At 39.5% G+C, this 57,127-nt stretch carries 61 protein-coding genes and 1 tRNA gene (1 of these 62 cut by a window edge); 31 read left to right on the top strand and 31 right to left on the bottom strand.

Annotation, left to right across the window (positions count from 1 at the left end; genetic code table 11):
- The 7 genes from secG to ACTF5Q_RS03935 all read left to right on the top strand — a co-directional run.
- On the top strand, positions 1–193 hold the 3' portion of the coding sequence (secG, locus tag ACTF5Q_RS03965) for a preprotein translocase subunit SecG (RefSeq protein WP_438953381.1). It extends 173 nt beyond the left edge of the window; only the last 193 of its 366 coding nucleotides appear in the window; its start codon lies off the left edge, out of view; the stop codon is at positions 191–193.
- A gap of 172 nt (positions 194–365) precedes the next feature.
- Positions 366–2,009 carry a CTP synthase gene (locus ACTF5Q_RS03960; protein WP_438953380.1) on the top strand — a complete coding sequence of 548 codons (1,644 nt, stop codon included), beginning with the start codon at positions 366–368 and terminating at the stop codon, positions 2,007–2,009.
- A gap of 47 nt (positions 2,010–2,056) precedes the next feature.
- On the top strand, positions 2,057–2,497 hold the full coding sequence (locus ACTF5Q_RS03955; RefSeq protein ID WP_438953379.1) for a TerB family tellurite resistance protein: 441 nt from the start codon (positions 2,057–2,059) through the stop codon (positions 2,495–2,497).
- 185 nt (positions 2,498–2,682) lie between these two features.
- Entirely contained in the window at positions 2,683–3,999 is a 1,317-nt protein-coding gene (locus ACTF5Q_RS03950; protein WP_438953378.1) for a glutamine synthetase family protein, read from the top strand.
- A 21-nt stretch (positions 4,000–4,020) separates the two neighbouring features.
- Complete coding sequence (locus tag ACTF5Q_RS03945) at positions 4,021–4,692, top strand: type 1 glutamine amidotransferase (protein WP_438953377.1); 672 nt, start codon at positions 4,021–4,023, stop codon at positions 4,690–4,692.
- 8 nt (positions 4,693–4,700) lie between these two features.
- Complete coding sequence (locus tag ACTF5Q_RS03940) at positions 4,701–6,068, top strand: glutamine synthetase family protein (RefSeq protein WP_438953376.1); 1,368 nt, start codon at positions 4,701–4,703, stop codon at positions 6,066–6,068.
- Positions 6,065–7,375: an NAD(P)/FAD-dependent oxidoreductase gene (locus ACTF5Q_RS03935; protein WP_438953375.1), complete on the top strand. Its 1,311-nt coding sequence runs from the start codon at positions 6,065–6,067 to the stop codon at positions 7,373–7,375. Before ACTF5Q_RS03940 ends, ACTF5Q_RS03935 begins: the two co-directional genes overlap by 4 nt.
- A 3-nt stretch (positions 7,376–7,378) precedes the next feature.
- On the opposite strand, the gene phaR is transcribed toward ACTF5Q_RS03935, so the two are convergent.
- The 3 genes from phaR to ACTF5Q_RS03920 form a co-directional block, all read right to left on the bottom strand.
- On the bottom strand, positions 7,379–7,942 hold the full coding sequence (gene phaR / locus ACTF5Q_RS03930; RefSeq protein ID WP_438953374.1) for a polyhydroxyalkanoate synthesis repressor PhaR: 564 nt from the start codon (positions 7,940–7,942) through the stop codon (positions 7,379–7,381).
- A 121-nt stretch (positions 7,943–8,063) separates the two neighbouring features.
- A complete protein-coding gene (locus tag ACTF5Q_RS03925) occupies positions 8,064–8,504 on the bottom strand; it encodes a Phasin (RefSeq protein ID WP_438953373.1) in 441 nt (146 codons plus the stop codon).
- A gap of 106 nt (positions 8,505–8,610) precedes the next feature.
- Positions 8,611–10,401: a PHA/PHB synthase family protein gene (locus tag ACTF5Q_RS03920; RefSeq protein ID WP_438953372.1), complete on the bottom strand. Its 1,791-nt coding sequence runs from the start codon at positions 10,399–10,401 to the stop codon at positions 8,611–8,613.
- Between the two features lie 100 nt (positions 10,402–10,501).
- On the opposite strand from ACTF5Q_RS03920, the gene phaZ reads away from it, so the two are divergent.
- Positions 10,502–11,731 carry a polyhydroxyalkanoate depolymerase gene (phaZ, locus tag ACTF5Q_RS03915; protein WP_438953371.1) on the top strand — a complete coding sequence of 410 codons (1,230 nt, stop codon included), beginning with the start codon at positions 10,502–10,504 and terminating at the stop codon, positions 11,729–11,731.
- Between the two features lie 21 nt (positions 11,732–11,752).
- Here phaZ and ACTF5Q_RS03910 read toward each other — a convergent pair whose 3' ends face one another.
- From ACTF5Q_RS03910 to ACTF5Q_RS03900, 3 genes are all read right to left on the bottom strand, one after another.
- Positions 11,753–12,736: a Gfo/Idh/MocA family protein gene (locus tag ACTF5Q_RS03910; RefSeq protein WP_438953370.1), complete on the bottom strand. Its 984-nt coding sequence runs from the start codon at positions 12,734–12,736 to the stop codon at positions 11,753–11,755.
- 66 nt (positions 12,737–12,802) lie between these two features.
- Positions 12,803–13,693, bottom strand: a complete 891-nt coding sequence (rpoH, locus tag ACTF5Q_RS03905; RefSeq protein ID WP_438953369.1) for an RNA polymerase sigma factor RpoH — start codon at positions 13,691–13,693, stop codon at positions 12,803–12,805.
- Positions 13,694–13,811: 118 nt separating this feature from the next.
- Complete coding sequence (locus tag ACTF5Q_RS03900; protein ID WP_438953368.1) at positions 13,812–14,834, bottom strand: RluA family pseudouridine synthase; 1,023 nt, start codon at positions 14,832–14,834, stop codon at positions 13,812–13,814.
- Here ACTF5Q_RS03900 and ACTF5Q_RS03895 point away from each other — a divergent pair.
- A complete protein-coding gene (locus ACTF5Q_RS03895) occupies positions 14,803–15,138 on the top strand; it encodes a DUF6476 family protein (RefSeq protein ID WP_438953367.1) in 336 nt (111 codons plus the stop codon). The two genes, ACTF5Q_RS03900 and ACTF5Q_RS03895, sit on opposite strands and share 32 nt — an antisense overlap.
- On the opposite strand, the gene thyX is transcribed toward ACTF5Q_RS03895, so the two are convergent.
- Positions 15,135–16,043 carry an FAD-dependent thymidylate synthase gene (gene thyX / locus ACTF5Q_RS03890; protein WP_438953366.1) on the bottom strand — a complete coding sequence of 303 codons (909 nt, stop codon included), beginning with the start codon at positions 16,041–16,043 and terminating at the stop codon, positions 15,135–15,137. The two genes, ACTF5Q_RS03895 and thyX, sit on opposite strands and share 4 nt — an antisense overlap.
- A gap of 204 nt (positions 16,044–16,247) precedes the next feature.
- Between thyX and ACTF5Q_RS03885 the strand changes: the two genes are divergently transcribed.
- Positions 16,248–16,676: a VOC family protein gene (locus tag ACTF5Q_RS03885; protein ID WP_438953365.1), complete on the top strand. Its 429-nt coding sequence runs from the start codon at positions 16,248–16,250 to the stop codon at positions 16,674–16,676.
- Between the two features lie 44 nt (positions 16,677–16,720).
- Here the strand turns inward: ACTF5Q_RS03885 and ACTF5Q_RS03880 are convergent, their stop codons facing one another.
- Positions 16,721–16,990: a succinate dehydrogenase assembly factor 2 gene (locus tag ACTF5Q_RS03880; protein ID WP_438953364.1), complete on the bottom strand. Its 270-nt coding sequence runs from the start codon at positions 16,988–16,990 to the stop codon at positions 16,721–16,723.
- Complete coding sequence (locus tag ACTF5Q_RS03875) at positions 16,990–17,379, bottom strand: helix-turn-helix domain-containing protein (RefSeq protein WP_438953363.1); 390 nt, start codon at positions 17,377–17,379, stop codon at positions 16,990–16,992. Before ACTF5Q_RS03875 ends, ACTF5Q_RS03880 begins: the two co-directional genes overlap by 1 nt.
- A gap of 79 nt (positions 17,380–17,458) precedes the next feature.
- On the opposite strand from ACTF5Q_RS03875, the gene ACTF5Q_RS03870 reads away from it, so the two are divergent.
- On the top strand, positions 17,459–18,664 hold the full coding sequence (locus ACTF5Q_RS03870) for a pyridoxal phosphate-dependent aminotransferase (protein ID WP_438953515.1): 1,206 nt from the start codon (positions 17,459–17,461) through the stop codon (positions 18,662–18,664).
- Between the two features lie 9 nt (positions 18,665–18,673).
- On the opposite strand, the gene ACTF5Q_RS03865 is transcribed toward ACTF5Q_RS03870, so the two are convergent.
- Positions 18,674–20,035, bottom strand: coding sequence for an MATE family efflux transporter (locus ACTF5Q_RS03865; protein WP_438953362.1), 1,362 nt, complete (start codon positions 20,033–20,035; stop codon positions 18,674–18,676).
- Positions 20,036–20,238: 203 nt separating this feature from the next.
- Between ACTF5Q_RS03865 and parE the strand changes: the two genes are divergently transcribed.
- A complete protein-coding gene (gene parE / locus ACTF5Q_RS03860; protein ID WP_438953361.1) occupies positions 20,239–22,194 on the top strand; it encodes a DNA topoisomerase IV subunit B in 1,956 nt (651 codons plus the stop codon).
- On the opposite strand, the gene ACTF5Q_RS03855 is transcribed toward parE, so the two are convergent.
- Complete coding sequence (locus ACTF5Q_RS03855; RefSeq protein ID WP_438953360.1) at positions 22,191–23,183, bottom strand: Ldh family oxidoreductase; 993 nt, start codon at positions 23,181–23,183, stop codon at positions 22,191–22,193. The two genes, parE and ACTF5Q_RS03855, sit on opposite strands and share 4 nt — an antisense overlap.
- Before the next feature lie 284 nt (positions 23,184–23,467).
- On the opposite strand from ACTF5Q_RS03855, the gene ACTF5Q_RS03850 reads away from it, so the two are divergent.
- Positions 23,468–24,658 (top strand): pyridoxal-phosphate-dependent aminotransferase family protein, encoded by a 1,191-nt coding sequence (locus tag ACTF5Q_RS03850; protein ID WP_438953359.1) that lies wholly within the window; start codon positions 23,468–23,470, stop codon positions 24,656–24,658.
- Here ACTF5Q_RS03850 and ACTF5Q_RS03845 read toward each other — a convergent pair.
- Positions 24,642–25,730, bottom strand: coding sequence for a pyridoxal phosphate-dependent aminotransferase (locus ACTF5Q_RS03845; RefSeq protein ID WP_438953358.1), 1,089 nt, complete (start codon positions 25,728–25,730; stop codon positions 24,642–24,644). The two genes, ACTF5Q_RS03850 and ACTF5Q_RS03845, sit on opposite strands and share 17 nt — an antisense overlap.
- A 125-nt stretch (positions 25,731–25,855) precedes the next feature.
- On the opposite strand from ACTF5Q_RS03845, the gene ACTF5Q_RS03840 reads away from it, so the two are divergent.
- Positions 25,856–27,142 (top strand): lipoprotein-releasing ABC transporter permease subunit, encoded by a 1,287-nt coding sequence (locus ACTF5Q_RS03840; protein ID WP_438953357.1) that lies wholly within the window; start codon positions 25,856–25,858, stop codon positions 27,140–27,142.
- Entirely contained in the window at positions 27,135–27,812 is a 678-nt protein-coding gene (locus ACTF5Q_RS03835; RefSeq protein ID WP_438953356.1) for an ABC transporter ATP-binding protein, read from the top strand. The genes ACTF5Q_RS03840 and ACTF5Q_RS03835 overlap by 8 nt, the downstream gene beginning before the upstream one ends.
- Here the strand turns inward: ACTF5Q_RS03835 and ACTF5Q_RS03830 are convergent.
- Positions 27,809–28,489 (bottom strand): TIGR04283 family arsenosugar biosynthesis glycosyltransferase, encoded by a 681-nt coding sequence (locus ACTF5Q_RS03830; RefSeq protein ID WP_438953355.1) that lies wholly within the window; start codon positions 28,487–28,489, stop codon positions 27,809–27,811. The two genes, ACTF5Q_RS03835 and ACTF5Q_RS03830, sit on opposite strands and share 4 nt — an antisense overlap.
- A 50-nt stretch (positions 28,490–28,539) precedes the next feature.
- Here ACTF5Q_RS03830 and ygfZ point away from each other — a divergent pair, with 50 nt between their 5' ends.
- On the top strand, positions 28,540–29,313 hold the full coding sequence (gene ygfZ / locus ACTF5Q_RS03825; RefSeq protein ID WP_438953354.1) for a CAF17-like 4Fe-4S cluster assembly/insertion protein YgfZ: 774 nt from the start codon (positions 28,540–28,542) through the stop codon (positions 29,311–29,313).
- Here ygfZ and efp read toward each other — a convergent pair.
- Positions 29,310–29,873, bottom strand: a complete 564-nt coding sequence (efp, locus tag ACTF5Q_RS03820; protein WP_153695863.1) for an elongation factor P — start codon at positions 29,871–29,873, stop codon at positions 29,310–29,312. The genes ygfZ and efp overlap by 4 nt on opposite strands.
- Positions 29,874–30,071: 198 nt before the next feature.
- Here efp and ACTF5Q_RS03815 point away from each other — a divergent pair, with 198 nt between their 5' ends.
- The gene (locus ACTF5Q_RS03815) at positions 30,072–30,395 is read left to right on the top strand and encodes a DUF6280 family protein (RefSeq protein ID WP_438953353.1); all 324 of its coding nucleotides are present in this window, start codon (positions 30,072–30,074) and stop codon (positions 30,393–30,395) included.
- A 16-nt stretch (positions 30,396–30,411) separates the two neighbouring features.
- On the opposite strand, the gene ACTF5Q_RS03810 is transcribed toward ACTF5Q_RS03815, so the two are convergent.
- The 3 genes from ACTF5Q_RS03810 to ACTF5Q_RS03800 form a co-directional block, all read right to left on the bottom strand.
- Positions 30,412–31,809 (bottom strand): TolC family outer membrane protein, encoded by a 1,398-nt coding sequence (locus ACTF5Q_RS03810; RefSeq protein WP_438953352.1) that lies wholly within the window; start codon positions 31,807–31,809, stop codon positions 30,412–30,414.
- Between the two features lie 40 nt (positions 31,810–31,849).
- Complete coding sequence (locus ACTF5Q_RS03805; protein ID WP_438953351.1) at positions 31,850–32,503, bottom strand: protein-L-isoaspartate O-methyltransferase family protein; 654 nt, start codon at positions 32,501–32,503, stop codon at positions 31,850–31,852.
- 123 nt (positions 32,504–32,626) lie between these two features.
- Positions 32,627–33,793 (bottom strand): amidohydrolase, encoded by a 1,167-nt coding sequence (locus ACTF5Q_RS03800; protein ID WP_438953350.1) that lies wholly within the window; start codon positions 33,791–33,793, stop codon positions 32,627–32,629.
- Positions 33,794–33,915: 122 nt separating this feature from the next.
- On the opposite strand from ACTF5Q_RS03800, the gene ACTF5Q_RS03795 reads away from it, so the two are divergent.
- The 8 genes from ACTF5Q_RS03795 to ACTF5Q_RS03760 all read left to right on the top strand — a co-directional run bounded on the left by ACTF5Q_RS03795 (position 33,916) and on the right by ACTF5Q_RS03760 (position 38,221).
- Positions 33,916–34,602 carry an AzlC family ABC transporter permease gene (locus tag ACTF5Q_RS03795; RefSeq protein ID WP_438953349.1) on the top strand — a complete coding sequence of 229 codons (687 nt, stop codon included), beginning with the start codon at positions 33,916–33,918 and terminating at the stop codon, positions 34,600–34,602.
- Positions 34,599–34,895, top strand: coding sequence for an AzlD domain-containing protein (locus tag ACTF5Q_RS03790; RefSeq protein ID WP_438953348.1), 297 nt, complete (start codon positions 34,599–34,601; stop codon positions 34,893–34,895). The genes ACTF5Q_RS03795 and ACTF5Q_RS03790 overlap by 4 nt, the downstream gene beginning before the upstream one ends.
- A gap of 197 nt (positions 34,896–35,092) precedes the next feature.
- A complete protein-coding gene (locus ACTF5Q_RS03785; protein WP_438953347.1) occupies positions 35,093–35,977 on the top strand; it encodes a DMT family transporter in 885 nt (294 codons plus the stop codon).
- Between the two features lie 12 nt (positions 35,978–35,989).
- A complete protein-coding gene (locus ACTF5Q_RS03780; RefSeq protein WP_438953346.1) occupies positions 35,990–36,754 on the top strand; it encodes an HpcH/HpaI aldolase family protein in 765 nt (254 codons plus the stop codon).
- A 106-nt stretch (positions 36,755–36,860) separates the two neighbouring features.
- A complete protein-coding gene (locus ACTF5Q_RS03775) occupies positions 36,861–37,409 on the top strand; it encodes a CIA30 family protein (RefSeq protein WP_438953345.1) in 549 nt (182 codons plus the stop codon).
- Between the two features lie 129 nt (positions 37,410–37,538).
- A complete protein-coding gene (locus ACTF5Q_RS03770) occupies positions 37,539–37,751 on the top strand; it encodes a hypothetical protein (protein WP_438953344.1) in 213 nt (70 codons plus the stop codon).
- Complete coding sequence (locus ACTF5Q_RS03765; protein WP_438953343.1) at positions 37,741–37,968, top strand: hypothetical protein; 228 nt, start codon at positions 37,741–37,743, stop codon at positions 37,966–37,968. The genes ACTF5Q_RS03770 and ACTF5Q_RS03765 overlap by 11 nt, the downstream gene beginning before the upstream one ends.
- Before the next feature lie 179 nt (positions 37,969–38,147).
- A tRNA-Cys gene (locus ACTF5Q_RS03760) sits at positions 38,148–38,221 on the top strand.
- Between the two features lie 134 nt (positions 38,222–38,355).
- Here the strand turns inward: ACTF5Q_RS03760 and ACTF5Q_RS03755 are convergent.
- Positions 38,356–39,045, bottom strand: a complete 690-nt coding sequence (locus ACTF5Q_RS03755) for a TylF/MycF/NovP-related O-methyltransferase (protein ID WP_438953342.1) — start codon at positions 39,043–39,045, stop codon at positions 38,356–38,358.
- 428 nt (positions 39,046–39,473) lie between these two features.
- Here ACTF5Q_RS03755 and ACTF5Q_RS03750 point away from each other — a divergent pair, with 428 nt between their 5' ends.
- Entirely contained in the window at positions 39,474–39,647 is a 174-nt protein-coding gene (locus ACTF5Q_RS03750) for a DUF1737 domain-containing protein (protein WP_438953341.1), read from the top strand.
- Here the strand turns inward: ACTF5Q_RS03750 and ACTF5Q_RS03745 are convergent.
- The 5 genes from ACTF5Q_RS03745 to ACTF5Q_RS03725 form a co-directional block, all read right to left on the bottom strand.
- On the bottom strand, positions 39,640–40,599 hold the full coding sequence (locus tag ACTF5Q_RS03745; protein ID WP_438953340.1) for an alpha/beta fold hydrolase: 960 nt from the start codon (positions 40,597–40,599) through the stop codon (positions 39,640–39,642). The genes ACTF5Q_RS03750 and ACTF5Q_RS03745 overlap by 8 nt on opposite strands.
- Before the next feature lie 155 nt (positions 40,600–40,754).
- Positions 40,755–41,150, bottom strand: coding sequence for a DUF4174 domain-containing protein (locus tag ACTF5Q_RS03740; protein ID WP_438953339.1), 396 nt, complete (start codon positions 41,148–41,150; stop codon positions 40,755–40,757).
- An 80-nt stretch (positions 41,151–41,230) separates the two neighbouring features.
- On the bottom strand, positions 41,231–42,382 hold the full coding sequence (locus ACTF5Q_RS03735; protein WP_438953338.1) for a M24 family metallopeptidase: 1,152 nt from the start codon (positions 42,380–42,382) through the stop codon (positions 41,231–41,233).
- A complete protein-coding gene (locus tag ACTF5Q_RS03730; protein WP_438953337.1) occupies positions 42,379–43,530 on the bottom strand; it encodes an amidohydrolase in 1,152 nt (383 codons plus the stop codon). Before ACTF5Q_RS03730 ends, ACTF5Q_RS03735 begins: the two co-directional genes overlap by 4 nt.
- A 113-nt stretch (positions 43,531–43,643) precedes the next feature.
- Positions 43,644–44,606: a DMT family transporter gene (locus ACTF5Q_RS03725; protein ID WP_438953336.1), complete on the bottom strand. Its 963-nt coding sequence runs from the start codon at positions 44,604–44,606 to the stop codon at positions 43,644–43,646.
- 109 nt (positions 44,607–44,715) lie between these two features.
- Here ACTF5Q_RS03725 and ACTF5Q_RS03720 point away from each other — a divergent pair, with 109 nt between their 5' ends.
- Both ACTF5Q_RS03720 and ACTF5Q_RS03715 read left to right on the top strand, forming a co-directional pair.
- Positions 44,716–45,570, top strand: coding sequence for a DMT family transporter (locus tag ACTF5Q_RS03720; RefSeq protein ID WP_438953335.1), 855 nt, complete (start codon positions 44,716–44,718; stop codon positions 45,568–45,570).
- A gap of 79 nt (positions 45,571–45,649) precedes the next feature.
- The gene (locus tag ACTF5Q_RS03715) at positions 45,650–46,237 is read left to right on the top strand and encodes a dimethylsulfonioproprionate lyase family protein (RefSeq protein WP_438953334.1); all 588 of its coding nucleotides are present in this window, start codon (positions 45,650–45,652) and stop codon (positions 46,235–46,237) included.
- Positions 46,238–46,892: 655 nt separating this feature from the next.
- Here the strand turns inward: ACTF5Q_RS03715 and ACTF5Q_RS03710 are convergent.
- Entirely contained in the window at positions 46,893–48,488 is a 1,596-nt protein-coding gene (locus tag ACTF5Q_RS03710) for a gamma-glutamyltransferase family protein (protein WP_438953333.1), read from the bottom strand.
- 99 nt (positions 48,489–48,587) lie between these two features.
- A complete protein-coding gene (gene glpD, locus ACTF5Q_RS03705; protein WP_438953332.1) occupies positions 48,588–50,177 on the bottom strand; it encodes a glycerol-3-phosphate dehydrogenase in 1,590 nt (529 codons plus the stop codon).
- Between the two features lie 167 nt (positions 50,178–50,344).
- On the opposite strand from glpD, the gene ACTF5Q_RS03700 reads away from it, so the two are divergent.
- Positions 50,345–51,106 carry a DeoR/GlpR family DNA-binding transcription regulator gene (locus tag ACTF5Q_RS03700; protein WP_438953331.1) on the top strand — a complete coding sequence of 254 codons (762 nt, stop codon included), beginning with the start codon at positions 50,345–50,347 and terminating at the stop codon, positions 51,104–51,106.
- A gap of 26 nt (positions 51,107–51,132) precedes the next feature.
- Here the strand turns inward: ACTF5Q_RS03700 and xylA are convergent, their stop codons facing one another.
- Positions 51,133–52,440: a xylose isomerase gene (xylA, locus tag ACTF5Q_RS03695; RefSeq protein WP_438953330.1), complete on the bottom strand. Its 1,308-nt coding sequence runs from the start codon at positions 52,438–52,440 to the stop codon at positions 51,133–51,135.
- A 135-nt stretch (positions 52,441–52,575) separates the two neighbouring features.
- A complete protein-coding gene (locus ACTF5Q_RS03690; protein WP_438953329.1) occupies positions 52,576–53,133 on the bottom strand; it encodes a histidine phosphatase family protein in 558 nt (185 codons plus the stop codon).
- Positions 53,134–53,200: 67 nt separating this feature from the next.
- Here ACTF5Q_RS03690 and ACTF5Q_RS03685 point away from each other — a divergent pair, with 67 nt between their 5' ends.
- Positions 53,201–54,361: a PQQ-dependent sugar dehydrogenase gene (locus ACTF5Q_RS03685; protein ID WP_438953328.1), complete on the top strand. Its 1,161-nt coding sequence runs from the start codon at positions 53,201–53,203 to the stop codon at positions 54,359–54,361.
- A 72-nt stretch (positions 54,362–54,433) separates the two neighbouring features.
- On the opposite strand, the gene ACTF5Q_RS03680 is transcribed toward ACTF5Q_RS03685, so the two are convergent.
- Positions 54,434–54,814, bottom strand: a complete 381-nt coding sequence (locus ACTF5Q_RS03680; protein WP_438953327.1) for a hypothetical protein — start codon at positions 54,812–54,814, stop codon at positions 54,434–54,436.
- An 82-nt stretch (positions 54,815–54,896) separates the two neighbouring features.
- Entirely contained in the window at positions 54,897–55,535 is a 639-nt protein-coding gene (locus tag ACTF5Q_RS03675; protein WP_438953326.1) for a class I SAM-dependent methyltransferase, read from the bottom strand.
- Between the two features lie 152 nt (positions 55,536–55,687).
- Between ACTF5Q_RS03675 and ACTF5Q_RS03670 the strand changes: the two genes are divergently transcribed.
- Positions 55,688–56,080, top strand: a complete 393-nt coding sequence (locus ACTF5Q_RS03670) for a hypothetical protein (RefSeq protein ID WP_438953325.1) — start codon at positions 55,688–55,690, stop codon at positions 56,078–56,080.
- Between the two features lie 49 nt (positions 56,081–56,129).
- Here the strand turns inward: ACTF5Q_RS03670 and ACTF5Q_RS03665 are convergent, their stop codons facing one another.
- A complete protein-coding gene (locus tag ACTF5Q_RS03665) occupies positions 56,130–56,639 on the bottom strand; it encodes a heavy metal-binding domain-containing protein (protein WP_153692512.1) in 510 nt (169 codons plus the stop codon).
- Positions 56,640–56,673: 34 nt separating this feature from the next.
- On the bottom strand, positions 56,674–57,127 hold a 454-nt coding region (locus tag ACTF5Q_RS03660; protein WP_438953324.1), incomplete at its 5' end, for a flagellar hook-basal body complex protein.

The raw sequence follows: 57,127 nt of genomic DNA, 5'->3' as shown, positions 1-57,127 counted from the left end.
TGTAGCATTTATAATAACATCAATTTCATTAACAGTAATTGCCGCGAACAAATCATCAGAAACCTCAGTGATGGATAGACTAGGTGTGTCGTCTAATAACGATAAAGAGACTGATCCCTCTTTAGATGATATAGATTCATTGTTACCACCCACAGAGGGCTCTGCAGAAGGCTTAGTACCTAGCGCAGATTAACAACGCCTTGTTATTATATACTAGATATTACCAATATGTAGATTGGTACGCCTTGCATATATAATGCGAATCCTGTTATACTTTACTCCCGTGATAGCTTTAGTTTTTCAAAGCTAATGCAGTAGTATAACTGCTATTTTGATTGGCTAGATACCATGGGAGAACCTCGTTTATGGCTAGATTTATATTTATCACAGGCGGAGTGGTTTCTTCTCTTGGGAAGGGTTTAGCGTCAGCATCGCTGGGCGCACTATTGCAAGCTCGCGGGTATAGTGTGAGGTTAAGAAAACTAGATCCTTATTTAAATGTCGATCCAGGAACAATGAGTCCATTTGAACATGGTGAGGTGTTTGTAACAGATGATGGGGCTGAGACAGATCTAGACCTAGGTCATTATGAGCGATTTACAGGAGTATCTGCAAGGATGACAGATTCTGTATCTTCCGGAAGAATTTACTCAAACGTGCTCGAAAAGGAACGTCGTGGTAATTACTTAGGGAAAACAATCCAGGTTATTCCCCATGTTACTGATGAAATAAAAGAATTTATAAAAATTGGAGAGGATGAAGTTGATTTTATGCTCTGCGAAATAGGTGGAACTGTAGGCGACATAGAAGGTTTGCCATTCTTCGAAGCCATTCGGCAATTTTCACAAGACAAGCAAAGGGGAGATTGTATTTTTATGCATTTGACCTTACTCCCATTTGTGAAGGCAAGCGGAGAATTAAAAACAAAACCCACACAGCATAGTGTAAAAGAACTTCGATCGATTGGAATATCACCAGATCTATTAGTTTGTAGATCCGAAGGATCAATTCCTCAAAAAGAACGGGAAAAGCTGGCGCTATTTTGCAATGTTCGTCCGGAAAGCGTCATTTCAGCGAAAGATTTGAATTCCATTTATGAAGCGCCGATATCTTATCATCAAGAAGGTTTGGACCAAGCAGTTCTTGATGCATTTAATATTACGCCAGCTCCAAAACCCGATCTGTCAAAATGGGAAGATGTAAAAGATCGATTAAACAACCCTGAGGGATATGTAAATGTTGCAATAGTTGGTAAATATACTCAACTAGAAGATGCATATAAGTCAATAGCTGAAGCACTAACACATGGCGGAATGGCCAATAGGCTTGAAGTAAAAATTAAGTGGGTAGACGCAGAAACTTTCGAAAAAGAGGATCCAGAAATTCATTTGTCCGGGTTTCATGCCATCCTAGTGCCAGGTGGGTTTGGTGAAAGGGGAACCGAAGGAAAAATAATGGCGGCTAAATTTGCTAGAGAACATAAAATTCCATATTTGGGAATTTGCTTGGGTATGCAAACCGCAGTAATTGAGTCCGCCAGGAATATGGCTGGAATCTCAAACGCTGGTTCAGAAGAGTTTGACCATGAAGCAGGCAAGCGCCGCTTCGAACCAATAATCTATCATCTAAAAGAGTGGGTTCAAGGAAATCATAAAGTTTCTAGAAATGTAGAAGATGATAAGGGAGGAACTATGCGTCTTGGGGCATATTCTGCCGTACTGGCTGAAGGTTCAAATGTTGCAAAAGTATACAACTCGACTGATATAGAAGAACGCCATAGGCACCGTTATGAAGTAGATATTAATTACCGCAAAGAACTTGAAAAGAACGGGTTAATTTTCTCAGGTATGTCTCCAGATGGAAGGCTACCAGAGATTGTCGAACTAAGTGATCATCCCTGGTTCATAGGAGTACAATTTCACCCTGAATTAAAGTCAAAACCTTTTGATCCACATCCGCTATTTAGAGACTTTATAAAGGCAGCAAAAAATATTTCACGGCTCGTCTGAATAAAATCAGTACTTGCAGTTAACCAATTTTAAACAACGAGGATTTTATGATTTCCAATTTTCTAAGGTCATTATTATCTGAAGAATCCGATCCAGTTTCAACGGACGATGCACAAATTGCTTTGGCAGCTCTGTTAGTGCGTATAGCAAAATCTGATTCACAATATGATGAGAGTGAGGTGGAGGCGATAAAAAAGGTATTAATGGAACAATTTAAAATGTCTGAAGAAAAGGCTAATTCCACAATCCATGGTGCAGAGCAACTTGAGCAAGAAGCGCCAGATACAGTTCGTTTTACAAAAGCACTGAAAAATAATATACCTTATGAAAACCGTCGGCAAATTATTCAAGGTCTATGGCAGGTCGCATTAGCAGATGGATCTCGTGACAGTGAGGAAGATGCTGTAATTCGCTTAGCAGCTAAATTGCTGGGAGTTACAGACGTGGAAAGCGCAGTGGCCCGCAAAACTGCTCAGGGCAAGTCATAAAACAAAGTAATATTTTTTAAGCCTGATAATAAATCTACCGGTATCCATTTAAAAGCCTCCAAGCGCTCAGAATATTGAAGATGACAACTTTAGATCCTGATATTTATTGAATACTAGCCAAAAAAGTTATGTGGACAATTAATGAATTGGATGAAATTGTCTAAACAAATATTGATGGTGAGAGTATGTCGAAAGTATCGGCGAAAACAATCCAGGTAGCAGTTGCAGACTTAAATGGCATTCTTAGGGGCAAAATACTACCAATTAAAAATGTAAAAAAATTAAAAACTAAGTCAATCCGACTGCCCTTATCAGCTCTAAACGTTGATTTATTTGGAGAGGATATTGAGAATAGTCCACTCGTTTTTGAGTCTGGCGACACGGACGGATATATTACTCCCACCGAACGACAACCTTTTAAGCTAACCTGGCTAGAAAAAGCACCGGTGTTTCATCCATGTTGGATGTTTACAGATGATGGTAAAAGTTTTCTTGGCGATGCAAGGCATAGTTTGGCTAAAACCTTAAAAGGTTACAGAGAAAAGGGTTGGACCGTAACAGCCGCGACAGAAATGGAATTTTATTTAGTCAATGCTGAACATGGCTCGCTGAAACCACCGATTAATCCTAAAACCAACACACAACTGGTGAGTGCAGATGTGCTCTCCACTCAAGATTTAAACCATTTTGAGGTCATCTTGAATGAAATTCAGGAAGCGTGCATTGAGGCTGGGATTAATTTTGAAAGTATAACCTCCGAGTCAGGCTGTGGCCAATTTGAGGTAACCCTCAAACATCGCAATGCATTATTAGCAGCAGATGATGCGCTTTTGTTTAAAGTCATTACCAAAGGAGTGGCGCTAAAGCATAGATTGACTGCCACTTTTATGGCTAAGCCATATCTTGACCAACCAGGCAATGGAATGCATATGCACTTTTCCATATTAGATAACGAAAGGCAAAATATTTTTAGCAATGATGGAGATGCTGGCTCAAATATTTTAAAATATGCAGTCGGCGGCTGTATATTGGCCATGAAAGCCTCAACTCTGATCTTTGCACCATTTGAAAATAGTTATGAACGCTTAACACCAAAAGCTCATGCTCCAACGGGAATTTCTTGGGCATATGAGAACAGAACTGCTGCGATAAGGATACCAATGGGTAATCCTCTTTCCAAACGTATTGAGCACAGAGTTGCTGGTGGTGATACAAACCCATATTTGGTATTCACTGCCGTATTAGGCGCCGCTCTTCAGGGAATTGAAAAAAAAATAGACGCGCCGAAACCAATCCAGGGAGATGCATATTCTTTAAAGTTACCTCAATTGGCGCAGAATTTGAGCTCTGCAATTGATCTTTTTCAAAATGAAGACTTAATAAAACAAATATTTCCTGAAAATTTAGTTACAAACTTATTATTAACAAAAAAGCAAGAGCTTAAGCAATTTGATAAAATAAACTCGGCAGATAAGTGGAAATACTATATTAACAGCGTGTGACTGGGTACGTTAGGAGAATTTATGAAAATTGGCATTTTACAAACTGGAAAAAGCCATGATAGTCTTTTGTATAAATTTGGCGATTATCCAGACTTGTTTAAAAAGTTTTTAAGTTCAGAACATTTTGTTTTTGAAACATATCCTGTTTTGGACATGGTATTCCCAAAGTCACCGGATGAATGCAACGGCTGGCTGATAACCGGCTCGCGTCACGGCGTATATGAGGACCATAAATGGCTAGATCCACTTCGCGAATTTATTAGACTTATACACAATGAAAAGCTCCCACTAGTCGGCATATGCTTTGGTCACCAAATTATAGCACAAGCATTAGGTGGCGTAGTTGAAAAGTTTCAAGGCGGTTGGTCTGTTGGTTCAACTCTATATAAATATGGAGACAGAGACGTAAAATTAAATGCTTGGCATCAAGATCAAGTGATTGTACCACCATCTAATGCTGAAACAGTTATGAGTAATGATTTCTGTAAATTTGCAGGACTAGCGTATGATGATAATATTATTACTTTTCAGCCACATCCAGAGTTTAATTCTGATTACATCGAAGGTTTGATTGAAAATAGGGGAAAAGGAATTGTGCCAGACGATCTTCTCTATACTGCGAAATCAAAATTAGATGGTTCAAATGACAATGACTTTTTTGCTACTAAAATTAAGTCATTTTTTGCAAAGTGAATTCCATTATGAAAACATTCTCAAATATTCTTAGCAAAGCTCCCGATGCAGCAAGAGCTTATGTCGAAGGGAGAAAGGTAGACGAAGTAGAATGCATTGTTTCTGACCTTCCAGGCATAGCACGTGGAAAAGCAGTGCCAGCGCAAAAATTTCTAAGGCAAAAAACTTTTCATTTACCTGACTCCATTTTCTTTCAAACGATAACAGGTGGTTGGGGAGAGGCTGCGGGAAAAGAAGGTTTTATTGAGCGAGATATGATCTTGGATCCAGATTACTCAACTACTACTGCAGCGCCTTGGACCGGAGACTGGACGCTACAGGTAATACATGATGCTTACGATAGGAAGAATAAACCCGTACCTTTTGCACCTCGGAACGTTTTAAAGAAAGTTTTAGATTTATATAAAAAAGAAGGCTGGGCTCCCATCGTTGCACCAGAAATGGAATTCTATTTAGTCAGTAGAAATTCAGACCCAAGAACACCAATCCAAGCAATGATGGGCAGATCAGGTCGACCTGCTGCTGCACGTCAAGCATATTCTATGACGGCTGTTGATGAGTTTGGGCCCGTAATTGACGATATCTATGATTTTGCAGAATTGCAGGGTTTTGAAATCGACGGGATTACTCAAGAAGGAGGAGCAGGACAATTAGAGATCAACCTTCAACACGGGGACCCGCTCAAGTTAGCCGATGAAGTTTTCTACTTCAAAAGGTTAATACGGGAAGCTGCATTACGCCATAATTGTTTTGCCACATTTATGGCAAAACCAATTGAAGATGAACCTGGGAGTGCCATGCATATTCATCATTCAATTTTAGATAAAAACACAGGAGAAAATCTATTTTCTGGACCGCAAGGTGGAGAGACTGATATGTTTTACCATTTCATTGGCGGTTTACAGAGATACTTACCCTCCGCTATAGCAGTGCTAGCGCCCTACGTGAATTCATACAGACGGTATGTCAAAGACCATGCAGCGCCAATTAATCTAGAATGGGCAAGAGACAACAGAACTACAGGCATTAGAGTGCCACTTTCGAGTAATTCTGCGCGACGCGTTGAAAATCGCTTAGCCGGTATGGACTGTAATCCTTATCTGGGTATCGCGATCTCTCTAGCATGCGGTTATCTTGGAATTAAGAACGAAATCCGTCCGTCTAAGCAATTCCGTGGCGATGCTTATGAGGGAGCAGAAGACATTCCGCGTGGACTAGGCTCAGCTTTGGACTTGTTTGAGGAAGCAACCCCATTACATAAAATTCTTGGTACAGAATTTTGTCGAGTTTATTCGATCGTGAAAAGGGCAGAGCACGAGGAATTTTTACAAGTTATAAGTCCCTGGGAAAGGGAGCATCTTTTGTTAAATGTATGAATTTATTATATGTAAATGATGAAACCAACCGATATCCAAATAACAGTTGGTATACAGCAACCTCAGAAATACTACCAGATTTTGAACCATTAACCCAGGAAATTTCAGTGGACGTCGCAATTATTGGTGGCGGTTATGCCGGATTAACTGCAGGGCTCTTTCTAGCTAGAGCCGGCGCTGATACTGCCTTGTTAGAGGCACAGAAAGTAGGGTTTGGGGCATCTGGAAGAAATGGTGGACAGTTGGGTGCCGGACAACGTATGGATCAACGCGACTTAATTAAGTTGGTGGGAGAAAATCTAGGAGACCAACTTTGGCATCTGGCAGATGATGCGATCGATACTGTGAAAACAATTATAAAAAGAGATAAAATTGATTGTTTTCTGCGTCCAGGCGTAGCCAATCTTGGAAATTCAAATGTTGAGGCAGCGGATCTGCATTCTTACGCAGAATTTCTTGAAAAAAGATATAAGCAAGGGAATGTAGATATCATTAGCAAAGAAGAAAGTTTAGAGCTTTGTATTTCCAATGCATACAAAGGTGGTATTTTGTTTTCAAACGCCGCTCACTTGCATCCATTACGCTACGCTTTAGGGATCACAAAGGCAGGTAGAGAAAATGGGTTAAGAATTTTCGAGCAATCACCAGTCCAAAAAATAATTAAAGGTGATACCGTTACTTTGCGAACTAATAGGACATTGGTAAAAGCTAAATATGTTGTATATGCCTGCAATGGATATCTTGGTGACCTCGAACCTAAAGTAGCTGCTCGAGTGATGCCAATAAATAACTACATTGTAGCAACTGAACCACTAACTGATGCAAAACATACGGTTTTAACTAAAGATATTGCAGTTGCAGATTCAAAATTTGTTGTAAATTATTTTCGTATGGCTCACGATAATAGGTTACTTTTTGGAGGGACAGAAAGCTACGGATACAAATTTCCAAAAAATATTGCCTCCAAGGTGCGCAAACCAATGCTGAAGATTTTTCCACAATTAGACAACATTAAAATTGATTATGCTTGGGGCGGTACTTTAGGGATTACGATGCGTCGCATGCCATATTTCAAACGTCTTAGTAAGAATGAATTCAATATTTCTGGCTTTTCTGGCCATGGTGTCGGCAATGCCACTCACGCCGGCAAGCTCATTGCTCAAACAATATTAAATCAAGACAGTGATGGCTTCGATGCGATGGAAAAGGTACCCTCACTGCCCTTCCCAGGAGGTCGTTTTGCCCGTTCACCTCTTCTGGTGATGGCAATGACCTGGTATTCATTGAGAGATAAGATTGGCCTCTAAAAGTTAACTTAATTTATTTAGCTTTTCTTGTAGTTCACTTAATTGAGTTTTTATCGCTTCGAGGTCATCTTTTGTTTCGCTTGAAGGATCATTTGAGTCTTTTTTGGAAGTATCGTTTGAATTATACCTGGACAAACTGCCCATAAACGCCTTCAAAAATGCATTTTGCTGAGCCTGCAAATTTTCAAACCCAGGCATTCCCTGGATAGGGTTAATGCTGTTCATATTTTCCATAAATTTAGATTGGCTTTCACGAAACATTTCTAGGGAAATTGTCAAAAACTCTGGAAGAGCCGAAGTCGTTTGACTTGCGTAACTTCGCACCAAATCTGTCAAAACATCAATTGGAAGTACGTTTTCTCCCCTACTCTCATGCTCAGCGATTATCTGGAGTAAATATTGCCTGGTTAAATCATCTCCAGACTTTAGATCAATAATCTGCACATCGCGACCAGATCTGATAAAACCCGCTATGTCATCAAGGGTGACGTAATCACTTGTTTCAGTATTATACAGACGGCGACTGGCGTATCTTTTGATAAGCAAAGTACTTGACTTATTTTCCACTGTGAACTCCCCATTGCAGCGTTGCAGCAATTATTAAGCATATGCAGCAAAAAATAAAGAGGCAACAAACTGCTGCCTCTTTCCAATCTACAAAAGATTTATAAGTCTAACTAAAATAAAATCAATTAGCAGCTTTTTTCTTTGCCGGAGAAACATCATTTGCAGCTTTTTTTACTGCTGCTGCTGCTTCTGTCTGAACTTCCTTCGCCGTTGAAAGAAATAAAGATAATGAATCCATTTGTGCTTTTTTTGCGATCTCTGCATATGCTGCGAGATTTTCGGTCGCTACGTCAGCTTGCTCAGAGACAAAATCTCCTATAGATTTAGCATAACTAGATGGATCACCAGCGTAGCTTGGAGCTTTCTGCATTTTAGTAATTGTCTCAGTAGCCCATTTGTATGTTACTGTTGTGGACTTCTCAGCCACGCCTAAAAATAAATCATAATATTCCTTGCTTATAGCCGACTGCTTTTCGACTGCGTCGTCGAAAATGGCCGTATCCATAGGCAAAGAAGCCATAAAATTCTCAAAAAACTTATTCATATCTTGTGTACCCGCCATGACGAATGCCCTTTATAAATTAACTAAACTAATTTATGTATACACGCTGCACCGCAGCAATGCAAGTAATTTTTCTGCACTGCGGCATAATTTTTATTTTTAATTGCTAAAGATGTGGTTTTTGGTGAACATAGCAACCTGGAGCATCTCCCAAATCCAAGTCACCACTAAGGTAGGGTATGCGAGCCTCGACGAGACCTTTTGATTTCTCCCTCAGCCATCTTTCCCAAAATGGCCACCAACTTTCTTTTACAAATTCTGCACCGATTTTCCACTGTTCAGGATCTTTGACGTCATCTTTTCTAAAGTAATATCCATATTTGTTCCTATCCGGAGCATTTATGATACCAGCAACATGTCCAGCCTCAGAGAGTACGAAAACCTTTTCTTTAGAACTGAAATTTTGTAGCCCTCGGAAACTATCTTTCCAAGATGCAATATGGTCTGTTTCACAACTTATACCGAAAACAGGCACATCTATATCTACAGCGCCAATTTTCTTGCCGAACATAATTAATTCATTTTTTGCAAATTGATTTTCCTGACATAAGCGCCTTAGGTATTGCATTGCCATCTTGCCGGGTAAATTTGCTCCGTCTCCATTCCAAAATAGCAAGTCAAATGAGGGAGGAGCCTCGCCCATCATGTAGCTCTTAATTGCTGGAGTGTAGATAAGATCGTTCGAACGAAGAAAACTAAATGTCCGCGCTATAATGAAGCTCTCTAGAATGCCTTTGTTTTTAGTCTCACTCTCGATTGCATCAATGAAATCATTTTGTAAAAACGGTGTAAATTCACGTTGATTGGAAAAGTCAGTTAAGGTCGTAAGAAGTGAGGCCGAATTTATAGATCTATCACCTCGCTGACTCATTATGGACATGACTAGACTTAGTGTTGTCCCTGCAATACAATACCCTAAAGCATTTATTTTTTTGACCTGGCAAATGCTTTTTACTTGATCAATAGCCTCCAGATATCCTTCCTCAATATACTCCTCAAGACCGACATTAGAATAGTTTGAGTCCGGGTTCACCCATGATACCACAAATAATGTGTAGCCCTGGTCAACTATCCAACGTATCAAACTATTGTGAGCTCTTAAGTCCAGAATATAATATTTGTTAATCCAGGGAGGAAAAATTAGTAAAGGGGTGCTATACACCTTCTCAGTCGAAGGTGAATACTGAATTAGTTCACAAAGTCTGTTACGAAAGACAACTTTACCGGGGGTTGCGGCTAAATCTGATCCAACTTTGAACGCACTTTCATCTGCTAAGCGGACTAATAACTCCCCATCATTTGCCTCTAAATCCCGAATTAAATTCTCCAGACCTTGTACTAGAGATCGCCCTTTGGTTAAAAAAGCTCTCTCCAGGGCATCGGGATTTGTTCCAAAAAAATTAGTGGGAGCCATCATATCAATAATTTGACTAGAAAAATACTCTAGCCGCGCTTGGTCTTTCGGTGACAAACCCTCTACTTGAGCCACTGCAGTTTTGATCATGTCCGAATTAGCTAGGTACTGTTTTAAAACATATTTAAAAAACGGGCTACTCTTCCATAATTGATGTGTAAAACGTCTATCAACATATTTAGTGTTTACTGCCTCATTAGCCTCAGAAAAAAATTGCTTTTGCGTCTCCGCAAAATATTCCAGGGTTTTCCCCCAGTAGGATACTTGCTGCTCAAGTATGAAAGTAGGACTTTGAGCCATACTTTTTAAATAAGCACCTACTGTTTTTACAAAAATATCGTGCCCAGGACCGTTTAATGCGGGATTAATCTGCTTTTTGTTACTCAGAACTTCAAAAAAACGTCCTGACAATTCCTCTAATTTCTGCAAATTTTTACCTAATTGCGGATCAATTGACTGTAAATTGTTATCCGAACTTGTCATACGAAATTTTTCCAACTATCTTAGCTGCGGTGCAGCATAACTTAAAGACCAAAAATTACCATGCCCCTTTTTACCGCACCTTTGGTTTAGGATGAATAAAATGCATAAAATGCTAAGTTACGATTATTTCGAAGCAATTCGTAATGCAAACCAATGGATTGGAGCTACTGCAAAGGCAGCAGCCTCAATCCCCGCAATGTCAGTTTTCCCCAATCCAAGCATTGATTGGATTGCTGCTTGGGGTCAAGTAACCGAGAGATCATTTGAAAGAATGGCTGCAAAACCTGATTGGGGTATTGAAAGTATAACGTGTTACGACGGGCGAGATCATTTAGTAGAGATCAATAAAAAAATAACAGGAGCCTTTGGCGACCTCATCCATTTTAATGTTCTGGGCAGAGAACCGGCTCCAAGGAAAATTTTGCTGGTAGCACCTATGTCAGGCCACTATTCAACCTTGCTTCGCTCAACGGTCAACAGTTTAATCATCGATAGTGAAATATATGTTACAGACTGGCACAATGCTCGAGACATCCCAGTTTCTCAGGGAAGCTTCGATATTGAGGACTACGCTAAATATTTAATTGACTATATTAGATTTCTCGGTCCAGACATAAATGTGATTGCCATCTGCCAACCCGCCCCGTTGGCCCTTGTAGCAACAGCATTCCTTGCTCAGGAAAAAAAAGATGAACAACCAAAAAGTTTAATCCTTATGGGGGGACCAATCGATCCCAGTGCAGCTCCAACTGAAATCACAGAGTTCGGCAATAATGTTAATTTAGAATACTTCGAACAGACTGTAATTCAGCGCGTAGGATTTAAGTATGCAGGCGTTGGGCGGCAAGTTTACCCCGGCTTATTACAACTAATGTCCTTTATGTCGATGAATGCCGAGAAACATGCAAAATCATTTACAGATCAGATAGCTAAAGTTGCCCAAGGGACAGCAAGTGAGCATGACAAACATAACAGTTTTTACGACGAGTATTTAGCTGTGATGGATATGACAGCAGAATTCTATTTATCAACAGTAGACCGAATTTTTAAAAAAAGAGAGATAGCCCAAAACAAATTTACGATTATGGGAAAACACGTCGACATAGATACAATTTCAAATGTTGCCGTAATGACTATAGAGGGTGGCAAGGATGATATTTCAGCACCCGGACAATGCTCAGCTGCAATTGAACTTTGCAGGAATGTGCCACTAAAGAAAAAGTACAGCCACGTGGAGGCTGATGCTGGCCACTATGGCATCTTCGCAGGAAAAAACTGGAGAACTAATATCCGCCCTAAAGTAATTAAATTCATTGACAGCCATCAATAGATGGAATTGTTTTTAAATTAACTATTTTAAAAGCTGTTTATTCTTTGCATAAATCTTATCAATCATACTTTGTGTGCCTTTAGAAAACTCTAACGAACACCCATAAACCGTATTGGTTTTGGCCGATATAGAAAAAGCCTCTACTTGATTGACATAGTGATTTACACCCGGAAATTTAAAAACTTGTTCGTGCCCATTGCCTTTTCTAAAAATGACTTGGGCAATGTCATACACGTTGGGGTTAAAAGGTGCGGTAAACTTCAAAAACCCTTCTGTACCCTGAATTGTCATTTCCTGCCGAGCGGCTGCTCGCATAGACGTGACTGCCTGCATTTTAAAACCAGGGAATTGAGCTGATACATTTGCCCAAATATCAACTTCATTTTCAAAAACAATATCTGCAGATAAAACTTCAATAGGTTCAGAACCTGTAACGAACCTACTTACGCCATAGGGATAAACGCCGATATCGGGAATACCACCACCACCAAATCGTGCTTGATTGCGTATATTCAATGGATCATCAGCATTATTGTAACTAAATACTCCATCAATTTGCACTAATTTTCCTAATTTACCCGCGTCAACAAACTCCTTTGCCAACTGCCACTGTGGATGATGCACTACCATATATGCTTCCGCTGCTAGAAGCTGTGCTTTATCGCGCAAGTGAATTAGACGATCTATCTCGTCGGCAGCCATTGAGATCGGCTTTTCACACAAAACATGCTTTCCAGCTTGCAAGCAGCGCGTTGCCCATTCAATATGAAGGTGATTTGGCAATGGAATATATACTGCGTCAATATTAGAATCTTCTAATAAGTCATTATAATCATTATAAATTTCTAGTCTATCTGACAGTTCCAGGAATTTATTAGCCTTTTCTAAATCCCTTGTCGCAAGTGCTACTAGTGAATTACCTTTAGCAGAATGAATGGCAGGTGCCATTTGTTCTAATGCAAATTTGGAAGCACCTAATATTCCCCATTTGAAACTTGAAATCAAAACTTTCGACCAATCTTCAAGACCTATTAATTTTTATAGTAAAGGCGTTAGGGTTTTTTACAAGTATCAACTAACAGTAGCTACTTCGGAGGCCAGTTCACGCATTTGCATCTGAAGTTTCTCAAAAGCACGCACCTCGATCTGTCTTATTCGTTCCCTACTTACACCATATTCAGAACTGAGCTCTTCCAGAGTAAAGGGTGTATCCTGCAATCTGCGCTTATGCAAAATATCCTGTTCTCGATCATTGAGAAAGCTCATTGCCTTTCTCAATAAATCCAAGCGAAATTCAACCTCATCTTTATTCTCAAAGTCTGCAGCATGATCCGCCGACTCATCTTCCAGCCAGTCCTGCCACTCCATTGATCCATCGCCATCAGAGGAAACGACGGCGTTAAGCGAGGCATCTCCACCACTTAATCTACGGTTCATAGAGACTACTTCATCCTCTGACACACCCAAATCAGTAGCAATCTTTTTTACATTATCTGGATGTAAATCACCCTCGTCTAAAGCACCTATTCTTGCTTTTGCTTTTCGTAGATTAAAAAATAGTTTTTTCTGAGCGCTCGTAGTGCCCATTTTAACTAATGACCAACTACGAAGAATGTATTCTTGGATACTTGCCCTAATCCACCACATTGCATAGGTAGCGAGCCTGAAACCTTTTTCTGGATCAAAACGCTTTACTGCCTGCATCAATCCAACGTTTGCTTCAGAAATTACCTCAGCTTGAGGCAAACCATAACCGCGGTAGCCCATAGCAATTTTAGCTGCTAAACGTAAATGTGACGTTACTAACTTGTGGGCTGCTTCTGGGTCTTGTTCATCCGCCCATCGTCGTGCGAGCATATATTCCTCTTCCGGCTCCAGCATTGGAAACTTGCGTATTTCCTGTAGATAACGGCTTAGTCCAGCTTCAGGACTCGGAGCGGGTAAATTTGCATACTTCGTCATTTATAATCCTTTGATGACCTCCATGTAGTAACACAAACTTATCTTTTCAAGTTTATCTACAATCAAAAAGGTAACCTGAGTGAAATCTGCAACTAGCTAATTACTGTAAAAGGACAACTTAACTCAACTTTTTAATAAGGTCACCCATATCATCAGGCAAGGGGGCTTCAAAACGTAAAGTCTCCTTTGATTTTGGGTGAACAAAGCCCAAACTCGCCGCATGTAAAGCTTGCCTAGGAAAAGATATAATTTCCTGAACAATATCCTCGGAAAAAGATTTTGAGGGAATTTTTCTACGACCACCATACAATGGGTCTCCAACCAAACCATGACCAACATGGGCTAAATGGACACGGATCTGATGGGTCCTCCCCGTTTCCAAACGACATTCTATCAAAGCCAAACTAGAAAAGGACCCATAATTTTCAAGAACTCGTACTCTGGTAATTGCGTGACGCCCTGCACCAAATAGGACTGCCTGTTTCTGCCTGTTCGTCCTGTGTCGAGCTAAATTAGTAGTAACTTTTAAAATATTACCAGCCTCGAAACTGACACCCTTAACACCCCTCAGTCGGGGATCACTGGCATCTGGTACTCCAAAACATAAAGCCTGATAACTCCTTTCAACAGAATGATTTTCAAATTGCCTTGCAAGAAATTGGTGAGCGAAGTCTGATTTTGCGGACACTAATAAGCCGCTTGTATCTTTATCAATTCGATGTACGATACCAGGTCTTTTACTGCCACCTACCCCAGACAAAGTATCCCCACAATGATGGAGCAATGCGTTAACTAAAGTCTTGTTAGGAGAGCCAGGCGCTGGGTGAACAACCATTCCGACGGGTTTATTGACAACGATAAGATAGTCATCCTCGTAAACGATATTCAAAGGGATATTCTCAGGAAAATTATCAATATCCTTTATTTCAGGAATCATTATTTCCACTAACTGTCCTTCAGATACTGATGCATCAATATGGGTTGCGACTGATCCGTCTAAGCGCACCACGCCTTGCTCGATTAGTTTGCGAAGTCGAGATCGCGATAAACTAGCGGAAACTGGCGCATCACGCGAAAGAGCTTTATCAAGACGCTTAGGAGGATTCGCAGTGACGAAGAACGATAAGATAGAAGACGACAAAATTGTCCCTCAAGCAGAAATTATAATACCACCCAGTATAAAGTTCTTAAAGCTGCTTGTCACCGTGTTAGCGTGTGTGATGATAATCGGGTTCATTATCATAGTAACCCTTTTTGTTTTAAACTTTCAGAAAAGTCATGTTCCAATTCCGGTCACACTGGAATTACAAAACGGTGTTAAGCCAATAGCCTATACACAAACAAAAGACTGGTACGCAATCGTTACAGGTGACCATGAGATCTTAATTTATGACAATTCGGGAAATAAAATCCAAAAAATCAAAGTAAATTACAACTCTCCTTAATCTACAAAAAGAGTTTTAAATTCCTGCCACTCCCCTTTGCTCATCCCAGAATTCTGCATATCTACACTTTCGCCTTTGATCATTCGCCGCAAAACATTTACGGAGGTCTCAGAAAGTGTAGCTCCACCGAGTCTATAATCTTCAAAAGCTCGGTACGTATGCGGCACCCATTCTTTGACTAAATTACAAATTTCATCCGCATAGATCCTTATTTCATACTGAGCATGTGGATCAGCCCTTAGCCTCAAAAAATGAAGTAAATTATGCAAATCAACCTTCCAATACCATTGTGTGTAAATGTTGGCCGGCAGGTTCATGCGCGCAAGCTCGCGTGCTAATCCCTGTTGTCCGTCTTGAGAGATCATTTTCTCATAATTATCATAGCATCTTGCACTGTCAGCTTTTAAAAGCTCTAGAACAGTTTGGGCCTCTTCATCTTTTAAGGCTTCACCCCGCCCCTGATTATTTATAACAGATTGCGCTGCAATATGCTCAGGGCTTGGTATGTAAAACTCTCTATCTAATATCGAGTATCGCGCTGAATATTCATTAACATTTGCAGTTCGATGTCGGATCCATTGACGCGCCACAAAAACCGGCAGTTTGACATGTAATTTTATCTCACACATCTCAAATGGCGTTGAATGCCAATGACGCATTAAATATCTTATAAGCCCTTCATCGTTCTGGACTGACTTAGTACCCTTCCCATAACTAACCCGAGCGGCTTGGCATATTGCACTATCATCTCCCATATAATCGACAACCCGCACAAACCCATGATCAAGAACCTGAAAAGCTGTATATAGTTTCTCTTCCATACCAGCACTTACAACCCTGCGCGTTTTAGCTAACTGCTCGCGTTGAGCGCTTATTTCTTCCGTCTGTTCGGGCGATAGCGGCATTTTGAAGTCCTTTGTTGAATCACTTGTCTATTACTATATCTAGAGAAGTGCCGTGAATAAACCACAACATGAAGAAACGTTTTAAGTAAATTTTATATTTGGCTTCAATTGACTATTTATCCATCCTAGACACAAGGCCTTGAATTGAAATACCATGAACGTTAGTTGAGCTTATTAAAAAAGTTATAAAGAATTGGAAAAAAATTGGAAATTAAATATCTACATACCATGGTAAGAGTAAAAGATCTCGAAAAATCTATTGCTTTCTACAACTTACTTGGACTCAAAGAAATAAAAAGAAATGAAAGCGAGATGGGACGATTTACGCTTGTCTTTCTTGCAGCCGACGGCCAACACGAATGTCCGCTAGAACTGACGTTTAATTGGGATGGTGATGATAAACTTCCCTCTGACAGTCGACATTTTGGCCATTTAGCTTATGAGGTAAAAAATATCTATCAAACCTGTCTCCACCTACAGGAAAATGGTATAGTCATCAATCGACCCCCACGTGATGGACGAATGGCATTCGTGCGGTCGCCAGATAATATTTCAATTGAACTACTCCAATGTGGTGAAGCTCTAAAACCTAGTGAACCGTGGACTTCTATGCCAAATATTGGTCACTGGTAAAGTTTAATGATATTTGTTGAATTAAAACGAACTAGAAACTGAACCTAGTTGAACTTTTTTGTCTTTAGAACATCTCGTATTTCGGAGATAATCGCCGTATATTTTTTTTTCGGGACCGCTTGCCCTGAGCACCAGCTATACAGATCCTGGTCGTTTTCAAAAAGAAGGTCAGAGTACAGATCCAACTCAACTCCAGGCATCTTTTCTAGACAAACATCGCTGTAGTATGTGAGTATAACGTCCATCTCCTTAATACCACGCCTCATTGACCGCATTTTGAGTTTTTTGATTTTATTCTCTCTTCCATCTGACATCATATGTCCTTTAATCTAGACCTTAATTGTTTTTCAAGCTTCGCCAACTTATCTGCGGATGATAGTAGCCCAGTCTGAACCGCTCTTATTTCAAATAGTATATCATTGATTTCTGGGGGAACCTGGGTTTCTTGATCTGAATGTTCAACTCCGTCACCTTCACCATGCAAGAGCCACATAACAGACACACCAAGCAAACCGGCTAACATAGACAATCTATTGGCCCGTGGTTCACTTATATCCTGCTCCCATGATTTAAGCGTTAGCAATTTTATGCCAAGTCGTTTAGCAACAAGTTTTTGAGTCATGCCAGATTTTTCAATGGCGGCGGATAGCCGATCACCAAAGGTGGCAGTCTCAGGTCCGTACCAATCCAGATCATCAATCATGACATGCTCCAATTATTTTCTTGAATGGTTATTCGCGGGAGCATAAGACACATAGATATCAAACTCAAATAGGTATATGATGGTAACTCTGTCAAAATCGCTATCTAAAATTAATGCGTCCGCAACCATTACAATGTCTGCACTTGCTAATAGATTGAAATCAGAGGGTAAAGACATAATCAGTCTATCAGCTGGTGAGCCAGATTTTGGGACCCCAAAACATATTCAAGAGGCGGCAATTGAGGCTATCAAAGCGGGTAAGACAAAATATACAGACCCAGATGGAATGCCCGAATTAAAAGACGCAATTTCACAGAAGTTCCTAGAAGAGAATAATCTAAAATATGAGCCGTCCCAAATATCAGTGGGAACAGGTGGAAAGCAAATATTATACAATGCTTTGATGGCTACACTGAATGCGAACGATGAAGTTATTATCCCAGCGCCCTATTGGGTCTCATACCCAGATATGGTTAAACTGGCGGGGGGCATTCCGAAAATTGTAAAAACAGTTTCGGAAAATAATTACAAATTACAGCCAAATGACTTAAAGGCGGCAATATCAGATAAAACGAAGTGGCTAATCTTTAATTCACCTTCAAATCCGACTGGTGCAGCTTATTCAGCAGATGAACTAAAAATGTTGACAGATGTGCTTTTGGAATTTCCAAAAGTTAACATATTATCTGATGATATTTACGAGCACTTAACTTTCGATGATTTTAATTTCGTAACACCTGTTGAGGTAGAACCTAAACTTTATGATAGAACTGTTACATGTAATGGTGTTTCTAAAGGTTATGCTATGACTGGTTGGCGCATTGGATATGCAGGTGGGCCAAAACAAATTATTTCAGCAATGCGTAAAATCCAATCGCAATCGACTTCTAATCCCTGCACGATCAGTCAGTGGGCGGCACTGGCTGCTTTAACTGGACCAAAAGATTTTATTCACGAGAACAAATATATTTTTGAAGAGCGTCGAAACCTAGTTGTAAAACAGTTAAGTGCTATAGATGGTATATCTTGCCCCATTCCGAATGGGGCCTTTTACGTTTACCCAGACATTAGCAAATTCATTGGTAAGAAAACTCGATCGGGAAATGTGATTTCTAACGATGAGCAATTTGCATTATCACTCCTGAAAGAAAAAAATGTAGCAGTTGTATTTGGAGCAGCATTCGGTCTTTCACCAAACTTCCGTATAAGTTTTGCTACATCAATTGATAAGCTTCAAACTGCTTGTGATCGAATATCTTCATTTTGTAATAGTTTGGTTGAATAGTCTATAATACTAGAGCGTAACCTTACGATCCGAATTCACCAGAAAAATAAACCGGACTCCGAGCAAGGTTGCTGCAAACCCCAAGCCCGTGCCTAATCCAGCCCATATTCCTAGGGAGCCCCAATTAGTGACAAATGCAAAAAAATATGCTGATGGAATACCCACCAACCAGTAACTCAAGATTGTAATCAACATCGGCACCGTGGTATCCTGTATACCTCTTAGCAATCCTAAAGCCATTGCTTGACCACCGTCTACAAATTGAAAAAGTGCCGCAGCAATCAGTAATAGTGCGCCTATATAAATTATTTGGTCTCGTGCTGGATCATCTATATCAACATAAAATGACACAAGCATGTCCCCAAAAGTAATCAGAAAAATCATTGCAATAAAAGAAAAAAGCACCGAACAGGACCCGGCAACTTTAGCTCCTTTTTTTAAATATTCTAAATTTTTAATCCCCCAAGCATTGCCAGCTCTAATTGTAGATGCCTCTGCCAACCCTAAATGGATCATAAACATAACAGATGCTATTTGAAGTGCTATGCCATGAGCCGCAAGCGTTACTGCTCCAAACCAGCCCATCATTATTGATGAGGCAGTGAACAAACCAGCCTCAGCAACAATGCTTGTCCCAATCGGCAATCCTAGTTTTGCAACCTTGAGGAACGCAACTTTGTCAAAATTAAAAAACCTTACCAATAGCTTATATTCAGGTAATTTCCAAAGTGCATAAGCAGTGATCAAAAGTGCGGTTATAATTTGGACTATTACAGAAGAAATAGCAGCTCCGGAAACTCCTAATTCGGGAAAGCCTAACTTTCCAAATATTAAAAGATAGTTGAGGGGTATGTTTAAAAGCACAGTAGTTAATGTGATAATCAGCGTCACCTTGGTAAGGTGCAAGCCGGACAGGAAAAACCGGACGACCATAGCCCATAGAGCAGGTATCAATCCAAACCCCACAATACGAGTATAATTTTCAGCATAGCCAGATATATCACTCGCTTGTCCAAGAAAAATCAGGATGGGACCCGCATTAAAAAATAATGGTAGAATTAAAATTGCATATATTAGCGATAACCATAACCCCATCCGCATGTATCGTCTGGCAAGGGTTATCTCGCCTGCGCTTGAAGTCGAGGCAACAAGAGGCTGAACTGCAAAAGAAAATCCAGCACCAAACAAAAAGAATATAAAAAAGTAAGCATTCCCAAGGACTAGCGCAGCCAGAGCAGGTATCGAGTACCAACCCATCATTACAGTATCCGTGATACCAAGTGCTACATTAGCCAGATGTGTACCAATAAGAGGTATAGCTAATTTAACTAGATTTTTCCCACTTGCACGGAAAGTCTGTTCATTCTCCATGGAAAAGCCATGGCATTTGAACAGACCTCTTTCAAGTCAATTATAAATTGAATGAGTTAATTTTGTGTGAAACATTAAAGCGCAAAGATGCTTATTTTATAATTTACATGCTTAAAGTCGATTTATTAAACTAGAAAAATTATTCTTACTCTTGTTTATTTAACTTTGCAGATTTAAAAAAGAGTAAAAAAGAGCAGCAGTAGATGACTGACCTATTGTCAGACTTAAATAATCAAGAATACGACGCGTCTTCAATAGAAGTTCTTGAGGGTTTAGAGCCTGTGCGAAAGCGCCCCGGGATGTACATAGGTGGCACAGACGAACGCGCCCTTCACCATATGGTTTCCGAAATTTTAGATAATTCTATGGATGAGGCTGTAGCAGGTCACGCCAATCGCATCGAAGTGGAACTTAAAGAAAATTATGAAATCTGTATAAGAGATAATGGAAGAGGCGTTCCGGTTGATCCACATCCGAAATATCCTGATAAATCAGCACTGGAAGTAATTTTCTGCACATTACATGCTGGAGGAAAATTTTCGGGGAAAGCGTATCAAACTTCTGGAGGATTGCATGGCGTCGGTGCATCGGTTGTTAATGCACTCTCCAGTTCTATGGTAGTACAAGTAGCCCGCAATAAGGAACTTTACGAACAAAAATTCTCTCGAGGTATTGCTCTTGGTAATTTAGAGAAGATTGGGAACGCTTCGAATAGGCGAGGAACTTATGTAAGTTTTGTGCCCGACAACGAAATCTTTGGAAATCATAAATTTAAACCCTCTCGACTTTTTAAATCAATTAGGTCGAAGGCGTACTTATTTTCTGGTGTAGAAATAAGGTGGAAGTCAGAGATAAGTGATGGAGAGACACCAACCGATGCAACTTTCCATTTTCCTGGTGGCCTTTCAGATTTTTTAAACGAAACCCTGAATGGGGTATCTACTTACGCCCATTACCCTTTCGCTGGCACTGTTGATTTTTATGAAAAATTTCAAATTCCGGGTAAAGTTGAATGGGCCATAAATTGGACACCCGCCAGAGATGGTTTTGTTAAATCCTATTGCAACACTGTGCCAACACCCGAAGGAGGTACACATGAAAGTGGCTTCTGGGCAGCTATCTTAAAAAGTATCAAAAGCTACGGTGAACGCATTAATAGTAAGAAATCAAAAGATATTACGCGAGAAGACCTGACATTAGGCAGCTGTGCACTGGTGTCTTGCTTTATACAGGAACCTGAATTTGTTGGACAAACTAAAGACCGTCTTGCAACTGTGGAGGCTCAAAAATTAGTAGAGAGCTCAGTCCGGGACCATTTTGATAATTGGTTAGCATCTGATAGTAAGTCTGCAACTGCTATCTTAGATTTTCTTATCTTACGGGCGGAAGAAAGGCTACGAAGACGGCAAGAGAAAGAAACAGCCAGAAAGTCGGCAACCAAAAGGCTTCGTTTGCCAGGAAAGCTCGTTGACTGCTCAGAAAGCACAAGAGACGGTACTGAAATATTTATCGTTGAAGGAGATAGTGCCGGGGGTTCCGCAAAAATGGCAAGGGATAGAAAAACTCAAGCACTATTACCATTAAGAGGAAAAATTTTGAATGTCCTTGGTGCTGCAAGCTCAAAACTGGGAACTAATCAGGAGATTAATGACCTGACACAAGCATTGGGTACAAGCTTGGGATCAAAATTTAATATCGATGACCTCAGATATGACAAAGTAATAATAATGACAGATGCAGACGTGGACGGCGCACATATTGCATCTCTTTTGATGACATTCTTTTTCACACAAATGAGACCACTCATCGATCAAGGGCACCTCTACCTGGCTTGCCCCCCACTTTTTCGCCTTACTCAAGGTTCACAAAGAGTCTACTGCAAAGACCAAATTGAGCGTGATAAATGGCTGTCCGAAGGCTTGGGTGGCAAAGGTAAGATAGAAGTCAGCCGCTTCAAAGGCTTAGGAGAAATGGATGCCAAGGATCTCAAGCAAACGACAATGGATCCAAAAAGTAGAAAGCTAATTCGGGTATCTATTGATGAAGAACAGCCGGGTGAAACTGGGGATCTAGTTGATAGGTTAATGGGAAAAAAACCTGAGTTAAGATACCAATATATTCAAAGCAATGCTCGTTTTGTTAACGAGCTGGATGTCTAGTCTTTCCACTCCATTCCAGTAAGTTTTTCTAGCAAAAGTAAAAGATCATCAGGCACGACAACAAATTCCTCTGCAACTTTACCCTGACCCGGCAAACGTGTTCCCTGGTCCCTGGATACAGCCGTTTCTAAATCATTCAGAAGATTTTCGAGAGCAGTAGCGTTTTGGGGATCAATCAAAATGTAGTATTGTCCTAGGTTATGCGGTTCTCCATCTTTAGCTTTGAGGGGTTGCACAAATTGTGAAGCCAAGCCTCCTGCAAGACCTGCTGCTAATACTTCTGCCATAAGCCCAAAACCCCATCCTTTATAACCACCACTCGATACTAAAGAACCTTCTAAAGCAGCCTCTGGGTCGGTTGTTGGTTCACCATTCTTATCAAGGGCCCAACCAAAAGGTATTTTTTCACCCGCTGCTTTGGCCATTGTAATTTTGCCTAAAGCAACGGCAGTAGTAGATTGATCAAAATGAATTGCGGTATTTCCTTTTCCGTCCGGCACCGAAAATGCAATTGGATTTGTTCCAATAATGCGCGATTTACCACCCGGTGCAGCAACAATTGGTGAGGCATTAGTAAACCCAAGACCAATCAGATTACTCTTTGTAATCTGCTCAGTAAAATAACCAAGCGATGTACAGGTATGCGCACCTCCAATTGCTAAAGAACAAATGCCATTTTCTAATGCTGCCTCACGGGCTAAAACTATACCTCTTTGGAATGCTGGCTGGGCAAATCCAAACTTAGCATCAACGCGCACTATCCCCGCTTTTTCTTGGGAAACGATCGGCTCAATATCGCCCCTAACCCTACCCGATTTCAGTTGAAGACAATAACTCTCCAAATAGTATAAACCACAAATCCTATTGCCAACGCTCTCAGAGTTTGCGATTGCATCCGCCACCGCGGCTGCTATCCAGTCAAGTGCTCCGAATTTTACCAGAGATGCTTTGGAAAGATTGAAAATATTCGCGACTGATAGTGTAGCCATGTTTAACCCTTTAGAATTAATTTAATATTTCTTAATTGATACTAGAACTTATTTTTCATATTTTGACGATCAAACAATTAACCAGATCATCCTGAATTATTGAGGATACTGTGGGCTAGCCATGCAGAGTTATCACTGATTTTTCATGAGAACAATCTTTTGATCAATTTTAATTTAAGTTCACCAATGGATCTCCGAAATTTCTATGAATTGAATTAAAAACTATTATAGGATTGACGTGCTAGACCTTTGAGCTATCACTATACTTCTCATAAGGAAATAAAATGAATTTAAGTAACGGTATCGAATATCTAGCCATTCCAGGTCCATCTGTAATTCCTGAAAAAGTTCTGCAGGCGATGCATCGATCATCGCCCAATATATATGAAGGGGCACTTGTAGAATTAACAGATAATATTGTTCCTAAACTGTGTAAGGTTGCAAGAACTGAAGGCGATGTAGCAATGTATATTGCCAATGGCCATGGCGCTTGGGAGGCAGCTCTAGCCAATACAACTGATATAGGCGATAAAATACTTGTAGTTGCAACAGGTCGGTTTGGACACGGGTGGGGAGAGATTGGACAAAAAAATGGCCTAGACACAACCGTATTAGATTTTGGAACCAGCAGCACTATCGACTTAGCTCTGCTGGAATCGGCTCTAAAAGAAGACAAAAACTACAAAGCGGTTCTGGTCACACACGTCGACACTTCGACTTCTGTAAAAAATGAAATCGCACCAATCCGAGCTTTGTTAAATAATATTAATCACGAAGCCTTACTGTTGGTTGACTGTATCGCTTCACTCGCATGCGATGAATTTCATATGGACGCCTGGGGTGTCGATGTGATGGTGGCTGCCTGTCAAAAGGGTATCATGGTACCACCTGGCGTTAGCTTTGTATTTTTTAATCAAAGAGCAAAGGATCGACAAAAATCTCTTAAAATGGTCGCGTCTTATTGGGACTGGGCTCCCCGCATAAATCCAGATTATTATTACAAGTATTTTGGAGGAACCGCTCCAACCCACCACCTCTACGGGCTTGATGTAGCTCTTAATATGATTTTAAAAGAAAGTATCGAGGTGGTTTGGAAAAGACATGAAGTACTTGCGACAGCCATATGGACGGCTATTGATGAATGGGTGAAGGGTGGAGAATTAAAGGCTAACATTCAAGATAAGAACTTGAGATCAAATGCCGTAACTTCACTACGTGTTAACACACCAAATGGTACCCTCCTGAGAAAATGGCTACAAGAAAATACTGGATTAACGATCGGCATTGGGCTAGGCATGGCAACGCCTAAAGACCCTAATGGAGATGGTTTTTTTAGATTAGGCCATATGGGTCATGTAAATGCCCAAATGATAATGGCGTTAATTGCAACTCTGGAAACCGCTATGATCGCTGTTGGAGTTCCTCATGGTAATAATGCAATAAACAAGGCAGCATCAGTTATCGCAGAGCTTTAAGGACTTCAGGAAGAACATTCTTGAGTAAATCTATTTCTTCATCTCGCCCAACTGTTACTCTGATTGTTCTATCAAGTGGGGCAACTATGGGCTTCCTGACAAAAATTTTCGCTTCAAGCAGGCCATTCATAATTTGATTTGCAAATTTTCCATCTTTACCGCAATCGATAGCAACAAAGTTTGTCGCAGATGGTATCGCAGATAAACCGTTTGATTGAGCAATTTGGTAAATTTTCTCCCTGCCAAGAGCGATTTTTTTAACTACCCCTGACAAATATCTTTGATCTTTTATAGCCGCTATTGCTGCAACTTGAGACAATAAACTGTTTCCAAAATGGTTTCTTATCTTATCAAATTCAGAGATTAGCTCTTTAGTGCCAATACCATATCCTATTCGGGCGCCAGCAATGCCGTAGGCCTTTGAAAACGTGCGAAATCTAATCATTCTGGGATCATCCAAAAATATTGGGACTTTTGCTTCATCTGGAGCGAATTCAGCATATGCTTCGTCCAAAATAAGTAAACTATCACTTGGCAGTTTTTCTAGTAATGAAACTATTTGCTCACCGCGTGTCCAAGTGCCCATGGGGTTGTTGGGATTAGAAAGGTATACTAGTTTTGCTTTAGTTTTAGAAGCAGTATCAATAAGTGATTGTAGATCTTCTTTGTCATCTAGATAGTCACATTTAAAAAGTTGCCCACCAAAACCCTCGACGTGATAGTTAAAGGTTGGATAGGACCCATTTGATGTGACCACATTGTCGCCTACTTGGACAAATAACCTTACCAAATAGCCTAAAAGAGCATCAATGCCTTCCCCTATAACTATATTTTCATCAGGAATATTATAGAAATTTGCCAGTACTTTTTTTAAATCATAGGCTGTTGGATCTGGATATCTCCAAATATTAACAGACAGGTTTTTCACTGCCTCAAGCACTTTCGGTGACGGACCGTAACAGTTCTCATTAGCACCAAGTCGCGCTGAAAATTTTTGTCCTGAAATACGTTCATGCTCCTCCGGGGCAACAAATGGAATACTGGCCGGAAGTGATTTTACAATGTTTGTCAATCGATGGTCATTCATACGAGGATACAAAACCAATTTTTTCAAGGAAGCAAGAGCCGTTGCAGATTTAACATAACCGATTTACTATCTAAGAAAGAGACGAGCATTTTTGATTAAAGGGCATATCATTGGACAATAAAGCACTTCCCTTTGCAAGCTACGAATGGAAAATTGCTTGGCGATATCTACGAGCCAAGCGCGCTGAAGGCGGCGTCAGTGTGATGACTTGGATCAGCCTCATCGGAATTACACTCGCAGTTTTTGCTTTGGTAGCAACATTATCAGTAAGATCCGGGTTTAGGACTGAGATTGTTGACACAATTTTGGGGGCTAACTCACATATAACACTATATAAATCGCCCTCACAGGATCAGTACGGAAACGTTAGCAGGACTTTCAAAGACTATGATGAGATAGCGTTTAACCTACTTTCGTTAACAGGTGTTAAAGGGAGTGCGCCTCTGATTAGAAGTCAGATTATGGCAACATTTGACAATCGTAACACTGGATTAGAGGTTTTTGGCATATCATATGACAACCTGCTCGGTCTTGATAGAATTGCCAAGCCAGAAGAATTCGAAGGTGATATAAATGATTTTAAAAATGGCATCGCTATCGGATCAGGAGTTGCTAGGGAATTAGGCGTGAAAGTTGGTGACAGCATCAAACTTATTTCGCCAAATGGAGTAAGGACCGCATTTGGCACTTCGCCGCGAGTTAAACAGTTCAAAATAGTTTATATATTCACAGCCGGAAGGTATGATATTGACAGAACTAGGTCATATATACCGTTCAGTGTCGCACAAGAGTACTTCAACAGAGAAGGATTAGCGGACGAAATTGAAGTCCTTTTAAATAATCCAAGTAATCTAACCGAAGCTATTTCCCAGATAGAGAATGTCGTCGCTCCTGATGTTCAGTTATGGACTTGGAGAGATGCTTCAAGCAGTTTTTTGCGAGCTCTTGAGATAGAAGACAATGTAATGTTTGTTCTCATGTCAATTTTGGTAATGATAGCAAGTATGAATATTATATCAGGTTTAATCATGTTGGTTAAAAATAAAGGTAGGGATATTGGGATATTACGCACTATAGGACTATCACGAGGCTCAATAATGCGAATATTTATGATATGTGGGGCTTTCACTGGAATTTTAGGTACCATTTTTGGCATAGCTTTAGGCTGCCTATTCGCAATATATATTGACCCCATTTTTTCTGTTATTAATGTTCTTTCCGGTGGCGGTGTATGGGATCCGTCCATTAGAGGAATATACTCTGTGCCCGCAGAATTACATGTTATGGACTTAATAAAGGCAACTTGCTTATCTTTAGGGTTGAGTTTTTTAGTTACAATTATTCCTGCAAGAAGAGCCGCCAGCCTTCACCCAGTGGATGCTCTTCGTTATGAATAAACCGGTATTAGAACTAGCATCTATTGAAAAAAGCTATTCCAAAGGAAGTTCAAATAAAATTGAAGTATTAAAGGGTGTCGATTTAAAATTATTTCCAGGCGAACTTGTTGCTTTAGTTGCGCCGTCTGGCGCTGGTAAATCCACCCTTCTTCAAATTGCTGGGTTACTTGATAAACCACTGAGCGGTAAAATATTTATAGACGGGCGAGAAATACAAAACGAAAGTGATAATCAACTCACGATGATACGACGGCGAGAAATTGGCTTCGTTTATCAATTTCATCATCTGTTGCCTGAGTTCTCAGCAAGAGAAAATATTGATCTGCCTCAACTTTCCAATGGGGTTCCATTAAAAGATACTCAAAGACGGTCAAAGGAACTGTTAGATTTGGTAAATCTTGCAAATAGATCTGATCATAGACCAGCAGAGCTGTCTGGCGGTGAGCAACAAAGAATAGCAATTTGCAGAGCGCTTGCGAATAAACCCAAAATAATTTTAGCAGATGAGCCCACTGGAAATTTAGATCAAAATACCACTTTGTCAGTTTTTGAGACTTTGCTGAAGATTGTCAAAAAAACAAATTTAGCTGCCTTGATCGCGACACACAACTTAGATCTGGCGAAGCGAATGGACAGAGTTGTAAAACTAATCGACGGAAAAATAAGTTAGCTTCGCTCATAATCATCGCTCAAATTATTAGGATCTGCTCCCAGTAAAAACCGGAGTAACCTAACGATATTTTTACTTCCTTGTCTGAGCCAGCCATTTTTGCGATATTTTCTTGATGAGGTCGTTATAACAATGGGCATGCAGGATAATTTTCCTTTAAACCGCAATGCTAATTCTACATCTTCCATAATGGGTATCGGTGAATAACTGCCATTTTTCATGAGTAACGTTCTGGATATTAACAATCCCTGGTCACCATAAGGCAGATTAAAAATTAACGATCGAGCGTTTGCCCAAGTTGATGTCATTGAGGCAAGTGGATGTATAATATCAAAAGCTAATTTACAGTAGTGCCCAGCGTCTTTATTTAAATATTTTTTTACAATTTTACTCCATCCTGGCTCAAGCATTGAGTCACTGTGTAAGACAAATATGAAATCTCCTTTGGCTAAATTCACACCCTTTTTTAGTTGACACCCTCGAGAGGCTTCGCTTGAGACAAATTTTCCTCCACACTCCTCCACAATTTCTCTTGTTTCATCTGTAGAGCCACCATCTACGACAATTAACTCTCTAATAATTCCAGCTTCAATACCTTCAAATAAGCTCGCAAGTGTCTTTAAAATTGTATTTTGTGAGTTCAATGTTGGAATTACTATTGATATTGGTGCGCGCATGAGTTTTCCATATGAATAAAATGCGGTAAGTTTTAAAAAGGAGCTATTAAATGGTAACACCGCTTAATAACCGAAAGGTTTTGGGGCTGAAAGGAAGCGATTGTAAAAAATTTCTGCAAAATTTAATAAGTAATGATATTAATTTAATCGATGATGGTATAGTTTACAGTGCTTTACTAACACCTCAAGGCAAGTATACAGCTGATTTCTTCGTCGTACCGCTTGGCGATGCACTGGGAATTGATGTTCATGCAGATCTGGCTCAAACCTTACTTGAAAAGTTTAATATTTATAAATTGCGGTCAGATGTAGAAATAAAAGAATTAGAAGTCACTGTCGCATTGGGACTAACTGATCCCCCAGAAGGGGCCTTCACTGATCCTCGTCATCCAAAACTAGGGTGGCGTTTATACAGCATAGATGCAGAGAAATTTAACCAGCCCATAAATTGGACCAAATTACGGGTTGATTACGTAATTCCAGAGTATCGAAGCGAACTAACTGGCGAAAGTTATATATTGGAAATGGGATTTGAGAGACTAAACGGTGTCGATTTCAAAAAAGGCTGCTACGTAGGACAAGAAGTTACGGCAAGGATGAAACATAAAACAGAATTGCATAAAGGGTTGGTAAAGATAGGCTCCGAGCAGACCATGGTAAATGGGGAAGAATTATTTTTAAATGATAAGCCAATAGGATCTGTACTGACGGTTTATGATAGGTCAGCTTTGGCATATGTACGTTTAAAAAATAGAGATGAAATACTGTCTACAAAAAGTACTAAAAGGATATTCGTAGATAAAAACCCGATTCCATCGAACTAAGCTCTCTCGGAATATTCCATCGTCTCCGTATTCACTACTATGGCTTCATCTTGAGAAATAAATGGCGGCACCATAACCTTCACACCATTATCCAGAATTGCAGGTTTAAAACTATTTGCTGCTGTTTGCCCTTTAACAACAGGCTCTGTCTCAACAATTTGGCATACCACTTTAGCAGGCAATGAAGCATTCAGCGCCTCGTCATCGTAAAATTCGACAACAATTTGCATTCCATCTTGCAAAAAAGGTCTACGGTCACCAAGCAGGTCGGACGGCAATTCTATTTGTTCAAATGTTTCTGTATCCATAAAAACGAGCATTCCATCATTTTCATACAAGAACTGCTGATCCTTTTGTTCTAAGCGAACCTTCTCAACTTTATCTGCACTTCTAAAACGCTCGTTGAGTTTAGTTCCTGTACGAAGGTTCTTTAATTCAACCTGAGCAAAGGCTCCCCCCTTCCCAGGTTTAACATGATCAACTTTTATAGCAGCCCAAAGCCCGCCATCGTGATCAAGCACATTGCCAGGTTTTATTTCATTTCCATTTATCTTCGGCATTTTAAAGAAAAACCTATTTGTTGATTGTTTAGACAGCAGCTCTAACTAACAGAGGGAAGTTAGACAAGGCTTTTGACATGGGTCGCCTGATAGCTATGCGTTATGATCATAGTAGCTATGTATTTTTAGGCTACCCGAATCAGTTATAATGGTACATAAGCATCGTTACGCCAGAAGTATAAAGAAAAGGACGACGAGATGAAAGATTTCGTTGACGCATCAGCGTTTAATACAGAGCAAGGAAACCGGGCTAGGAAATTATTCGCTGCGGTCGTTCTGGCGGCATTGGATGATGCAATTGCAGATGACAGAAAATATGGAAACGGCCCTGAGCAAATAGCTCGGTGGGCAAGATCGCGCGATGGGCGTGAAGTTTTATCGTGCGCCGGCATTGATCCAAATGAACGCGTTGTGAGTGGATTAATGGAGTTTGTTGCTAAAGGTGTTAGGACTTCCGTTGCTCTTTCTAGAGAGGAAAGTGAGAGACGAAACGCAGCCTCTAATCACGCTGAGGCAGCCTAAACTTCAAAGTCGTTTACTAATCTTTATTCAACTCCTGTAGTAAATTTTTAATTGCTTTGAAACTCTCATTACCTACTTCCTTATTACTTATAATAGACTTGTAATACTCTTCAGGGTCATAGCGAGCGACTGGTAGGTTTAGATATTCAACTGTCAATAAACCAGAAGCAGATAGAACATCAAAAGCAGCAAGATACTCATCATAACTAGCATTTATTAACTGAGACTTGGCATCTAATAATTCTTGCTCAGCATTAAGCACATCCAAGGTAGTTCGCGCCCCAAGGAAAGCCTCCTCTTTAACCCCATTAAAAGCAACCTCAGCAGCTTCTATTTGTTTCTCGATCGCAGCTCTACTCGCCTTAGAAACTTCCAACATTGCATATGCAGATGAAATCGTTTGCTCGATCGTATCAATCTGTACATGCAAACCAGAGCGAACAGCTTGCAGATTAGCAAGGGCCTGTCGCTCTTTTGCAGATATTGAACCACCTTGATAAATTGTTCCACTTAACTGTAGGCCAATAGACGCTTGCAGTGACTCAGGTTGAGCATCACTATCCGAAAGTCCAATATCACCGTTTAAAGTCATCTTGGCTTTTGACGAAGCTTTAATGCGTTTTAACGTCAACTCGCTGGCTTTTATTTGATACTGTAATTGCCTAAGCTCAGGGTGGGAAGAAGAAGCAATAGATAGTGCCTCCTCGATTTTTGTTGGCACAGCTGGCATTTCTTTTGGGGCAAGTAAGTCTTCCGGCAACGTACCGACAGCATTTTTAAATACCGCCTCTGCTTGAACTAGTAGACCTTTAGCCGCTGAAAGTGAGCTTGCCGAAGATGCGAGCCGAGCTTCCGCAAGCGCTACGTCGGTTCTTGTAATTTCCCCTACTTCGTAGCGGTCTTTTGCCGCTGTGAGCTCCTCTTCGATTACAGAATAGTTGTTTTCTCTCAATCGAACGGTTTCCCTACCTTCCAGAACCCCCATAAAAGCACTGACTGCACCTCCTAAAACTCTCTGTTCTAATGCTATCAGTCCTTGGCGTGTAGCGAGAACATTTTGCTTGGTTACATCAGCAGCAAGCCTGTTGGAACCTCCATCGAATATAGTTAAAGACGAGTTCAAACCAACGTTACCCCGCCAAACAACATCGCTCGTCGCACTTCCTGCGGTGTCAGTTTCACTCCAGTTTCCCGAAAAATTAGCAGCCCACGAAACTATTGGTAATAATGCGGAGGATGCTATTATTGTATTTTCATCGGCAGCTCTCAATAAGGCTCTGTTCTGATCTAGCAATCCTGAATTATTATATGACTCTACAAGCGCTTCAGAAAGGCTCTTAGCATGGAGCGGTAACAAAAAAGAATGAAATAAAAAAGTTACTGAAACTATTGAAGACTTTAGAATAACTTTCATTTTTTTACCCAACTATTAACGATTAAGGCAACTGCCAAGTTTATAATGTGAAGGTTAGTTCTTTTCTAAAACAATCTAGAACAGGTGCTGCAGCATTAAAACCGAATCGCCAACATATTTCATTATTTAGTTTATACCCAATTTTAACTCTGCCAAGTGCCCCCTCCATAAAAATGGCTACCATCCTTCCACCATCTTTTAATTGGGACGATATTTTATCCGTTACCAGCTCAATCCCACCTTGTATGAAAATTACATCATATGGAGCGTGGCTTGGTGCTCCCTCATGCAAAAGCCCTCTTTCAACAATGACATTGTCTATACCATGCTCAGTAAGAGCGGTTTGCATTTCATTGGCTGGTTTATCCTCACTTTCCAATGCCACTACCGCCTCTGCAAGGTGCGCTATGATAGCAGCAGAATATCCAAAAGCCGAGCCAACATCCAAAACGAGTTCGCTGTCATTAACATCTACTAGATCAAGCATCTTTGCTAATGTACGAGGATCCAAAATTACTCTGTCATTTCCAATGCGAATATGTTCTCCAACATACGCCGTATCTCTGTTCTCTGATGGAACAAAGGCTTCGCGCTTTATTGATAAAAAAGCCTCTATAATTGGAAATTTCGTAACATCAGATGGACGAATTTGATTGTCAACCATCATCCTACGACGTGTTACATTATCAGACATTAGCAACTCTCAAAAAGTTAAAGCTTACACGTGTATTGACACAACAACCGTATAGTATCAATGCAATTCATTAAACAATATCTGCCTGCCTACAATATTCGTAAGTATCAAAACAAAAGATATTTATGCTGTTATTGGAAGCCGCTCTTCCACCATGCCAGCGTACCAACTGGAACCGAATGGGATAGCTTCGTCATCAAATATATACTCTGGATTGTGCAGCATTTGACTATCGCCATTTCCTAAAAATATAAATGCACCAGGTTTTTCCATCAACATGTAAGAAAAATCTTCTGATGGCATAATTGGTGGTGTGTCTGTATCAACTTCAGACACCAATGATGCAACGGAGATAGCATGGTGTGTAGCATCTTCATTATTATCCGTTATTGGGTAGCCCCGTTCATATTCAATAGTTATCTCGCATTGATTTGCTGCTGCAGTACCCTCTGCTACTTGGTGCAAGCGCTCTTGAACAAGATCACGCATATCTTCATCCAAACTGCGAACAGACCCCTCGAGTTCGACCGTATTTGCTATAACATTGAGTGCACTGCTGTCAGTTTTAAATGTGCCAGCTGTGACAACCACACGTTTAAGCGGATCAATAGACCGAGATACAATCAGATTCAAATTTACAAGTATCTGTGCAGCTACCAAAGTCGTATCTACTGCCAAATGCGGCATTGCTGCATGTCCACCTTTACCTGTAAGTATAATTTTGAAACGATCAGCCGATGCCATTAATGGTCCCGGTCTGATTGCAAATTTGCCTGTTTCAATTCCAGGCATATTGTGAATGCCGTAAAACTCATCAATATTAAATCGAGTTACAAGTCCATCATTAATCATTGCTTTGGCTCCTGCACCTCCTTCCTCAGCAGGTTGAAAAATCACAGCGGCTTTTCCATCAAAGTTTCTTGTTTCACAAAGATATTGTGCAGCGCCCAAAAGCATCGCTGTGTGCCCATCGTGACCACAGGCATGCATTACACCTGGAACCTCAGATTTATATAAAACATCTGACTTTTCATCGATAGGGAGTGCATCCATGTCAGCTCTCAAACCAATTACACGTTTTGACGTGTCAACTTGACCATGAATAACGCCGACGACACCTGACTTACCGACACCTTCAACCACCTCGTCACAACCGAAACTTCTCAAAAGATCAGCAACCTTTGCTGCAGTTTTAGGAAGTTCATATTGCAATTCTGGATTTCTATGGAAATCATGTCTCCATTTTACAATCATAGGGTATAACTCGGCAAATCGATTTTTGATGGGCATTCGTACCTTCCAAGTTTAACTGCCTTACCAATGCCAAAATGTCAGGCGCTGTTCAGTTGCACAAGTTAAATTTTTCTTTTAGTGGATGCCACCAAGAAATCAGTATTTCACAACAGGAAGAAATGAAACAAAAAGAGTTTTTATTAGGCGTAAGCGCTATGCTGCCACTTTTATTGGGAGTTGTACCGTTTGGTCTAGTTTTTGGAGTTCTGGGCATTAGCAGTGGCCTTTCAGAAACTCAAACCATTTTGATGTCGAGTATTATTTTTGCGGGAGCTAGTCAGGTTGTTTTTGCACAATTATGGGCTGCTGGATCTGCTTATATTGTTATTGGGAGCTCAGTAGCACTGATTAATTTAAGACACGTCCTATATAGCGCTTCGGTAGCTCAACACCTGGAAAAATTGAATTTTAAATGGAGAATAATCCTTGCTTACTTATTAACCGATGAGGCCTTTGCAGTATCCATAAGACGATTTACCTCCCATGGGACCAGTAGACCAGTGCATTTTTTCATGCTTGGTGCAGGTCTAACACTCTGGCTCACTTGGCAGACCTCTACAATCATTGGAGTGATTGCAGGATCTACTATACCAAAGAATTGGGAACTTGCATTTGCTATACCATTAACTTTCATAGCAATAGTGGTTCCATTGTTACGGAGTATTCCGACTATCGTTAGTGCGCTAGCCTCCGGATTAATTGCTATTTGTGGCCAATCATTACCTTGGAATACTTGGATAATTATTGCAGCTCTTGGAGGAATTTTGATGGGTGCTTTCGTCGAAAAATGGAATCACAACAAATGATTTGGTTTGTTATGATTTTAACTGGATTGATAAATTTAATATTTCGCATTTCTATGTTTTCTGGAATTCGCAATATTCATTTACCATTATCACTAAATCGATATGTCGTGTATGTGCCTACTTCAGTGTTATCAGCAATCATAGCAAGCAGCCTTATTTCTTTTAATGGTCAAGAAGTTTTATATGAAGCAGAAAAACTAGTGGCCGCATCAATAGCCGTTATATTTGCATATCTAACAAAATCTGTCTCAGCGACGTTAGTAGCAGGATTAATAACTATTTGGATAATGTAGACTTCAAACTGCAACTAACTATTAACGTATATTTTTATGTAATTTGGGCTTTAAAAATTTAAGCAGTACTTAATCGACTGGAAGATATGATGCGATTTGTATATGTCCAGTTAAGTATACTTATAAATGTCTAAAAGTTGAAAAAGTTATTTGCTTTTTTAAGTCAATTACAATGCACATATCTGGATATATCAAACTTGGCTAACGAAAGAACATTTAAAGCAATAACATGGTTGCTATTCTCAATTATATGTTTCGACCTTATGGCTGTACATATTCGATATCTTTCAATCACCTATACCCCGGAAGAACTTTCTTTTTATAGAAACACACTCGGCCTAATTCCGAGCATATTACTTTTATATTTTACGGCGGAATTATCTTTAAAACTTCAAGATTATAAAATTAAGCAATGGAAGCTTGCCTTTTTTCGTGGATTTATAGTGGCGCTAGCTCAGTTACTTTTTTATACAGCAATAAGTAAACTAGAATTGGCAACAGTCGCAACTTTAGGACAGACAGGTCCGATCTTCATAGTGATATTGGCAATAGTTCTTTACAAAGAATATGTTGGGGTCTGGCGCTGGGCAGCAATTTTTATTGGCTTCTTGGGTACAGTCCTAGTGATAAAACCAGGGAGTGATATTTTTAACTGGAATTCAATACTGCCAATCGGCGCATCATTTTGCTATGCTCTATCTATAGTCACTCTTCGCAGTTTTAAGAAAGAAATTTCAAACTCTATATTGTATTTATATTCCGCAACTGCAGCTGCTCTTGGTGCCGGCCTATATGCCAGCCTCTCAATCACATTTACACCAATTCAAAACTACTCAGATGCGATTTTGCTGCTATCAATGTCTTTTTGTGGAGGATTTGGTGTTGTATGCCTCATGATTGCCTATCGGGCTGCTGAAGCCTCTGCAATTGCACCATTCAACTATTTCGGACTGGTATCGGCTTTTGTGCTTGGCTGGGTAGTTTTTGGGGAATTCCCATTGGATACACTATTTCCTGGTGTTCTTTTCATAGTTACGGCAGGTTTAGTTATCATATGGCGAGAAAAAATAAATAAAAATTGATGGGTGAAAATAATGGAATTACCAAAAAATAATTTCAAGAAAAACTTAATAAATGGAGTACATCAACTTGGAATCTGGAACTCCATATCAGGAAACTCAGTACCAGAGCTTTTAGCAACGTGTGGATTTGATTGGGTTCTCATTGATACAGAACATGCACCCGTTGAAACTGTAGAAATTCAAAGTAGTTTGCAGTCGATAGCAGCATATGAAAATGTTTCTGCCGTCGTAAGACCAGCAGCAAACGATCCCATTTTGATAAAAAGAATACTTGACATGGGAGCTCTAACGTTACTTCTTCCTTACATTCAATCAGCTCGAGAAGCGGAAGATGCTGTATCATCTGTAACATACGGTCCAAATGGTTTGAGAGGAATGGCTGGAATGACCCGAGCAACAAGATATGGGTCTGTCGAAAATTATTTCAAACGAGCAAGCGAAGAAATATGTCTATTAGTTCAAGTCGAAACGACGGAGGCGATAGAGCAGATAGAAGCTATTGCTTTAACCCCGGGCATTGATGGCGTTTTTATTGGGCCAGCAGACCTTAGTGCGAGCATGGGTTACCCTGGGGAAATAGATCACCCAAAAGTAGTAAAAGCAATAATGGATGCAATTAGTAAATTGAAATCACTAAAAATGCCGTCTGGAATACTCACTCTGGATTTCGATAGTGCCAACCGTTATATTTCCGCGGGAACTACTTTTACGGCTGTAGGGGTAGACATGGTATTACTGGCAGAGAGCACTAGAAATCTACGCAACCAGTTTACCTGATTGTTAGCATTGCTTGGAGAGCATTAGCCGTAATGTGGTTATTCTGGACTTGTGTTGCAAAACGTCTTGATCAAGCTAGTTCTACGACCGCGACAGGTTTGTATTGATGCCAAAAAAAGCGCTTAAATTGAAAAAGTTGTTAATAGTTCTCTCACTTATTATTATTGGAAATACACAATTGATTGCGGAAAACCTTATAGAAAGCGGTAGGTGGATTTATTTCGCTGATAACGTTATGGGGGGAATATCTGTAGGATCGTCTGAATATGTGATAGTGGCGTCAGGAAAAGCAATAAGGCTTTATGGCGAGGTATCTACTAAAAATAACGGAGGGTTTATCCAGGTACGCATGCCTTATTCGATAGACCAATTAGAAAAATATAAAGGTATAAAAATTAAGATGAAAGGCAATGGTGATGAATATTTCTTACACCTGAGAAATAGAAGCTCAAGACTTCCTTGGCAGTATTACCATGCCAGTTTTAAATCGGAGCCTACCTGGAAAGAAGTAAATATTCCCTTTGAACAATTTAAAAGATCCTCAAATTTTATGAAAAGTGTTTTTGATCCTAGTTCTATAAAGACAATCGGAATAGTTGCTTATGGAAAGGATCATACGGCGGACGTCATGGTATCAGAACTTGAGTTTTATTAATTTGAAGTAAAACTTAGGTCTCGAAAGCTGGAGAAAACATTATTATCGACACCACCTCTTGATAAGTATTTTGTTCGGGATAATTAATCGTTGTAGCCAACAGTCATCTTTAACGCGTTTGAGGTAAATATGGAGCCTGTTGATCATACAAAAACAAAGCAACTGATATTAGATTTTTCTCGGCGTTCAATAAGAACAGACGATATCAGTCTTGCAAAGCAGCATGCACAAAAAAGAGAATATCTCGCATCCGATGAAACACCAACAAACTTTGGATCTGTATTGGCTTGCTATTTGGGGGCTAATACAGAGTTAATGGACAAAATGAATTATGGCACTTGAAGAAGACATATATGAAATGTACCGTGATGGCCCGTTTGATTGGTTTAACCCTATAGACTTTATGACAAGCACCTTAACAGGTGGACCATCAGGCAGTTGGTCTGAAAAAACACATTCAGAAAAAATTTTTGAAATAGCTAAACAATATCCAAATCTATCCACTGCCGATGTCGAACATTTGATATCATCGCAGAAGAAAAAAAGGGGATTAGACTAAGTCTCAAAAGACTAAGTTTCTGATCATTCCTGAACAATCTATGTGTCGCAAAAATGTAAGAATTTTACGATGGCAAATATGGTCTAACCTTACATTCAATTTTTGACAGCGACTTGCCATATTGAAATAGTTTAAGTAACTAATCATATAGTAATCCATTTCTCAGCTTATTGATTCTAGGCGGGTTGGCGGAGTGGTGACGCAGCGGATTGCAAATCCGTGTACACCGGTTCGATTCCGGTACCCGCCTCCAAAAATTCAGCGAATAGATCAATAAATATCAAACTCGTAAGAGTAAGTGTGTTTTCCAGATCGTTTTAAGTTAAACCAATTAGGCAGAAAACTAGAAACACCACTTACAAAATCTCAATTATAGTGGTTAGTGAGCTAGGCTTTTTGAATGAACCATGCACCATCGCCTCTATCTTTTCTAAATTTTACGTCTTCTACTTTAGTAGAGAAAAATTCATCAACAGCTTTTTTTGCACCAGGCCATGCTTTCGCGCCGTAATCATCAAAAACAATACAACCACCTTTGGTAAGCCTTGGGTAAATATACTCTAAGCATTCTAAGTGCGGTTTATATGCATCACAATCAATGTGTGCGAAGCAAAAAGTTTCATCGGCTGCTATTTTGTCCAAAGTCTCATCAAAAAAACCTTTTAAACAAACACCATTTATGTCGAAATAATTAAAAAATTTGTCAAGTTTGGCCGGAACGTCTTGTGCGGCGGTAAACTTCTTTTTCAGCCTGGTTAAAGGGCGGAATAATTTTACGTCTTCATCGCCTAACGATGAATCTCCGAAGCCTTCAAAGCTGTCGCAGGCATAAAATACTTTTTTCGCTTCTGTTTCTTTCAAAGATCTACAAAGCAATTTGGTCGTTTTTCCTCTCCAAACACCACATTCAATGACATTACCAGTTAGAGATATACAATCTTCAAATAGGCTAACCAAATCGCTCTTTTTCGCGTCATTCCAAAGAGCGTCCCAATATTTTGTTCTTCCATCATTGGTCTTCAAGGATTCATACAGTATTTCATCCTCAGCGATTGCTTTTTTATATTTTTTTTTCAATATCTTATCCAATCGGTTTAGGTTTCTGGTAGAACCTAGTGAGCGTGCATTTTATACATCTATAACGAATTAGCCTAAGTACACACAACCGGAATATCACGATTGCTTTGAGAGCGATGTCAGTTGTTCATTTACAAACAGAACCTGCGATACTTTGAAATATAAAATGTAAATAAGGTTTTGGGGATTTTAAACGGGAAATTTATTTAAGTAACGATATTAGGGAAAAATATCCTTTTTGATGATTTATAATCAACAGCTTATCTAAAATTAAATTTGTAGTTTGTGGATCCGGCACTCACATCCAAAAAATTCCCTACAACTTTTATACTTACTTAATGTTAAAACGGTTTTTGAATTAATGAATATTGGCGTAAGGCTTTTTTTATGTGTAACAGTTTTATTAATCACAATGAGGGAGGACAGCAGTGAAAAAAATTGCAAGAAGTCGCTATGCTATATTACGAGAGTTGACAGACGCCGCGTTAGAAGAAGCAGTAACTGCTTACATGAATGACGGATGGAAACCTGTAGGAGGGTTAGTCATTAGTTACAATGAAGATTTGGAGCATAAAGAATATATTCAACCTATGTCTAACTAAAATTTCTTATATACTTAATTGAATTAGATAATTCTTTTAACGCAAAATGATGAGCCATATGTCCAACATTTGGTAAAATATGGAGGCGAGAATTCGGAATTGCTTTGTTGAAGTCAACAGCCTGACTTTTAAAGGGCAATAAAAAATCTTCATTACCATGGATTATCTCGACTGGCATTTCTATGCGCCCATAAGATGTGTAGTTTTGGTCCAGTGCTTGCGAAGCAATAAGCAAATCGTTTTTGTTTGCTTTGATCGTAGACAGCCGCCTGGAAAGATCTGAACCAACATAATCTAGATAACCTGTTGGAATATCTTGCGGTTTAAACATACGTCCCGCAAATTTTTCAATAGAACCATTATCAGCTCTTTTGGCGACGCTAGTAAAGTATAACTCGTAAGCGTGCTTCAAAAGACCACTGTCATTTGCTAATTTTGAAACTCCTGAAAAAGGCATATTTAAACCCGCTATGGACACGACACCCTTCACGTCCTCTGGAAATTTTGCTGCCCAGGCCATAGCGACCGAAGCGCCCCAACTGTGCCCAACAAGGATAAGATTTTTTCCGTTAATATTTTTTACATATGACCTCGCTAGATCCGCCTGCCTTTCAGCGTCCCATGTGCCCCCATCTCTCTCAGAATATCCAAAACCAGGTCTATCAATGAAAATTAATCTGCTATCGAGTTTTGAAAGTGAGCGTGTGGCAAATACCCAATCACGAAGATTTATAAAAGCTCCGTGAATAAAGACTACATCTTGAGATCCATCTCCCTCAACATATCCGTGAACGCGCAAGCCATTTAAATTTAAAATTGTACCAACTGCAGGTACATTTTTCTCTGCAAATTTATTTGGGATAGCGTAATTTTCTACTCTATCACAAGCGGTTATTCCATGGGCGACTAGTCCAAGTCCAAAATTTCGTCTTGATATGATTAAACTAGCCAAGAATAAATTATCCAATAATTAAATTCCGGCTACACTTAATGTTTTAAAAGCAATAGCTAACAAAAAATTTCACCACTAAGAAGGAAGTATGTAATTAAGTAACTTACGTGGCAAGGTGTTTTTTCTAAATCAAAATATTAGAAAAACAGAATTGATCATGAACCTTTGTCAATAACCCTTGTTATCTCTCTAGCACTCCAGGGGGTGTTTTTTCTCAGTTTTATTTGCCCGTCTTTACCAATTAAGATTATCAAAAAACCTTTTGGCCTAAACCGCTTTCTTAAATTTGAATTGGGCTCCGGCGTATGATCTACAAATACTTGCACATCCCTGCTTAAAAGTGCATTTGGATCTGACGCAAACATTTTGATCTGTTGTTTCAAATTTGGGTCTAAGTGTGAATTTGAGAATACCAGCACAGGACGCTTTTCCCAAATTAAGTTTCGTATTTCAGTATCGGGGTTCACATAAGTAATGTCTAAGGAATTCGCTGTTGCAAATGCACTCGATGCAAAAAAGAGAATACAAACAAAACGTACAAACTTAAGCATCTTTTTATCCAATTAATCCAGAAATAGAGATATTTATATCATGTTACTTAAACTACAACTTAAATTTTCTTTTAGTAACTTCAAATTATAATTTCATCTACTGCCTTAGGATGCTGAGTTATCTGCTCATATCCAGTTTCTGTAATAATAAAACTATCACCAACCTGTGCTCTGAAGTCATTCGTCAATACTGAACCATCAACAGCGAATACCATACCAGGTTCCAAAATTGTCTTGTCACCCCTTATTAGCTCCGGTTTTTCCAAAAAGCTGTATCCCGTTGCGCGTCCACATCGAAATGGATAACCATACCCCTCTCTTTGAATTACCTCTGCATATGCTTCATGCACTTGCTCCGCTTTGACGCCGGGCCCTAATTCGGCTAAAGCAGCCTCCTGACTTGCTAAAGCTGTTTCATAGACCTTTACGTGCTCCGGTTTCGCCGAATTGATCCAAAATGTGCGATCAAACCCTAATTTAAATTTGTTAAAGTTTGTCATCCCACAAAAACATAAGAAAACTGGATCACCATTTCTCATAATACGGTTAGAAGCTCTATGGTGAGTTTTTGTAATGTCTTGGCCTGATGCCATAATTTGCAGAAAATTTGTATTGGGAGACATATCAGTTGGCATATAATGTTTGTTTAATAGCTCAGCTGCTATTCTTGCTCCAGCTGCCGAAGTTGCTATAGCAACTTCAAATTCTGGTCTTCCATCAATAATCGCCTCCCTACCTGCCTTCATCATTGCAGTTGCTACCTGCCCCGCGTGACGAGCAATTTGAAGTTCTTCTGGAGATTTAATCATTCTCATTTCACTTAAGATTTCGGAAAAATTTACAAATTTTTCCTTGGAAAGTAATGAGTAAAGGTAAGACAATACGACTCGAGGAATTCTATCCGTTTCAATACCTATCTTTTTTGATGACTTTAATAGATCGGGTAATTTTTCGCGCCATTCATCTCCCATCCCATCGTTCCAAGTTGAAATTTCATCACAGTGAGCAAGAGACCTAGCAGAATTTTCATCAATTTGAGGAGTGATAATCACACTGGGACCATTTACACTTATTATGAATATTGTTGGTCGTCCAAACTCCATATGAAGATAATCATAATAACCAGTAAGATAAAAAACATTATCATCATCTGTGACTAAAGCAGTATCAATTCCCCATACGCGCATACGATCTTTAAGGTCTTTTAATCTTGCTTCGAAAAGGTTTTTCAAGCTTGCATCTCACTTTTTGGTAAAAGTTTGCGCACCAAGCTACTCCAGACCTTCACCCCAATAGGCAATAAGCTATCGTTAAAGTCGTATGAACTGGAGTGAAGTGGATCAGAACCACTCCCACTTTGTCCATTACCTAAGAGAAAGAGACACCCTGGAATAATATTAGAGAAATGAGCAAAATCCTCAGAAAAGCTCATAGGCTCACAATTTCCGGTAAAATTTAAGCCAAGCTTTTCGGCAACATTAATCACAGTCTCTGTTTGGTCAGCTGAATTTATCGTTTCCACAAATTCAGTTTCAAATGAAACTTTACTGTCAATTTCATGTGCCCTGCAAATTCCTTCCACTATTTTATTAATTAATCTTTTAATCTCTAATCTGTCTGCCTCATTTCTTGATCGAACATCACCCTTTATTAAACTTGTTCCAGGCAAAACATTGCGAGCACCATTGGAAATAAACTCAGTTACCGATAGTACAGAGCCTGATCCTGGCGGAAGCCTCTTGGAAATAATATTTTGAAGGCTTTGGATAATTTCGCACCCTACCGAAATCGTATCACGTCCAACATGGGGCATTGAGGCGTGTCCTCCTCGGCCGTTCAATCTTATTTCAAAAAGACTTTCAGAGGAGCAAATCAAACCTTTTCTAGTCATTAAGTGCCCAATTTCAATACCCGGCAAGTTATGAAGAGCAAATATATCGGAAATAGGGAATTTTGATAGTAGGCCCTCATCTAGCATTGCCTTCGCACCCAAGCCATTTTCTTCACTTGGCTGAAAAATAAAAATCACTGTACCGTCGAAATCTAAACTATGGGCCAACTCTTCAGCTGCTCCTAGTAACATAGTCATGTGACCATCGTGACCACAGGCATGCATAACACCGGGGTACTTTGACGAATATGAGTGCGTAGAGGTTTCTTGAATTGGAAGAGCATCCATATCAGCCCTCAACCCAATTGTTTTTTTGCCTAAGCCAGATCTTAGGATGCCAATCACTCCGACCCCTTCAACGACCTCAAGTCCTTTGGCTCTTAAAAACTTTGCAATTTTTATTTTTGTTTGTTTTTCTTGAAAACCAAGCTCGGGAAATCGATGAAATTCATGCCTAAGCTCTCTCAAAGTTTCAATAGAAATAGTCAAGTTTCTTCCTCATGCTTTAAGGATATACTTTCTGCACTTTCATTTTACAGAACTAAAATCAAATAAAAAGTGAAGAAAGTTGTGGGATTTAACTATAAGCATCACATCAGCTTTTAACTTTTATTTGGAAAGGACGAAGATGGTATTTCTTTTTTCTTCTCTCTTATCAATACATACAACCCTGAGCCAACAACAAATATAATACCTGTCAAAATATATAAATCGGGTATATCTCCAAAAAAAGTCCACCCCCAGAAAATACTCAGTGGTAATAAAACATATTCAAATGGCGCAACGCTCGCTGCGGCCGCAGTACTGTATGCCTTTGACATAAAATAACTCACACCGGCAGCCAAAAAACCTAAGGCAAAAAAATATGGTAGGTCTGATGTTTTCGGAAAGGCCCAACCTTTTAGGATAAACTGTAGACTAGTATTTGAGCTGACATCTGCTAATTTTCCATCGCCAAAGATCAATCCAAAAATTAGGCTAAAAATCACAAAGGTTAGCTGGATATAAAATGCCAATGCTGCGGGTTTAGAAGACTTTGAGAGTTTACGGGTCATTATTTGCATTAGTGCGTATAGAACTGCTGCAATAACAGGAAGGAAATATATAAACGGCGGAATATCAGACATGCTCCAAGTATTTGGTTTCATCATTATAAATACCCCCAAAAACCCAGTAATGACGGCTAACAACCGCCTTATTCCGACTTTTTCTCCAAGAAGGGGGATTGATAATAGTGTAATAAAAATTGGCGCTACAAAGAAAAGAGCCGTGGCTGTAGCAAGAGGAAGCGTTGCTATCGCCGAAAAAAAGATCATGTTACACAAAAAAATTGCTACCGCCCGTAAAGCATGTTGTATCGGTTTCTGAGTTTTTAAAATTTTGAGCCCACCCTCACTCTTTACTAAGAGTAGCGTAAACAAAATTGCAATTAACGATCTAATAAATATAATTTCATGCAATGGATAATTTTTAGAAAATTGTTTTACGAACAAATCATTTATTGATATGCACAGCATTCCTAAAAACACATAAAATGAAGCTTTCTGAACCGACCCTGCTTGCACAACCATTCCTCTGAATACAACTGGACATTTTTTTATCAGCTTTTAGGCTAATCCAGCGGTTTAAGCTAATCATGAAGAGAGGAAAAATGATAGCGATGTTTTTGTTTAAATGAGCGAATATCAGAAAGGAATATTAATAACTTTTTTTGGTGTTTTATTTGTAACGCCCGACTCGTTATTTGTTCGTCTTATATCCTCAGATGAATTGACAATTGCTTTCTGGCGAAGCTTTGCAGCAGGTTTATTAATTTTAGCCGCGTTAATTACTTTTGCTGGTTTTAAAAATATAAAATCTTTGTTTTTGATGGGTAAATTAGGTTGGCTATATTGTTTTTTAATAGGATCTACTTCACCAGCTTTTGTTTGCGCGGTAGAAAATACAAGTGTTGCAAATGTAGTTTTTATCTTTGCTGCGATGCCGATCTTTGCCGCATTATTTAGTTACTTCTTACTTGGAGAACCGATTGCAACAAGAGTAAAAAAAACAATTGCCACCGTTTCTTTAGGCCTAGTTTTAATTGCTTATGGCTCCACTGAAAATGAAATATCAAACTGGAGGGGTGACTTATTCGCGCTCTATGTCTGTATTTCCTATGCAGCGGCGTTAACGTTAATAAGAAAACTCCAGAATATTTCTATCTTACCAGCCTTACCAGTCGCCTACTTAAGCTCAGCATTAATTTTATTCTTTTTCACAGACCCATTTAAAGGATTTGAGGCAAATGCCAATTTCTATCTTCTACATGGGATCTTAATAGCCGCTGGAACGTGCTTTTTGGCCATAGGACCAAGATATATAAGTTCACCCGAAGCATCGCTACTCATACTCTTGGAAACTATACTGGCACCCTTATTAGTTTGGGCGGTACTTTACGAGTACCCGGGTAATTGGAGTCTTATTGGTGGTGCCTTGATTGTGCTCACACTATTAGTTTTCAATTTTTCTGCGTTCAGCAAAACTTAACAAGCGGCTTACAAAGAAACCTCTTGAAATGATTGGTAGTCAATAGATAATCATTAGAAGTTGTGATGTAGAGATTATAATGTCGTTAGAAGCAATAATTATAGAACTTCAGTCAGTTTTTTCAGGTACAACAGACATTGAGCGTCGAGCACTGGAAGCACTCCAGAAAGCATCATTCGAGAAGTTTAAATCAGCGAAAAGCACTCCTCTGCCAGCAGAAATTGTTAATGTGATGGAGGAGGAGCAAGCTCATCCAATTTGCAAAAGCATCCTGAATGCAGAACTAGATTGGTGTCCGCCAACAACTTCTAACGATAAATTGTATATCGAACACAGCAAACGAAAAGCTCACGTTGAGATATTGGGGCCGAATGGATTAATCACCTCTAATTCGGTGAGAATCGGACTGTATGGAATGCTCAGCCAATCCGAATATGGGATTAGAACTCATCCCGCCGAGGAAATCTATATCGCATTGGCCGGAGTGTCATACTGGAAGCGTGGGAATGATAAGTACCAAGAACTTCTTCCCGGTGAAAGTTCTTATCATCCTTCTTTAATGCCTCACGCCTCAAAAACAGAAAAAAAGGCTTTCATGTCTGTTTACGTATGGAATGGTGATATATCGATGGATAACTATCGGTATAAAGGCCTACCAAAGAATTGAAAATTTCTGATCTAAAGAAATCATTAGAGATTATTGGACACAAAGTTTGTCAAATTTTTCGGTGATTCTGTTAAATTAAGAAAATTTTTTGTCATTTACTTAAGTAATACTGACCTGTTCTGGGGATAAGTTTCAAAATCTTGTGGACAACTACCTTGCAATGTGTGGATATGTAAAAATTCATTTTGAGCTGCAGAAAATTGATGGCATTCTCTGTGCAAGGATAAAAACTGGGGGGTATTAGAAGTTAAGGGAATTATAGACGCTTAGGCATTTATAGTTTTCGAACACGGACAAAACCAACCCCAGAAGCATAGAGTTCAGATCGTCCACAACCTTTCGGTTGGATCGGAGCTCGAAGTTGGATAACAACTCCTGTCTAACAGAAAGTGTTATCCATGTCAGATAGGAGATAAACTTAGTTTTTCTCATACATGAAGCAGATGGGGACAGTAGTTATCCAAGAAGAGGCAGGACATGAAGTAATTCAAGTTCTGTCTCTTCTGCTTTTATGCGAGAGCCATGGCAATCGGGGGGTATTCAGATTTGCCATGGCTCTAGATCGTCCATAGGTCGTGTAGCATTATAAATTTAACGAAATCAACAGAGAATTTGTATCTTGCTATCTTTAAGAGCCACTTCTGGATTTGAAGTATCAAAAACCAATGACGTGACCATCTTTACGCGACTCTGAGCCCCCAATATAAAAACCATTTGGCAATCGCCGTATCAATTGCGCCCCTCCAAAACCAAATGCATCATCGGAACTTTTGGTAGAAACATTATGGCCTAGCTCTGATAGAAAAGATAACAGTTCATTATTCATAGACGCCTCACAAACAACATCTAATCCGCCCTCAACTCGCCATCGCGGTGCATCGATGGCCTCTTGCGGGTTCTGTTTCCACAAATGGCTCCTTACAACCATTTGAATATGACCCTGCGCCTGCATTGGTCCTCCCATTACGCCAAAACTCATTAGAGGATTCCCATTATCCATTAGAAAAGCTGGTATGATCGTATGAAATGGTCTTTTCTTTGGCCCGACAACATTCGGACTTTTAGGATCAAGAGAGAACCCTGCTCCCCGATTCTGCAAATGTATACCGGTTCCTGGTATGCAGACTCCGGAACCAAAACCTGCATAATTAGACTGAATAAATGAGACCATCATACCATCTTGGTCTGCAGCTGTCAGATATACCGTTCCTCCACTTTTTGGAGCTCCTGCCTTAAAATCTACGGCTTGGTCATGTTTGATAAGAACTGCTCTCTCTTTTAAATAGTCTTCACTTAATAAGTCAGCCACAGTTATTTTCTTCATAAAATCTATGTCCGAAACGTACTTATAAGTATCTGCTAATGCTATCTTCGTTGCTTCAATTTGAAGATGAACCGAAAGCGGGCTATCACACTCCAAATCATCAAGGGATGTATGGTTTAATATCCCTATCGCCATTAACGCAGCGATACCTTGCCCATTTGGAGGAATTTCATGCAAAGAAACCCCATGAAAATTTTTCGAAATTGTACCTGGCCAGTCCGCTTGATGCTCTGCTAAATCACTTATCCGTAGCGCAGCATGGTGCTTTTTTGCGTAGGCATCAATTTTTTCTGCAAGAGCACCTGAGTAAAATGCCTCTCCTTTTGTCTCAGCAATCAACTTTAAAGATCTTGCGAACTCAATATTATTATAAATTTCACCTGCTGCAGGAGAAACTCCATTTGGTAGGAAATTATCAGCAAATCCAGGTTGATCAGAAAGCTCTGCCGCTCCAAGGCTCCACTGTTGCGCTATGATGGGCGAAACTGCGAAACCAGACTCCGCATAACCAACAGCCGGTTCAAACAGTTCTTGAAACGGTAGTTTGCCAAATTTATCTGAAAGACTCACCCAGCCGGCTACCACACCCGGAACCGTGACACTTTCCCAGCCTCTGTAAGGCATTTCTTTTAAATTAGAAAAACGGCTTTCCGTCCATGACGCTGGCGATCTGCCAGAAGAATTAAGTCCGTGAAGGCTCTGACCATCCCAAATAATTGCATAAGCATCTGATCCTAACCCACATCCCGTCGGTTCAACCAAACTTAAAGTGATAGCAGTGGCTAATGCAGCATCAACAGCATTGCCCCCACGCATCAGCATACGCAAACCTGCTTGAGCTGCAAGCGGCTGACTAGCCGCCACCATATTCTGAGCAATCACAGGAGATCTTCTGGATGGATAATTTGGGTAATTTTCAATCTGCATCTATTTTTGGGTACCTTAAAAACTCTTCATATTAACTAATATAGCTGGAAAGAAAGAGATCACCATATGTGACTTCTGTCTTATTGGAAATATTGTGTTTTAATCTGAAGAATTTCTTTTTTTGTTCTGGGTTTGAGTAGCTATAAAATTCTGCAAATTCTTGACTTGCAAAGCACACATACGCAAACCTAATTTTGATCGCCTCCAAAGAATGTCTTGTGCAGAAGTCGCAAATTCCTCTCCAATTAACCATTCAACTTCCTTCTGCGTTAATGTCGCACCAAAATTGATACCTAAATCATCTTCATTACGAACACTACCTAACATTTCAAAGGCTTCTCTGCCGTAAGCCTTAACCAGACGTGCTGCCCACCTCTCGCTCAGGAATGGATAATCTTTTATAAGATCCATAATTAAGTCTGACACTCCGTTTACTGGAAAATCACCTCCAGGCAGGTAAGCTTCAGCTGTCCAAGGCCCGCGCATTTTTGGAAAGAACGCAGCAACTTCATTTAAAACACTCTCTGAGAGTCTTCGATAAGTTGTGATTTTCCCACCAAAAATATTTATCAAAGGTACTTCATTTTCCCAATTCACTTTTATGCTGTAATCACGCGTCACAGCAGTTGCATTGCCTTCAGAGGTATCTTGAAGCGGTCTCACGCCTGAATAGGTCCATACGATGTCCTCAACTTTCAGTTCAGTATCAAAGTATTGGTTGGCAAAATTAATTAAATAAGTTTTCTCAAGCTCACTACACTGTGGCTTTTCATCTAATTCTATATGGTCAATATCTGTTGTGCCAATTAACGTGAAATCAGTTTCGTAAGGAATTGCAAATATAATTCGACCATCATTTCCTTGAAAAAAATAACACTTTCCATGATCCCAGATTTTTGGAACAACAATATGGCTGCCTCGCACCAACCGAACTTTTTCGGGCGTATTTACCCTCAACACGTTATGAATTATATCGCTAACCCAAGGACCACCAGCATTTATCAGTACCTTTGATAAAAACACTTCTCTCTTACCTGTTGTTTGGTCTTTTGTTTCAATGTACCATAATCCATCATCTTTTTTCGCTGAAATGACCTTTGTATTCACATAAATTTTTGCCCCAAGCTTTGCTGCATCCTTTGCGTTAAGTACAACTAACCGAGAGTCCTCAATCCAACAGTCCGAGTACTCAAATGCTTTTCTAAATTTTTTTTTGAGCGGAACTCCCTCCAAAGACACCGAAAGATCTAATTTCTTAGTTGGAGGTAAAATTTTTCGTCCCCCCATTAAATCATACAAAAATAAACCCACACGAATTAACCATGCAGGTCTTCTATTTTTATAAAATGGAAATATTCTATTAAGTAACTTTGAAGCCGGAGTAGTAGACTCAAATCGCTGAGATTTGTTCAAAGGCAATATAAATCTCATTGGCCAACTGATATGCGGCATTGCTTTCAACAGTACCTCACGCTCCTCAAGAGCCTCCTTTACTAACCTAAACTCAAAGAACTCTAAATACCTCAACCCACCATGAAATAACTTTGTAGAAGAGGAAGAAGTGGCTGAGCCCAAATCGTTCATTTCTGTTAGAACAACAGACAAGCCACGTCCTGCCGCGTCTCTGGCAACGCCACAACCATTTACGCCACCACCAATAATAAACAAATCATGCACTTTTTTATTCAATTTACATTCTCAAATTTTACTTATTATTTTCTTTTTATTTCGTTTTTATTCATTTTATTTTCGTATAATGCAAAAACGAAGATATTCCAACGGAAAAGAAAGAAATTTGTTGGTAATTATGATATTTGAGATTATCGTTAACGTAATTTATTTATGAGCACTGCAGGATGGTTAACAACTTACGGTCACCCGAAATAATTAAGCTGGCAAACCAACAAAGTATTGTTAGAGTTGAAGAACTCGCAGAATATTTCAACGTATCTCTGCAAACGATCCGAAAAGATTTAAATAAACTTTGCTCTGATGGTCAACTTGAAAGGGTCCACGGCGGAGCAATAATTCCATCCCACATAGAAAATATTGAATACGAGCAGCGAAAAAAAATTAACTTGCTTGGCAAACAGGCCATTGGCCGAGAATGCGCTAAGAACATTCCAAATGAAATATGCCTGTTCATGGGTATTGGCACAAGTACTGAGACCGTAGCAAAATTGCTTTTAGAACATAAAAATTTGTTGATAGTGACCAATAATTTAAATATTGCAAATGTGCTGAAGAATAATGCGAAAAGTGAAGTGGTCATCACAGGAGGCAACCTGAGGAAATCAGATGGTGCATTAATTGGCCAGCCAGCTCTAGAAACTATTAAAAATTTTAAGTTTGATTTGGCAATACTAGGATGCTCGGCATTAGACCGTGAAGGCAATATGCTGGATTTCGATACTCAAGAAATACTCGTCAACCAGAGCATAATCAGCCAAGCTGATAAAACGTATTTACTTGCTGATCATACAAAATTTTTGCGAAAAGCTCCGGTCAAAATCGCTCCCTTGTCTATAATAGACTGTTTCTTTACTGATAACAAACTTGAGCCCGAGCTGCTTGAAAAATGTAGATCATGGAATACCGAAATAAGATATAGTGAATAATCTTTAGCTCTAGGCATTAAAACAAACTAAACAAAACGATTTACATAATTTTCCAAAATTTCTTGATTACCCGAGCGTGGTTCTGGGTTGATATTCTTTTCTAATACTAACTGTGTAATGTCCTCCAAGCTACTACCCAACATTTTCAAAGCTTCAGGTTTAGACCAATCCTGGTATCTTTCCTGTAATTTTGCCTCAAGGCCCCCATCATTAATCATAGCTTCAGCGGCTTTTAATCCACGTGCGCAGATATCCATTGCACCAACATGAGCAGCTATGAGATCGACCGCGTCTATTGATTGTCGTCTCAGCTTAGCATCAAAATTTGTACCACCAGTCGAAAAACCACCAGACCTGAGAACGTGATAATATGCGAGGGCGACTTCCGGTACATTATTTGGAAACTGATCCGTATCCCAGCCAGACTGGTAGTCATTTCTATTCATATCAATTGAACCTAACATTCCTTCAGACGCTGCAAGAGCAATCTCATGCTCAAATGAATGTCCCGCTAAAATTGCATGGCCCTGCTCAATATTTAACTTTACCTCTTTTTCTAATCCATATTTTCTTAAAAAACCTATGCATGTAGCTACGTCAAAGTCGTATTGATGCTTTGAAGGTTCCTGTGGTTTCGGTTCAACTAAAATTGTTCCTGTAAAACCAATTTTATATTTATAGTCCACAACCATGCTTAAAAAGCGCCCCATATTGTCGAGCTCTTTGGATAAATTCGTATTTAATAAAGTTTCATATCCCTCGCGTCCTCCCCATAATACATAGTTTTGACCACCCAATTTATGTGTAGCATCCATACAAGACTTTACAGTTGCTGCGGCAAAAGCAAAAACATCGGGATCAGGGTTGGTGCTTGCCCCAGCCATCCATCGTCTATGACTGAACATGTTAGCTGTACCCCATAACAATTTTGGACTATCTGAGTTCATTTTGGAACCGATATAGTCTGTAATCTCGTTTAAAGTAGATAAATTCTCCTTGAAATTTCCCTGATCAGGTCGAAGGTCAGCATCATGCCAGCAAAAGAATGGAACTCCTAAAATATCAAACATTTCAAAAGCAATGTCGGCCTTTAGTCGCGCCCGTTCCATATTATCCTGTGGGTGCCATGGCCGTACAAAAGTTGAACCGCCGAAAGGATCACCGCCCTCCCACGCAAAGCTGTGCCACCAGGCTACCGCAAATCTAAGCTGCTCTTCCATTCTTTTGCCCAAAACAATTTCGTCAGGATTATAATACCGGTATGATAGAGGATCACTGCTTTCCGCACCCTTGTATTCTACTGGACTAATGCCATTAAAAAATTCAGTTGTCATTTTCGATACCCATTATTATGTCCAATCGGTCAAACAGAAATTTGCATTCGAACAGCCTTATTGAGGCAGAATTATGCACTTATGCAATTTTTATTATTTTTTCTAAACTTAGTGAAGTGGTTTGAGAGTTTATAGTCAAGGCATAGAAATTTTTATCGCAGATCCATCCGTAGTACTGTAAGCAACAGCTACTCCAGAACCAACATTTATGCCTGTAACTGAAGAAATAACAACTTGATGAGTTACCATCAAAATTCGATTTTTTTCGTCCAAATTTTTAAGTTTTTGCATTAATTTGCGTAGAGTTTCTTTTTTATCATAGTGGTCCTGAAAAAAAGAGTTCAAACCAGAAAACATATTTATTTCACCTATATCCATAAGAGTTGCTGTGTCTATACAACGACACCACTCGCTCGAGTATATTTTATCAAACAAAACCCCCTCCATTTTAAGCCTTATTCCAATAGATATTGCTTGATCTCGCCCCTCTTGGTTTAGATTTCTTTGGGTCTTACACTCACTTATATCGAATTCAGAGGGATCACCGTAACCAGGTGCAAGAGCGTGACGCAGAAAAATGACATTCAACTTTGGTTGATCTAAAACTTCCGACCAAGAAATAGTATCTGCGCTCGAAATATTTCCAAAAAGACATATTTTAAAAATTAAGATAATTGTTTTAAATATTCGCATACGCAAAATATCCTATTTTGAATTAAAACATATCCCAATATTGTAACTCAGAGAAGCGTCGCAACAAATGCAATTTAAGAAGTCCACCGAAGTTCTATGCTCATTTATAGTAAATATTTTGGTAATGTCGGTATGCTATTTTACTCTGCCTCACACTGCGAGAGCTGAAGTATCAATCATTGGATCTAGCGGAAGCACAATAAAAATTGAAAAGATAGCAGTATTTGATGAACCATGGGCTTTAACATTTATCAATGAAAATGATCTATTAGTTTCAACCAAAAAAGGTAAACTTTGGTTGGTAAAGAAAGATGGAACAAAGTTTTTAATAGATGGTTTGCCTAATATTACTTATGGCGGTCAAGGCGGATTGGGAGATATTTTACCCCACCCTAATTTTAGCCAAAATAGTCTTGTGTATATATCTTTTGTTGCATCCGAAAACAATGGAAGAACACGTGCCGCGAAAGTTATCCGAGCGAAATTAGAGAACCTTACACTCCGCAATCATCAACTAATCTGGGAACAACTACCACAAACGACAGGAAGAGGTCACTTTTCTCATCGCCTAGCTTTTGGCCCAACAGGAAGTTCCCATAATGGAATGCTGTTCATCTCATCCGGAGATAGGCAGATTATGGATTCGGCACAGAGTTTTGATAATAATTTGGGTAAAATAATAAGACTACACGATGATGGACGGATACCGGAAGATAATCCTTTTAAGGAAATGGGATTTCCAGCGAATACTATATGGTCCTTAGGTCATCGAAATGTTTTAGGGATTTCATTTGCACCTAACAATAATCTCTGGGCTAACGAAATGGGGCCATTACACGGCGATGAATTGAACTTAATTTCTAAAGGAGCAAACTACGGCTGGCCCATAGTTTCCGAAGGAAATCATTACAATGGCAAGCACATCCCAAGCCATTCAACTAACGATAAATTTACTCCGCCAGTAAAATATTGGGTACCCACCATTGCTCCTTCATCATTGGCCTTTATGCCGATCAAAAAGGGCCAGAAGTGGTCAGGTAATGCATTTATATCTGGACTAAAGAGTAAAGCTATATTCCGGCTGAATATACAAGACTATCAGGTAACCCATGAGGAAAAGTTTTATATTGGCAAACGCATCCGTGCACTCACAATTGGCCAAGACCGTAATATATGGGCAATAGAGGACGGCGGAATGGGTAGACTATTAAAGTTAAAATTAGATTAAAGGTTTTAGTAAATACACCGAAAACACTTCCAGCGTCCGATTGGAAAAGCATTAGCCTGAGGCAATCCTTTATCACTTCGTTGAAAAAGTGTCGTTAAAACTGTCGAAAATGCTGTCTAGAGTTGTTTCAGACGAGCAGTTCTGAACAATTTTGAGTTGCTTATCCGCTCGGATTTTCTCACCATCAAAGTAGACATGATTAAAATCTGTACTGAGCACAACTTTAAGCCAGTCAGAACTATTCGCACGAATGAACGCCTCTCCATGTTTAAATGGCCGAACGTCACCAGTTGATAAATTTTCAACAGCAAAGGCGTTTGCCTCTAGATCACAATGTTCTTCAAGAGTTACCCTGGAGATAAAGCTTTGTTTTTTTTCGCTACCGACAAAAAACCCTGCCGAATGTACTCCAACAACTGCAGCTGCAACTGAGACTATTGCCACTTTGAACATAAAAAACTCCATTCTCTTTATCAGAGGCAGCAAACTTTATGCCAATTAACCAACTAGTCTAATGCATATTTTTTCATTAGTTTTATGATCTGGAGTGTTTTGATACTACAAAGGTCATATCTTTTGGTATCGTAGGGTTAGTTATTACGCTCACATTGCCAAAACTCGATTTACATAAATTTTCTATCTCTTTTTGAGAAGAATAAACAATTCCACCCTCTGTAATCTTTTCCTGGTCTGATATTTGCAAATTGAAAATCATAGCACATTTCAATTTTGACCAAAGTAAATTTAAAACTCTGTAAAAATAACGTCTCCAAGCATTATAATCACGTGACGGGAAAAAATTAAATGTTCCCGACATGATGATAAAATCTGAATCCATTACAGGAATAGACCCGGTATGAAAGGAAGCTCTGTTAGAATATTTTTTTTGACAAAATTTAACTACTTCATCAGAAACATCATAGCCATAATAGTGCAATTCATGAGAATATTTTCTTTCAGACAAAAACTCTAGAAATGCACCGTATCCGCACCCAATATCGCTTACTGATATCTTTTTTTTTTGTGATAATGACTTTATCTGATTTAAAATTATGTCAAACCGAGCAAATTGTCTTTTCTTTGAAAACCACATACTTGCTTCTGGCAACGGACCAAATTCTAAAAACCTCTCGTTATAAATTTCTGCTATTTCACTATCAAAACTGCGCGACATTAAGAAATCAAATCTAAATCTTACTAATATAATTTATATAGTATAATAGGATAAATATAACAATTTCCAAAATACAAAATGATACTCCGGGCTAACATAAATATATCTGGTGTCGTTAGAAATAGGGATCGAAAAAGAAGAAAGATAGTAAAATGAAAATTACAACCCTAATTGGTTTAGTCGCATCAGCTCTTTTGTTAGCTGGCTGCCATACAACTACACACCCTGTTTCCACATCAAACGTTTCAGCAAAGCCTTACACAGAGTCCACCGCTCTGACTATTTATGAGGCTCACCCTCTAAAAGGGTCAGAAAAAGTAAGCGTCCATGCATACTCTTATACGAGAGGAAGCGATCATTGCTCCAGAACTATTGCATTAAATTTTAGTAGTTCGTTAGCTTATACTCAAACTATGATTGCTCTCAGAAACAGAGCTATGGTCACAGGAGCAAATGCTTTATCAATAACCAATTGGCGTGAGCATGCTGGGGTCACAACACTCACAGGGCATTTCTTTGACTGTCACTCGAAAAAGGGCCTATAGCCAGTAAAACAAAAATCATTTTACTAATTACACATTGGTCGAAATAGCTTTATGCTGTTTCGACTGATGTACCAGAAACAGATACAATAACGTGTTCCTTCGAATTAAAGATCACATTTGTATACTGAATATCATATCCGACTATCGCATTTCCTCCTGCTTTTAAAGCAGCAGCTTTAAGCTCAACCATTGCATCGGTTATCGCAGTTTTCAGAGTTTTCCGATCTATCGACCGATAGCGTTTTATAAATATCGATAAGAGTTTTTTAACAAAAGACTGACTTTCGACAACAAAAATACCCTCGCCATGAACAACGCCAAACCGCTTGCGTATTCTAAGGTTCATAGCGGTTTCGCTTGTCACAAGCATATCTTCAAACTTTGTAAATAAGTTATCAATACTTTTCACGTTTGTGGGTCGATGTGGTTTATTTGCTGCCGCAACTTTTTCTTTTACTAAAGACTTCACATGGCACGCCACACACAAGCCTTTATGCTCTCTGGCCACATTAGACTCTGTGAAACCCATTCTGGTTTTACATTCTACGCATTGTGACATTTTTTACTCTCCTAAAAATAGAACTAGAACTCTATTATCGAGTTAGTTTTTCCACCATCTCTGAGTTTGTTTGCATCAACCTAGCTGATCCGTTGAACTGTTGCTGAGCTTTGATCATAGCAGTTAATTCATCAGTGATATTTACGTTGGAAGCCTCTAATCCGCCACTCTTTAAAGAAGCATAGCCTAAATCCGATGGTGCCCCTAAACTGACCGCGCCAGACTTATCAGTCTGAGCATAAATTCCACCACCCAATTCCTTAAGGCCGTTATTGTTTGAAAAAATACCTAAAGCAACAGTACTTACAGGGTAAGAAACTTCAGTTCCATAACTGGCCTCAATATGCCCATCACCCAAAATCCTAAGTTCAGACATAGGTACATCCTCACGCTTTAGCGGAATTTGAATAGGTGCTAGTCCATCAAGTTCTTCCGGCGTTGGTCCGAACAAACCATCTACAAGAGGCGAACCCATGACAAAGGCATCA

The sequence above is a fragment of the Candidatus Salinivivens marinus genome, from assembly GCF_965655845.1.
Taxonomy (GTDB): Bacteria; Pseudomonadota; Alphaproteobacteria; order Rhodobacterales; family Rhodobacteraceae; genus Salinivivens; species Salinivivens marinus.
This window is presented reverse-complemented; position numbering and strand designations above follow the sequence as displayed.

Excerpts from the sequence above, each read along its gene's own strand:
- ACTF5Q_RS03960 (WP_438953380.1), top strand. The coding sequence starts at position 366 with ATGGCTAGATTTATATTTATCACAGGCGGAGTGGTTTCTTCTCTTGGG.
- ACTF5Q_RS03955 (WP_438953379.1), top strand. The coding sequence starts at position 2,057 with ATGATTTCCAATTTTCTAAGGTCATTATTATCTGAAGAATCCGATCCA.
- ACTF5Q_RS03950 (WP_438953378.1), top strand. The coding sequence starts at position 2,683 with ATGTCGAAAGTATCGGCGAAAACAATCCAGGTAGCAGTTGCAGACTTA.
- ACTF5Q_RS03945 (WP_438953377.1), top strand. The coding sequence starts at position 4,021 with ATGAAAATTGGCATTTTACAAACTGGAAAAAGCCATGATAGTCTTTTG.
- ACTF5Q_RS03940 (WP_438953376.1), top strand. The coding sequence starts at position 4,701 with ATGAAAACATTCTCAAATATTCTTAGCAAAGCTCCCGATGCAGCAAGA.
- ACTF5Q_RS03935 (WP_438953375.1), top strand. The coding sequence starts at position 6,065 with ATGAATTTATTATATGTAAATGATGAAACCAACCGATATCCAAATAAC.
- ACTF5Q_RS03925 (WP_438953373.1), bottom strand. The coding sequence starts at position 8,504 with ATGGCGGGTACACAAGATATGAATAAGTTTTTTGAGAATTTTATGGCT.
- ACTF5Q_RS03920 (WP_438953372.1), bottom strand. The coding sequence starts at position 10,401 with ATGACAAGTTCGGATAACAATTTACAGTCAATTGATCCGCAATTAGGT.
- phaZ (WP_438953371.1), top strand. The coding sequence starts at position 10,502 with ATGCATAAAATGCTAAGTTACGATTATTTCGAAGCAATTCGTAATGCA.
- rpoH (WP_438953369.1), bottom strand. The coding sequence starts at position 13,693 with ATGACGAAGTATGCAAATTTACCCGCTCCGAGTCCTGAAGCTGGACTA.
- thyX (WP_438953366.1), bottom strand. The coding sequence starts at position 16,043 with ATGCCGCTATCGCCCGAACAGACGGAAGAAATAAGCGCTCAACGCGAG.
- ACTF5Q_RS03880 (WP_438953364.1), bottom strand. The coding sequence starts at position 16,990 with ATGTCAGATGGAAGAGAGAATAAAATCAAAAAACTCAAAATGCGGTCA.
- ACTF5Q_RS03875 (WP_438953363.1), bottom strand. The coding sequence starts at position 17,379 with ATGATTGATGATCTGGATTGGTACGGACCTGAGACTGCCACCTTTGGT.
- ACTF5Q_RS03870 (WP_438953515.1), top strand. The coding sequence starts at position 17,459 with ATGGTAACTCTGTCAAAATCGCTATCTAAAATTAATGCGTCCGCAACC.
- ACTF5Q_RS03865 (WP_438953362.1), bottom strand. The coding sequence starts at position 20,035 with ATGGAGAATGAACAGACTTTCCGTGCAAGTGGGAAAAATCTAGTTAAA.
- parE (WP_438953361.1), top strand. The coding sequence starts at position 20,239 with ATGACTGACCTATTGTCAGACTTAAATAATCAAGAATACGACGCGTCT.
- ACTF5Q_RS03855 (WP_438953360.1), bottom strand. The coding sequence starts at position 23,183 with ATGGCTACACTATCAGTCGCGAATATTTTCAATCTTTCCAAAGCATCT.
- ACTF5Q_RS03850 (WP_438953359.1), top strand. The coding sequence starts at position 23,468 with ATGAATTTAAGTAACGGTATCGAATATCTAGCCATTCCAGGTCCATCT.
- ACTF5Q_RS03835 (WP_438953356.1), top strand. The coding sequence starts at position 27,135 with ATGAATAAACCGGTATTAGAACTAGCATCTATTGAAAAAAGCTATTCC.
- ACTF5Q_RS03830 (WP_438953355.1), bottom strand. The coding sequence starts at position 28,489 with ATGCGCGCACCAATATCAATAGTAATTCCAACATTGAACTCACAAAAT.
- ygfZ (WP_438953354.1), top strand. The coding sequence starts at position 28,540 with ATGGTAACACCGCTTAATAACCGAAAGGTTTTGGGGCTGAAAGGAAGC.
- efp (WP_153695863.1), bottom strand. The coding sequence starts at position 29,873 with ATGCCGAAGATAAATGGAAATGAAATAAAACCTGGCAATGTGCTTGAT.
- ACTF5Q_RS03815 (WP_438953353.1), top strand. The coding sequence starts at position 30,072 with ATGAAAGATTTCGTTGACGCATCAGCGTTTAATACAGAGCAAGGAAAC.
- ACTF5Q_RS03810 (WP_438953352.1), bottom strand. The coding sequence starts at position 31,809 with ATGAAAGTTATTCTAAAGTCTTCAATAGTTTCAGTAACTTTTTTATTT.
- ACTF5Q_RS03805 (WP_438953351.1), bottom strand. The coding sequence starts at position 32,503 with ATGTCTGATAATGTAACACGTCGTAGGATGATGGTTGACAATCAAATT.
- ACTF5Q_RS03800 (WP_438953350.1), bottom strand. The coding sequence starts at position 33,793 with ATGCCCATCAAAAATCGATTTGCCGAGTTATACCCTATGATTGTAAAA.
- ACTF5Q_RS03795 (WP_438953349.1), top strand. The coding sequence starts at position 33,916 with ATGAAACAAAAAGAGTTTTTATTAGGCGTAAGCGCTATGCTGCCACTT.
- ACTF5Q_RS03790 (WP_438953348.1), top strand. The coding sequence starts at position 34,599 with ATGATTTGGTTTGTTATGATTTTAACTGGATTGATAAATTTAATATTT.
- ACTF5Q_RS03780 (WP_438953346.1), top strand. The coding sequence starts at position 35,990 with ATGGAATTACCAAAAAATAATTTCAAGAAAAACTTAATAAATGGAGTA.
- ACTF5Q_RS03775 (WP_438953345.1), top strand. The coding sequence starts at position 36,861 with ATGCCAAAAAAAGCGCTTAAATTGAAAAAGTTGTTAATAGTTCTCTCA.
- ACTF5Q_RS03770 (WP_438953344.1), top strand. The coding sequence starts at position 37,539 with ATGGAGCCTGTTGATCATACAAAAACAAAGCAACTGATATTAGATTTT.
- ACTF5Q_RS03765 (WP_438953343.1), top strand. The coding sequence starts at position 37,741 with ATGGCACTTGAAGAAGACATATATGAAATGTACCGTGATGGCCCGTTT.
- ACTF5Q_RS03740 (WP_438953339.1), bottom strand. The coding sequence starts at position 41,150 with ATGCTTAAGTTTGTACGTTTTGTTTGTATTCTCTTTTTTGCATCGAGT.
- ACTF5Q_RS03720 (WP_438953335.1), top strand. The coding sequence starts at position 44,716 with ATGAGCGAATATCAGAAAGGAATATTAATAACTTTTTTTGGTGTTTTA.
- ACTF5Q_RS03715 (WP_438953334.1), top strand. The coding sequence starts at position 45,650 with ATGTCGTTAGAAGCAATAATTATAGAACTTCAGTCAGTTTTTTCAGGT.
- ACTF5Q_RS03710 (WP_438953333.1), bottom strand. The coding sequence starts at position 48,488 with ATGCAGATTGAAAATTACCCAAATTATCCATCCAGAAGATCTCCTGTG.
- ACTF5Q_RS03700 (WP_438953331.1), top strand. The coding sequence starts at position 50,345 with ATGGTTAACAACTTACGGTCACCCGAAATAATTAAGCTGGCAAACCAA.
- xylA (WP_438953330.1), bottom strand. The coding sequence starts at position 52,440 with ATGACAACTGAATTTTTTAATGGCATTAGTCCAGTAGAATACAAGGGT.
- ACTF5Q_RS03690 (WP_438953329.1), bottom strand. The coding sequence starts at position 53,133 with ATGCGAATATTTAAAACAATTATCTTAATTTTTAAAATATGTCTTTTT.
- ACTF5Q_RS03685 (WP_438953328.1), top strand. The coding sequence starts at position 53,201 with ATGCAATTTAAGAAGTCCACCGAAGTTCTATGCTCATTTATAGTAAAT.
- ACTF5Q_RS03680 (WP_438953327.1), bottom strand. The coding sequence starts at position 54,814 with ATGTTCAAAGTGGCAATAGTCTCAGTTGCAGCTGCAGTTGTTGGAGTA.
- ACTF5Q_RS03675 (WP_438953326.1), bottom strand. The coding sequence starts at position 55,535 with ATGTCGCGCAGTTTTGATAGTGAAATAGCAGAAATTTATAACGAGAGG.
- ACTF5Q_RS03670 (WP_438953325.1), top strand. The coding sequence starts at position 55,688 with ATGAAAATTACAACCCTAATTGGTTTAGTCGCATCAGCTCTTTTGTTA.
- ACTF5Q_RS03665 (WP_153692512.1), bottom strand. The coding sequence starts at position 56,639 with ATGTCACAATGCGTAGAATGTAAAACCAGAATGGGTTTCACAGAGTCT.